The organism is Vibrio sp. 14N.309.X.WAT.E.F5 (assembly GCF_030397615.1).
Taxonomy (GTDB): Bacteria; Pseudomonadota; Gammaproteobacteria; order Enterobacterales; family Vibrionaceae; genus Vibrio; species Vibrio lentus.
Window position 1 is genome coordinate 115,343 of record NZ_JAPNXR010000011.1, and the last position, 55,948, is coordinate 171,290.

48 protein-coding genes and 1 pseudogene (1 of these 49 only partly in view) are annotated in these 55,948 nt (G+C 42.5%); 25 read left to right on the plus strand and 24 right to left on the minus strand.

Annotated elements, in window-relative coordinates:
* Positions 1-428, minus strand: the 5' portion of a protein-coding gene (locus tag OW495_RS13910) for a methyl-accepting chemotaxis protein (protein ID WP_017110715.1). It extends 976 nt beyond the left edge of the window; 428 of the gene's 1,404 nt are visible here — the first part of the coding sequence; the start codon lies at positions 426-428; the stop codon falls past the left edge of the window.
* 88 nt (positions 429-516) lie between these two features.
* Here OW495_RS13910 and yccX point away from each other — a divergent pair, with 88 nt between their 5' ends.
* Positions 517-804: an acylphosphatase gene (gene yccX / locus OW495_RS13915; protein ID WP_102514547.1), complete on the plus strand. Its 288-nt coding sequence runs from the start codon at positions 517-519 to the stop codon at positions 802-804.
* 47 nt (positions 805-851) lie between these two features.
* On the opposite strand, the gene OW495_RS13920 is transcribed toward yccX, so the two are convergent.
* The 6 genes from OW495_RS13920 to OW495_RS13945 all read right to left on the minus strand — a co-directional run bounded on the left by OW495_RS13920 (position 852) and on the right by OW495_RS13945 (position 6,428).
* Positions 852-1,181, minus strand: coding sequence for a TusE/DsrC/DsvC family sulfur relay protein (locus tag OW495_RS13920; RefSeq protein ID WP_102514546.1), 330 nt, complete (start codon positions 1,179-1,181; stop codon positions 852-854).
* A 155-nt stretch (positions 1,182-1,336) separates the two neighbouring features.
* Positions 1,337-2,002: a Bax inhibitor-1/YccA family protein gene (locus OW495_RS13925; RefSeq protein WP_017110713.1), complete on the minus strand. Its 666-nt coding sequence runs from the start codon at positions 2,000-2,002 to the stop codon at positions 1,337-1,339.
* A 234-nt stretch (positions 2,003-2,236) separates the two neighbouring features.
* Positions 2,237-3,001: an amino acid ABC transporter ATP-binding protein gene (locus OW495_RS13930; RefSeq protein WP_009846639.1), complete on the minus strand. Its 765-nt coding sequence runs from the start codon at positions 2,999-3,001 to the stop codon at positions 2,237-2,239.
* A 22-nt stretch (positions 3,002-3,023) separates the two neighbouring features.
* The gene (locus OW495_RS13935) at positions 3,024-4,121 is read right to left on the minus strand and encodes an amino acid ABC transporter permease (protein ID WP_065104242.1); all 1,098 of its coding nucleotides are present in this window, start codon (positions 4,119-4,121) and stop codon (positions 3,024-3,026) included.
* 1 nt (position 4,122) lies between these two features.
* Entirely contained in the window at positions 4,123-5,328 is a 1,206-nt protein-coding gene (locus OW495_RS13940; RefSeq protein WP_099167347.1) for an amino acid ABC transporter permease, read from the minus strand.
* Between the two features lie 71 nt (positions 5,329-5,399).
* On the minus strand, positions 5,400-6,428 hold the full coding sequence (locus tag OW495_RS13945; protein WP_004733634.1) for an amino acid ABC transporter substrate-binding protein: 1,029 nt from the start codon (positions 6,426-6,428) through the stop codon (positions 5,400-5,402).
* 481 nt (positions 6,429-6,909) lie between these two features.
* Here OW495_RS13945 and OW495_RS13950 point away from each other — a divergent pair, with 481 nt between their 5' ends.
* Positions 6,910-7,851, plus strand: a complete 942-nt coding sequence (locus OW495_RS13950) for a bifunctional precorrin-2 dehydrogenase/sirohydrochlorin ferrochelatase (RefSeq protein WP_102514545.1) — start codon at positions 6,910-6,912, stop codon at positions 7,849-7,851.
* 164 nt (positions 7,852-8,015) lie between these two features.
* Here OW495_RS13950 and OW495_RS13955 read toward each other — a convergent pair whose 3' ends face one another.
* Positions 8,016-8,498 (minus strand): YajQ family cyclic di-GMP-binding protein, encoded by a 483-nt coding sequence (locus OW495_RS13955; RefSeq protein WP_004733632.1) that lies wholly within the window; start codon positions 8,496-8,498, stop codon positions 8,016-8,018.
* A 12-nt stretch (positions 8,499-8,510) separates the two neighbouring features.
* Complete coding sequence (locus OW495_RS13960) at positions 8,511-9,569, minus strand: 3-deoxy-7-phosphoheptulonate synthase (protein ID WP_017106999.1); 1,059 nt, start codon at positions 9,567-9,569, stop codon at positions 8,511-8,513.
* 207 nt (positions 9,570-9,776) lie between these two features.
* Here OW495_RS13960 and OW495_RS13965 point away from each other — a divergent pair, with 207 nt between their 5' ends.
* Positions 9,777-10,664, plus strand: a complete 888-nt coding sequence (locus tag OW495_RS13965; RefSeq protein ID WP_102514544.1) for a putative PEP-binding protein — start codon at positions 9,777-9,779, stop codon at positions 10,662-10,664.
* A gap of 135 nt (positions 10,665-10,799) precedes the next feature.
* Positions 10,800-11,285, plus strand: coding sequence for a DUF4442 domain-containing protein (locus OW495_RS13970; RefSeq protein ID WP_017082222.1), 486 nt, complete (start codon positions 10,800-10,802; stop codon positions 11,283-11,285).
* 102 nt (positions 11,286-11,387) lie between these two features.
* Here OW495_RS13970 and OW495_RS13975 read toward each other — a convergent pair whose 3' ends face one another.
* A complete protein-coding gene (locus OW495_RS13975) occupies positions 11,388-12,743 on the minus strand; it encodes a hypothetical protein (protein ID WP_017106997.1) in 1,356 nt (451 codons plus the stop codon).
* A gap of 28 nt (positions 12,744-12,771) precedes the next feature.
* Here OW495_RS13975 and OW495_RS13980 point away from each other — a divergent pair, with 28 nt between their 5' ends.
* Positions 12,772-13,680 carry a S1-like domain-containing RNA-binding protein gene (locus OW495_RS13980; protein ID WP_017106996.1) on the plus strand — a complete coding sequence of 303 codons (909 nt, stop codon included), beginning with the start codon at positions 12,772-12,774 and terminating at the stop codon, positions 13,678-13,680.
* A gap of 294 nt (positions 13,681-13,974) precedes the next feature.
* On the opposite strand, the gene rsmF is transcribed toward OW495_RS13980, so the two are convergent.
* The 4 genes from rsmF to OW495_RS14000 form a co-directional block, all read right to left on the minus strand.
* Entirely contained in the window at positions 13,975-15,396 is a 1,422-nt protein-coding gene (gene rsmF / locus OW495_RS13985) for a 16S rRNA (cytosine(1407)-C(5))-methyltransferase RsmF (RefSeq protein WP_289887130.1), read from the minus strand.
* Between the two features lie 149 nt (positions 15,397-15,545).
* Positions 15,546-18,203: an MlaD family protein gene (locus tag OW495_RS13990; protein WP_289887131.1), complete on the minus strand. Its 2,658-nt coding sequence runs from the start codon at positions 18,201-18,203 to the stop codon at positions 15,546-15,548.
* The gene (locus OW495_RS13995) at positions 18,190-19,419 is read right to left on the minus strand and encodes a paraquat-inducible protein A (protein WP_241910203.1); all 1,230 of its coding nucleotides are present in this window, start codon (positions 19,417-19,419) and stop codon (positions 18,190-18,192) included. The genes OW495_RS13990 and OW495_RS13995 overlap by 14 nt, the downstream gene beginning before the upstream one ends.
* A 147-nt stretch (positions 19,420-19,566) precedes the next feature.
* On the minus strand, positions 19,567-21,363 hold the full coding sequence (locus OW495_RS14000; protein WP_102514312.1) for an ABC transporter ATP-binding protein: 1,797 nt from the start codon (positions 21,361-21,363) through the stop codon (positions 19,567-19,569).
* An 89-nt stretch (positions 21,364-21,452) separates the two neighbouring features.
* On the opposite strand from OW495_RS14000, the gene OW495_RS14005 reads away from it, so the two are divergent.
* The 14 genes from OW495_RS14005 (at position 21,453) to rmf (ending at position 43,074) form a co-directional block, all read left to right on the plus strand.
* Positions 21,453-21,944, plus strand: a complete 492-nt coding sequence (locus OW495_RS14005; protein WP_017106991.1) for a GAF domain-containing protein — start codon at positions 21,453-21,455, stop codon at positions 21,942-21,944.
* Positions 21,945-22,041: 97 nt separating this feature from the next.
* Entirely contained in the window at positions 22,042-22,665 is a 624-nt protein-coding gene (gene proQ, locus OW495_RS14010; protein ID WP_017106990.1) for an RNA chaperone ProQ, read from the plus strand.
* 17 nt (positions 22,666-22,682) lie between these two features.
* On the plus strand, positions 22,683-24,677 hold the full coding sequence (prc, locus tag OW495_RS14015) for a carboxy terminal-processing peptidase (RefSeq protein ID WP_102514311.1): 1,995 nt from the start codon (positions 22,683-22,685) through the stop codon (positions 24,675-24,677).
* A 275-nt stretch (positions 24,678-24,952) separates the two neighbouring features.
* The gene (locus tag OW495_RS14020) at positions 24,953-25,636 is read left to right on the plus strand and encodes a hypothetical protein (RefSeq protein ID WP_076672121.1); all 684 of its coding nucleotides are present in this window, start codon (positions 24,953-24,955) and stop codon (positions 25,634-25,636) included.
* A gap of 218 nt (positions 25,637-25,854) precedes the next feature.
* A complete protein-coding gene (gene pepN / locus OW495_RS14025; protein WP_102514310.1) occupies positions 25,855-28,461 on the plus strand; it encodes an aminopeptidase N in 2,607 nt (868 codons plus the stop codon).
* 218 nt (positions 28,462-28,679) lie between these two features.
* A complete protein-coding gene (locus OW495_RS14030; RefSeq protein ID WP_004733645.1) occupies positions 28,680-28,898 on the plus strand; it encodes a DUF2835 domain-containing protein in 219 nt (72 codons plus the stop codon).
* Positions 28,899-29,126: 228 nt separating this feature from the next.
* Positions 29,127-33,968 carry an NAD-glutamate dehydrogenase gene (locus tag OW495_RS14035; RefSeq protein WP_076672117.1) on the plus strand — a complete coding sequence of 1,614 codons (4,842 nt, stop codon included), beginning with the start codon at positions 29,127-29,129 and terminating at the stop codon, positions 33,966-33,968.
* A 371-nt stretch (positions 33,969-34,339) separates the two neighbouring features.
* A complete protein-coding gene (gene pyrD / locus OW495_RS14040) occupies positions 34,340-35,350 on the plus strand; it encodes a quinone-dependent dihydroorotate dehydrogenase (RefSeq protein WP_289887135.1) in 1,011 nt (336 codons plus the stop codon).
* Between the two features lie 239 nt (positions 35,351-35,589).
* The gene (locus tag OW495_RS14045) at positions 35,590-36,138 is read left to right on the plus strand and encodes a cell division protein ZapC (protein WP_017106984.1); all 549 of its coding nucleotides are present in this window, start codon (positions 35,590-35,592) and stop codon (positions 36,136-36,138) included.
* Positions 36,139-36,678: 540 nt separating this feature from the next.
* On the plus strand, positions 36,679-38,799 hold the full coding sequence (gene rlmKL, locus OW495_RS14050) for a bifunctional 23S rRNA (guanine(2069)-N(7))-methyltransferase RlmK/23S rRNA (guanine(2445)-N(2))-methyltransferase RlmL (RefSeq protein WP_102299728.1): 2,121 nt from the start codon (positions 36,679-36,681) through the stop codon (positions 38,797-38,799).
* 25 nt (positions 38,800-38,824) lie between these two features.
* Positions 38,825-39,085, plus strand: coding sequence for a glutaredoxin family protein (locus tag OW495_RS14055; protein ID WP_102384829.1), 261 nt, complete (start codon positions 38,825-38,827; stop codon positions 39,083-39,085).
* On the plus strand, positions 39,063-40,979 hold the full coding sequence (locus OW495_RS14060; protein ID WP_065104257.1) for an ABC transporter ATP-binding protein: 1,917 nt from the start codon (positions 39,063-39,065) through the stop codon (positions 40,977-40,979). Before OW495_RS14055 ends, OW495_RS14060 begins: the two co-directional genes overlap by 23 nt.
* Before the next feature lie 9 nt (positions 40,980-40,988).
* On the plus strand, positions 40,989-42,740 hold the full coding sequence (locus tag OW495_RS14065; protein WP_102514309.1) for a DUF3466 family protein: 1,752 nt from the start codon (positions 40,989-40,991) through the stop codon (positions 42,738-42,740).
* Positions 42,741-42,900: 160 nt separating this feature from the next.
* The gene (rmf, locus tag OW495_RS14070) at positions 42,901-43,074 is read left to right on the plus strand and encodes a ribosome modulation factor (protein WP_017074275.1); all 174 of its coding nucleotides are present in this window, start codon (positions 42,901-42,903) and stop codon (positions 43,072-43,074) included.
* A gap of 255 nt (positions 43,075-43,329) precedes the next feature.
* On the opposite strand, the gene fabA is transcribed toward rmf, so the two are convergent.
* Positions 43,330-43,845: a bifunctional 3-hydroxydecanoyl-ACP dehydratase/trans-2-decenoyl-ACP isomerase gene (gene fabA / locus OW495_RS14075; protein WP_029223508.1), complete on the minus strand. Its 516-nt coding sequence runs from the start codon at positions 43,843-43,845 to the stop codon at positions 43,330-43,332.
* A gap of 70 nt (positions 43,846-43,915) precedes the next feature.
* A complete protein-coding gene (locus OW495_RS14080) occupies positions 43,916-45,568 on the minus strand; it encodes a Lon protease family protein (protein WP_102514308.1) in 1,653 nt (550 codons plus the stop codon).
* Between the two features lie 188 nt (positions 45,569-45,756).
* Here OW495_RS14080 and matP point away from each other — a divergent pair, with 188 nt between their 5' ends.
* The 4 genes from matP to OW495_RS14100 all read left to right on the plus strand — a co-directional run bounded on the left by matP (position 45,757) and on the right by OW495_RS14100 (position 48,353).
* Positions 45,757-46,212, plus strand: coding sequence for a macrodomain Ter protein MatP (gene matP, locus OW495_RS14085; protein ID WP_017106977.1), 456 nt, complete (start codon positions 45,757-45,759; stop codon positions 46,210-46,212).
* Positions 46,213-46,232: 20 nt separating this feature from the next.
* Positions 46,233-46,541, plus strand: a complete 309-nt coding sequence (locus OW495_RS14090; RefSeq protein ID WP_102514307.1) for a DUF3634 family protein — start codon at positions 46,233-46,235, stop codon at positions 46,539-46,541.
* Between the two features lie 104 nt (positions 46,542-46,645).
* Positions 46,646-46,957: a hypothetical protein gene (locus OW495_RS14095; RefSeq protein WP_102514306.1), complete on the plus strand. Its 312-nt coding sequence runs from the start codon at positions 46,646-46,648 to the stop codon at positions 46,955-46,957.
* 175 nt (positions 46,958-47,132) lie between these two features.
* A complete protein-coding gene (locus OW495_RS14100) occupies positions 47,133-48,353 on the plus strand; it encodes a hypothetical protein (protein ID WP_102514305.1) in 1,221 nt (406 codons plus the stop codon).
* 100 nt (positions 48,354-48,453) lie between these two features.
* Here the strand turns inward: OW495_RS14100 and OW495_RS14105 are convergent, their stop codons facing one another.
* Both OW495_RS14105 and OW495_RS14110 read right to left on the minus strand, forming a co-directional pair.
* Positions 48,454-49,056, minus strand: a complete 603-nt coding sequence (locus OW495_RS14105; RefSeq protein ID WP_102514304.1) for a DUF2971 domain-containing protein — start codon at positions 49,054-49,056, stop codon at positions 48,454-48,456.
* A gap of 447 nt (positions 49,057-49,503) precedes the next feature.
* Positions 49,504-50,178, minus strand: a complete 675-nt coding sequence (locus tag OW495_RS14110) for a hypothetical protein (RefSeq protein ID WP_102514303.1) — start codon at positions 50,176-50,178, stop codon at positions 49,504-49,506.
* Positions 50,179-50,426: 248 nt separating this feature from the next.
* Between OW495_RS14110 and OW495_RS14115 the strand changes: the two are divergent.
* Together OW495_RS14115 and OW495_RS14120 are read left to right on the plus strand one after the other, a co-directional pair.
* Positions 50,427-50,575, plus strand: a pseudogene (locus tag OW495_RS14115) (M15 family peptidase); the annotation flags it as partial.
* A 160-nt stretch (positions 50,576-50,735) separates the two neighbouring features.
* Entirely contained in the window at positions 50,736-51,104 is a 369-nt protein-coding gene (locus OW495_RS14120; RefSeq protein WP_048612101.1) for a phage protein, read from the plus strand.
* 194 nt (positions 51,105-51,298) lie between these two features.
* Here OW495_RS14120 and OW495_RS14125 read toward each other — a convergent pair whose 3' ends face one another.
* The 6 genes from OW495_RS14125 to OW495_RS14150 all read right to left on the minus strand — a co-directional run.
* Positions 51,299-52,216, minus strand: coding sequence for a hypothetical protein (locus tag OW495_RS14125; RefSeq protein ID WP_289887136.1), 918 nt, complete (start codon positions 52,214-52,216; stop codon positions 51,299-51,301).
* A gap of 563 nt (positions 52,217-52,779) precedes the next feature.
* Positions 52,780-53,226, minus strand: a complete 447-nt coding sequence (locus OW495_RS14130; protein WP_076670879.1) for a hypothetical protein — start codon at positions 53,224-53,226, stop codon at positions 52,780-52,782.
* Entirely contained in the window at positions 53,210-53,557 is a 348-nt protein-coding gene (locus OW495_RS14135) for a hypothetical protein (RefSeq protein WP_076670880.1), read from the minus strand. Before OW495_RS14135 ends, OW495_RS14130 begins: the two co-directional genes overlap by 17 nt.
* Before the next feature lie 131 nt (positions 53,558-53,688).
* On the minus strand, positions 53,689-55,113 hold the full coding sequence (locus OW495_RS14140; protein WP_076670882.1) for a zonular occludens toxin domain-containing protein: 1,425 nt from the start codon (positions 55,111-55,113) through the stop codon (positions 53,689-53,691).
* 1 nt (position 55,114) lies between these two features.
* Complete coding sequence (locus OW495_RS14145) at positions 55,115-55,459, minus strand: hypothetical protein (protein WP_076670884.1); 345 nt, start codon at positions 55,457-55,459, stop codon at positions 55,115-55,117.
* Positions 55,460-55,462: 3 nt separating this feature from the next.
* Positions 55,463-55,948 (minus strand): hypothetical protein (locus OW495_RS14150; RefSeq protein WP_289887137.1); only part of this gene is annotated, 486 nt, incomplete at its 5' end.

Here is a 55,948-nt window from a genome sequence, read left to right on the forward strand (position 1 = left end):
ATCGCACCGCCAATGAACGTCATGATGTAATAAACGCCTAGAGCGATCAGGGATAGAGTAACGGCAATGATTGAAACTTGAGTCGCAGAGAGGGCTGACCAAAGGTTTTGATCGTGGTTGGCGATTAAGCTGAATGCACCGTTCATGACCGAGACTGAGCCAGCGCCATAACCTAGGGAGATGGTGTCAGAGTTACTGACAAGCTGAGCCACTTGGTCTTTGGTGAGTTGACCTGCCTCGATTAGCCCTTTCATCAAGAGCATCTCTTCTTGGTAAAGGTGAGCAAGTAAAGAGTCCGCAGCACTATCTAAAACAAGCGTTAAAATAACTAGAGCGAGAAGAGGTAATAAGAAGAGTAGATAGAACTTTTCTTGGATTTTTAGGTGAATGAGATATTTGTCAATCCAACGAAATGGGATTTCTTTCATAATCGTTATACTCGAAGTAATGCCACCGCCAAACGGTGATTGAATAGAGTCTCAACTATATCATTCATATAATTTATGAGGCAACGTTATGAAAAATTCACAATGTATATTTGTCGTATCAGGCCGAGTTCAATGTGTTGGCTTTCGTTATCACACAAGCAGGCAAGCACAAGCCTTGTCGATTTCGGGCTATGCAAAAAATTTAAACGATGGTCGTGTTGAAGTATTAGCGGTTGGGGATATGGAGCAAATAGAGAAGTTATATGCGTGGTTACAGTTAGGGCCTTCTAGCGCTACAGTAGACCAGGTTGTTAAGCATCTAATTAGTGAGACGGATAAGCGGACTGTTTCTGTTGGAGAGTTTAAAATACTGTAGCGCTGTTACTACAGTATTTACAGGTAGATCTTGTTAGCGAATAGAGCTTATAAACATTTCGCTGGCTTAGGTAAACCCGCTAACTTTGTTGCTTGTTTAGCTGGGCCTTTCTTGAATAATTTAAACAGGTATTTACTGTTACCTTTTTCAGGGCCGTGGGCTTTTTCCATTGCTTTAACGAGCATGCGAACGGCTGGAGAGGTCTTGAATTCTTCGTAAAAGCTTCTTACAAAATGGACGACTTCCAAGTGAGCTTCAGTCAGTTCAATCGCTTCGTCTTCAGCCAGGATTTCAATCATACCTTCTTCCCATTGTGTGTAGTCCAATAGGTAGCCTTGAGCGTCGGTTTCAATTTGTTTGCCGTTATATTTAAACATGTTTAGTCCAGAATCAGTTTAACTCAGTAAATAGGGTACATGACCACGTTTACCTTTCTCAAGAGATATTGTCGTTATCTCTAGGAATATTGCATCTACAGATACAAAAAAGCCCAAGAGACAGGCTCTTGGGCTCGATTTTGAACGAACTATGGTTAGTCGTTGCTGTTCATAATGCCTAAGATGCTTAGTAGGCTGATGAAGATGTTGTAGATCGAAACATACAAGCTGATCGTTGCTGAGATGTAGTTCGTTTCACCGCCACGGATGATGCTTTGCGTTGTTAGCAAGATAACACCAGTCGAGAACAGAATGAACATACCGCTCATTGCCAATGATAGTAGAGGCATCTGTAGGAAGATGTTTGCAACCATACCCACTAGCAGAACAACGAAACCAGCCATCAACATACCGTTAAGGAATGAAAGATCGCGTTTAGTTGTTAGTGCATAAGCTGATGCTGCCATAAAGGCAAGCGCAGTACCGCCAAGTGCAGTTAGGATGACATCACCCATACCTGCGCCTACATACATGTTTAAGATTGGACCGATCGTGTAGCCTAGGAAACCTGTAAACAGGAACGTAAACACAAGACCCATGCCGTTGTCACGGTTCTTTTCTGTTAGGAATAGTAGGCCGTAAAAACCAACCAGCATGATAATAAGACCAGGACGAGGAAGGTTCATCGCCATAGATACGCCTGCTACAACAGCAGACCAAAGTAGTGTCATAGACAGTAGTGCGTACGTGTTACGCAACACTTTATTGGTTTGCAGAGCATTCTCTTGAGTTGCTGTGCGTGAAAACATAGGGCTGTTCATAATCTTCCTCGTAAGGTGACTTCAATAGTTATTAGTACATTTATGGGGCTGAAAGTTCGAAAAATCAAGTCTTTCATTCCTTCTGTATACTTAAAATAATAATCAAAATAGTCGTTTAAGTGTTTCTCAAGATGTAACAAATTGTTGCTAGTGTTTCATGTTTACAATTTTAAGAAGCTTTAATAACGAAGAGGCGACCGAAGCCGCCTCTGTCTATATCAGTATAGTATCACATTAATGATGCAAGATTTGACTCAAGAAGTTCTGAGTTCGATCCGATTGTGGGTTCTCGAAGAAATCGACTGGGTTGTTTTCTTCGATAATCTCACCCGCATCCATAAAGATGACGCGGTCAGCAACCTCTTTAGCAAAACCCATCTCGTGCGTTACACACAACATCGTCATGCCTTCTTCTGCAAGTTCGACCATTACATCGAGTACCTCACGTACCATTTCTGGATCGAGCGCTGATGTAGGTTCATCAAACAGCATAACTTGCGGGTTCATACATAAAGAACGAGCAATTGCCACACGTTGTTGTTGACCACCAGACAGTTGGCCTGGGAATTTATCCGCTTGCTCTGGTATTTTTACACGCTCGAGGAATTTCATCGCGATGGCTTCGGCTTCCTCTTTTGGCATTTTTTTCACCCAGATTGGTGCTAGGGTGCAGTTCTCCAATACCGTTAGGTGAGGGAACAAGTTGAAATGCTGGAAACACATACCCACATCGCGGCGAACGGCTTCAATGTTTTTCAGGTCTTCCGTCAGTTCATTACCGGATACAAAGATATGGCCTTTTTGGTGCTCTTCTAGGCGGTTGATACAACGAATCATTGTTGACTTTCCTGAACCTGAAGGGCCACAAATAACTATCTTTTCGCCTTTTTTAACTTCTAAGTTGATGTTTTTAAGAACGTGGAACTCACCGTACCACTTGTTCATGTCCTTTAACTCGATCATAAGACCTTGAGAGTTGTTTTCTGTTTGCTGCGTCATAATACGTCCTTGATCTTGTTAATTATCGTTTGTGACCGGTGTGAAGTTTGTTTTCTAGCCAAATCGAGTATCTCGACATGCCGAAACAAAACACCCAGAACACTAACGCGACAAATACATAACTTTCTGTGGAGAAACCAAGCCATTCAGGGTCGGTATTCGCGGCTTGGCCAATCCCTAGTACATCAAACATACCGATAATCAAAACTAGACTGGTATCTTTGAACAAACCAATAAAGGTGTTCACAATTGAAGGGATTGTGATTTTTAGAGCTTGAGGCAGAATGATAAGCCCCGTTTTTTTCCAATAGCTTAACCCTAGGGCGTCAGCCGCTTCGTATTGACCTTTTGGTATTGCTTGTAAACCACCACGGATTACTTCTGCCATGTAAGCTGCACTGAAGAGTACAACCCCAACAAGCGCTCTGATCAGTTTATCGGTTTCTGTCCCTTCTGATAGAAAGAGGGGAAGCATTACCGAGGCCATGAATAGAACCGTAATCAGGGGTACACCACGCCAAATCTCGATGTAAACGGTACACATACTTCGGATGATTGGCATTTCTGAACGTCGCCCCAGTGCGAGTGCGACACCAATTGGTAGTGATACCACAATACCCACAAGCGCGATGATCAGTGTAACTAGCAATCCACCCCATTTATGTGTATCGACGACTTCTAGTCCGAAGATGCCGCCGTAAAGAAGACCAGCGATCAAGAAAGGGTAGATGTTTACAAAAAATAACCAAATCCAAGTGCGCTTTGGTGTTCTTTCGTAGGCTAACAAAGCAACGAATATCGCTAGCGTGATATAGAATAGGCGTGGGCGCCAAAGTTCAGCTTCAGGGTAGAAGCCATACATGAATTGATCCCAACGCACGCTAATAAACACCCAACAAGCGCCATCACTTGTACAAGCATCTCGTGTTGTTCCTATCCAATCAGCATTAATGAATGCCCAATCTGCTATTGCCCACAATAAAGTGAAAGCAAAATAAGCAAGCACCACAGTGACGACACTGTTAACTGGTCCATTAAATAGATTCTTTCTTAACCAACCGACAGGCCCAACGGTATTCGCCGGAGGCGGAAGATCAGGTTGAAATTGATGTGTACTCATCTTATCTCTCCACCAACGCTACTTTGCGGTTGTATATGTTCATTAGAGCGGATGTTAATAGGCTTAGAGTCAGGTAGACGCCCATTGTCATCGCGATTACTTCGATAGCTTGTCCAGTTTGGTTCAATGTTGTTCCTGCAAATACAGACACAAGATCGGGATAACCAATGGCCATCGCAAGTGATGAGTTTTTGGTCAGGTTTAAATACTGACTGGTTAGTGGTGGGATAATAATTCTTAATGCTTGCGGAATAATCACGAGCTTAAGAGTTCTTGTTCGCGGGAGCCCTAGAGACATAGCAGCCTCTGTTTGCCCATGGTTTACCGCGTTGATACCTGAACGCACAATCTCAGCGATGAATGCAGCTGTGTAGATACTTAAAGCAAGCATCAATGCGGCAAGTTCAGGAATGATGCTAATACCACCTTTGAAGTTAAACCCTTTTAAAACAGGGTATTCAGCAGAGATAGGCATGCCCATAACAAAGTAAGTAACCAGTGGTAAACCTACAATGAGTGCTGCGGCAATGCGGCCCATCGGTGTTTGCTGCCCCGTTAACTTCTGTTTGTTGTTAGCCCATATGTTGATAACAAACGTAGCGATGATACCGGCAATTAGCGATGCGATAACAATGCTACTGCCTTGCTCCATGACAGGGGCAGGGAAGTACAGACCACGTACATTCAAGAAAATAGCTTCACCCAGGCTCATACTTTGACGAGCGGAAGGTAATGCTTGTAGAACAGCGAAATACCAAAAAAATATTTGTAGAAGAAGAGGGATATTTCGGAATATTTCTATGTAGACCGCCGCAAATCGGCTCACTAGCCAGTTTGAAGAAAGCCTAGCAATACCCATACTAAAGCCCAGTACCGTGGCTAGCATGATACCTAGCACAGAAACTAAAGCGGTATTGAGAAGACCGATAAAGAAAGTACGACCGTATGAGAACGTTTCGTCGTATTCAATGAGAGTTAAGCCGATACCAAAACCAGCTTCTTGGGAGAGAAAATCAAAACCAGTGGCGATACCACGGGAATCTAAGTTAGTGAGTGCATTATTTACGATCGTATAAAAGAAAGCACAGAGTGCTCCGACAGCGAGAATTTGGAAAATAACTGAGCGAAAAGTGGGGTTGTAAAAAAGGTTGGCACTTTTGGGCTGTGGCTTTGCCTGAGCTGGAGAAATAGTTTCATTAGGTTTCATACTGCTATAACCTCAAATCCATTTAATAAATAGGGCGGAAAAGTCCGCCCTAATTGATGCTTGGAAATTTATTAACGGATAGGTGGAGCGTACATAAAGCCGCCCGCATTCCATAGTGCGTTTACGCCACGAGAGATCTGTAGTGGTGAACCTGTACCAACAGTACGTTCGAAGCTCTCACCGTAGTTACCAACTTGTTTAATTACTTGGTAACCCCAATCGTCACGAATACCTAGGCCTTTACCTTTAGGACCGTCAACGCCAAGAATACGCTTGATGTTTGGATCTTTTGACTTAAGCATTTCATCAGCGTTCTTAGAAGAGATACCGTACTCTTCCGCGTTAATCATCGCTGAAAGTGTCCATTTAGCGACGTTGAACCATTTGTCATCATCTTGACGAACAACAGGACCTAGTGGTTCTTTAGAGATGATTTCAGGAAGTACTTGCGCAGATTTAGGATCGGCTAGGTTCAAGCGAAGTGCATATAGGCCAGATTGGTCTGTTGTAAGAACATCACAACGACCCGCATCAAAACCTTTAGACGTTTGTGCTGCAGTATCAAATACTACTGGCTTGTAAGACATACCACTGTTACGGAAGTAATCAGCTAGGTTAAGTTCAGTCGTTGTACCTGATTGTACACATACTGAAGCGCCATCAAGTTCTTGAGCACTTGTAAGGCCAAGTTCTTTCTTAACCATGAAGCCTTGACCATCGTAGTAGTTAACACCTACGAAGTTCAAACCTAGAGCAGTGTCACGATGTAGTGTCCATGTTGTGTTACGAGATAGTACGTCGATTTCACCTGATTGAAGGGCAGTGAAACGTTCTTTCGCTGTTAAAGGTACATACTTAACTTTAGTCTTGTCACCGAGTACAGCCGCTGCAAGAGCTTGACAATACTCAACATCGATTCCTTCCCATTCACCTTTTGAGTTAGGGTTAGAGAACCCTGGAAGACCTGTACTTACACCACAAGTTAAAAATCCTTGAGATGTGACTTTGTCCAGAGTGCTTTCTGCCGCTGATGCTGATGTTGCCATCATCGCAGTTGATGCAGCTACTACTGAAGCAAGAAGTGTTAGTTTATTTGTCATTTGTATCCTTCCTTGTTAACCAGGTGACACCTGATACTCGTGCTCATTTGAGTTTTTCTATATGTGTTGCGCTTTCTAAGACCTTGTTACTCAAATCAAACTGGTTGCATTTTGCAAATGAAACTGTGTGCGATTTAAACAACTATTTATAAGGTTAGGAAAGGATCCGTACTTTCACAAATGTATAATTTAAAAAGAATTTTGAATGAAATCACAAATCCGAACACAATTAGAATGACCAAATGTTAACTTAATGTAAATAGTGCAGCGGTTCACACTGTTGGTGCAACGAGATTTAGGTTTTTATATTGACAATTGACTAGGTAAATATTCTAAATCAATATCACAATGATGAAACATTAAACTTCAGAAAGATTGAAATTTGGTGAATAAATATTTTTATTGCACTTGGATAGTTATTAATATGCTCCAAATTTGGTAGCATGTCTGAATAGTTATTGAAGTCATCTCAAGGAAGAACATGCGTTATTTCCCAATGTTTTTAGATGTAGAAAATAAGCCGATCTTAGTGGTGGGTGGGGGTGAGGTTGCTTGCCGAAAAGTAGATAGCTTGTTAAGAGCTGGGGCGGATGTCACTTTAGTGTCCCCCAAGGTAGAGCCTTACTTAAAGCAGCTTGTTGATGATAATAAAGTCCATTGGGTTCAAAACTTTTATTCTTCACAACTTATCTCGAAAAACTACTTACAAGTGTGGGCAACCACGGACAACCCAGACCTAAATCATCAAGTACATAATGATGCAAAAAAGTTGGGTATTCTTGTCAATGTGGTCGACGACTTACCCTACTGTGACTTCATCACTCCCTCAATGATAAATCGCGGTAGAATCCAAATTGCGATCTCAAGTGGGGGGGCATCACCTGTTTTGGTGAGAAATATTAGAGAAAAACTCGAAACCGTCTTGCCTCAGAATATTGGTTTGATCGCAGACTTTGGTGCATCAAAACGCAATTCGATTAAAGAGACCTTTCCTACTGTTGATGAACGCCGCAAATTCTGGGAGCGATTTTTGTCTTCTAGTTTCATCAATCAAGTCACTGAGCGCGAGCAGCTGGAAACTTATTATCAACAATCTTTGGTGGAACCTGTTGATAATGACGGGCAAGTGACCTGGATTGAGTTCGAGCAAGATGTAGAACTTCTCTCAATGAAGGCGTTACGCCTGATGCAAGAAGCAGAATTGGTGCTGTCACCTAAAGAGTGCCCATTTGATTACATTGACTTGTGCCGTAGAGACGCCGAGAGAGAGAGTTTCAGAGATAGTGGAGAGCTATCGACAAAGCTTGAGAAGGCAAGGGAAGAGAACTTACGTGTGTGTGTGTTTATTCCACCAGCAAGTGTTGAGTTCAATCTATTGGTCGGCAAAGACTTGAAACTGTCTTCCGCTAAAGTTATTAGCTAAGACTAGAACTATCTAGTTCAGTTCGTACTTACCTTACGATCTTTGAATAAAGTCTCTAGATAAATAAAAAGCCACTTCCCAAAGAAGTGGCTTTTTGCTATTTCGAACACGACATGGTGCTGATGAATGAGCAACCTAAATAAGAAGTCGCTAAAACTCAGAAATTAGTCGCGGAAGTTATCAAATTGGAAAGGTTGACCAAGTTCACCGCTACGAACTAAAGCCATAACAGCTTGTAGATCATCACGTTTCTTACCAGTTACACGAACTTTGTCGCCTTGGATAGACGCTTGAACCTTCACTTTGTTGTCTTTGATTAGCTTAACGATCTTCTTAGCAACGTCAGTTTCGATGCCTTGCTTAAAGATAACCGTTTGGTGCCAAGTGCGACCTGTTTGGTCTGCTGCTTTCGCTTCCATCGCGTTCGGATCAACGTTGCGCTTCGTTAGGTTGCTACGAAGAATGTCGCGCATCTGCTTTAGTTGGAAGTCATCTTGCGCTGTCAGTTTTACTGATTCGTCTTTGTAATCGAAGCTAGCTTCAACGCCACGGAAATCGAAACGAGTCGATAGCTCACGGTTTGCGTTGTCTACAGCGTTACGTAGTTCTACTGCTTCTACTTCAGAGATAATGTCAAATGATGGCATTGTGTTCGTTCCTTAAGCTAAATTTCTATCTTTAATTGCAGTTGCAAGCATGTCTAGCATGGTTGCAGTATCTTCCCAGCTTAGGCAAGGGTCAGTGATTGACTTACCGTATTCTAGGTTATTGATGTCAGTCATTGGCTGGTTACCTTCTTTAATGAAGCTTTCTGCCATGATGCCTGCAATTTGGTTTTTGTTAGATTTGATCTGTTCGCAAATGTCTTGTGCCACTTCTAACTGCTTACGATGCTGCTTTTGGCAGTTTGCGTGGCTGAAGTCGACAACTAAGCGCTCAGGAAGGTTAACTTCTGCCAGTTGCTTACATGCGTTTTCAACAGATTCAGCGTCAAAGTTAGGGCCTTTATCACCACCACGTAGAATAACGTGGCCGTATGGGTTACCTGAAGTGCGGTAAACAGTCATACGACCATTCTTGTCTGGAGAATAGAAGTAGTGTGAAGCATGCGCAGCACGAATCGCATCGATTGCAATCTTGATGTTGCCATTGGTTGCGTTCTTGAAGCCTACTGGGCAAGAAAGTGCTGAAGCCATTTCACGGTGAATCTGAGATTCTGTCGTACGAGCGCCAATCGCGCCCCAAGTGATAAGGTCTGCAATGTACTGACCTGTGATCATATCAAGGAATTCAGTCGCGGTAGCTAGGCCAAGCTTGTTGATATCAAGCAGTAGTTTACGAGCTTTGTTTAAGCCAGTTTCAAGTGCGTATGAACCATCTAGATTCGGATCGGTAATCAAACCCTTCCAACCTACAATTGTACGAGGTTTCTCGAAGTAGGTTCTCATGACAACGAACAGTTCATCTTTATACTGGTCTTGAATCTGACTTAAGCGCTCAGCGTAATCAAGTGCCGCATCTGTATCGTGAACAGAACAAGGGCCAACGATAACTAATAGGCGGTCATCACGACCCGTTAGGATATCTTCGATTTGGCGGCGAGAGTTTTTAATGCGCTCAGCAACGTCGTCAGTAATAGGGTGTGCATTGCCTAATTCGGCAGGAGTTGGCATAGGACCCAGAGCTTGGGTTCTCAACTCATCAGTTTTTAATGGCATGTGATAGCTTTTTTATTCTATTGCGAAGTGGTTAAGATAACGGAATTGAACAGAGGAATAAACTCTCTTACGTCAAAGTTATCTCAGTTATTGCTAATATTCTTATTTTTATCAGCAGGCCAGCGTCAAATAGGGGATTTTCACTTGTATTAACAGGCAGCTATCGGTATTTTCGTTTGAACACAACATAAAAATGCTGGAGCAGCAATGACTCAAGAAAATCAAAGCACTTTGCACCCAGAACTTGTCTTAGGTGATGTGCTGCCTTCTTATAACGATAATAATAATTCCAACCACTTGTACGTTTCCCTGTCTGAATTGGTCATGGATCGTGTGTTCTATCATCCAAGTATTGAAAGCCACTTAGATACTTTGTCTGATATTGAGAAAACCTCTTTAGCCGCTATTCTTGGTGATAAAAGTGTTGATGAACATTTTGTTTCAACCTTAGTTGTCGCTATTCAAGCTGCAGTTCAGCCAAACCATAATGCGGTTCGTGTTGCGCTGAGCAGTGCCGACAGCTATGGGTTCCGCTCTTTACTTGGCGGCAATTGCGAAGTTGAAGAAGTAAACCCTGCACTGGGTGTACGTGGCGTAACACGTTATGCGACACCAGAATATAGCAAGGCTTTTGCGCTAGAGTGTCAGGTGATCAAAACCCTGCGTGAGCAAGGTATCAATGTTGAAATCGTTGTTCCTTATGTTCGAGCTCTGAGTGATGCAGCGAAAATCATTGATCTGTTAGCCGAGCAAGGTTTACCACGCGGCTTGAATGGTCTAAAAGTCCTCTTCTCGTGTGATGTTCCTTCTGCCGTTTTACTTAGCGAACGACTTCTGCATTACTTTGACGGTGCGGCGGTGAACGTTGACAGTCTGACTCAATTTGCGTTGGGCGTTGATAAGCAGAATGAAGCTCAGCAACATGCGTTTGACCCACAGAATGAAGCGGTGATTACGTTAATCTCTAGTATCGTGAAAGCGACTCAACACGCGAAGAAGCCTGTGTTAATCGTGACTCAAGGTTTGGTCGATTACCCAAGACTTCAAGGGTATATTGCGGACCTGGAAGGGGTTGATACCGTTATTACGGCTTAATCTTCCCTTGTTGCAAGAGTTTGAAAATGAAGAGATATCATGGAGACGTGATATCTCTTTTTTGTAACATTTTTTTGACATCTCTATCGCTAACGGATTAACTGGTCTGATGACTAATTTTATTAGGTAATCCGAATGTTGACCCCTCTACAAAAAGCAAATTTCTATTTAAGTATGTTTGGCTTTTTCAAAGTGCCATTGATCTGGTTGTGTCGCCCAAAGCTGCTCGCATTGGATAACCAACATGTTGAAGTGAAAATCCCTCTTAAAAGGCGAACGAAGAATCACCTTAATAGTATGTATTTTGGTGTGTTGGCTGTGGGTGCTGATGTCGCAGGCGGTTTTCTTGCCATGAGTAAGTCGCAGCAACAAGGTGAAAAAATTTCGCTGGCATTTAAAGAGGTGACGGGCAATTTTTTGAAGCGCCCTGAGGGAGATGTACATTTTACGTGTAACGATGGAGAGCTAATCAATACCATGTTGGCTGAAACCATGTCGACTGGAGAGCGTGTTAACCAACCTGTGACCATTATCGCGACTTGTCCGTCTCTGCATGGTGATGAACCGATGGCTGAATTCACGCTAACGCTTTCTATTAAGAAAGTGCCTTCTAGAAAGTAGCTAAAAGCTTTGCGGAAGCAATAAGAAACGGTTGAGAATTGAAAGAGCGGTATGTGGATTTCGTATCCACATACCTGATTTCGTCCACATATACCTTAAAGACTATGACTCTTGAGTGATCTGCTCGATATCAACGATTTTTGAACGGTTCATTACGATTTTCCAACGGTAATAAGTCGGTTCGCTATCATGATTGTTCTCTTTGATAATCAAGTTCAGTAGGTGACGTTTTTCTACTGACTCACGACTTACTTGACCTTCATTTAGTCGATATACGTTATTTGAACCTTTATCCATCAAACGAGTTAGAGCTCTCAGGCTGACGGACAGTGTTTCACGCGTCTCTTCGTAACCACTCATAAACGTTGATGTCGACATTTCGGTTTGAGAACGATAATGCAAAATTTGTTCTTCGCGCTGAACAACTCGCTTCTTACGAATCAACTGAATTTTGTCCGCTAACTTAGAGAAATTGGCGTAATCCAACCATTCGAGTTTATGACCGACTGACTTATTTGTTGTCGGGTCAAAGTAGCGACGCTTCCACTTTGGTTTTCCTTTGCGGAGCCAACGCCAAAGTATATCCCTTAAATCATCCTTGAAGATTTCACGCAAAGCGTAGATGAATGACATGGACACGATGAAAGACGCGGTAATCTCTCCTAGGAAGTCACGAGCCAATATGACGGTCGTGGTAACCACCACCATGACCAAGCCCGTGGCGATGCCTTTAACGGCTCGCTTCACGTTTTTACCCATTGATGTCGTCTTTTCTTTGAGGACGATAGGATGCTCAATCAAACGACGCAGCAATCGCATCTTGTTACTCAAACGAGTGACATCTTCTCGAACCTTGGCGGAGTTGTATCGATTTAGCTTGCGGTGAGCGGTTTCTTTATCACAAAGCGTTAATAGGCGCTCTTTGATGGTGGAATACTCACTGCCGCGTGGCATGTGTGAAACCAGCGATAAAAACTTTTGCTCTGTGTACCAAGACAGGTAGTTATCTATATTGGCATAGTAACGTTTAAGGTTTTCTTCATAAGGAATACTTCGGCGCAGTTTCTTTAATATATCGAGAGCCAGTTCGATGACTTCATCAACTTCATCAGCCGTGACATTGTCACTCTCATTTTTATTCAAGCTGCTGACGGCTTTGTCTAACGCGATAACATATTGATAAGCGAACAAACTCAAACTGACACGATACTGTGTAATGGAGAGTCGGCCACGTTTTGCTAAACGACTGTGTACTAGAGGTAGCAGCGTTTTATCACTGTAGTAAGCGCGTTTCTGAGTAATTGAACTGTAGAAAAATGCGCTTTCAGAAAGGACTTCAGGCGTCAGTCCGAGTTCACCGGGAATGAATAGATAAACGTCCATATCTAGCTTTTTTGTCTTAGCCATCGCATGGTTAATTTTAAGTGTTATCGCATCTTGTTTATCAACGGTGATCAACGATGTCTCCTAGAATATAAAAATATGAATGAAACTAGCGAAAGCATATCAGAGATCACGTATAATCACCGCCAAATTTAAAGTAGAGACAATCTTGATGATTAATATTGGTCAAATAAACAACCTAGAAGTGGTAAAACAAGCAGACTTCGGTGTATTCCTTGACGCTAGCGACTATGGAACGGTGTTGCTGCCGAAACGATTTACTCCTGAAGGTGTTGAAATTGGTCAAAAGCTAGATGTTTTCTTATACATTGATTCTGACAACCAGATCGCTGCAACCACTGAAAAACCTATCGCTCAAGTAGGGCAGTTTGGTTTGATGACGGTTGAAGGTGTAAACAGCACTGGTGCATTCATGAGCTGGGGTGTGAAAGGCAAAGATCTTCTGGTTCCTTTCAGCGAGCAGCGTGGCCGTTTAAACGAAGGTCAGTCAATCTTAGTATATGTGTATATCGATAAAGCATCGAGCCGTATTGTTGGAACAACGAAGTTCAACAAATGGTTAGACAACACGCCTGCGACTTATAAGCAAAACGAACAAGTTGACCTTATCATCGCTGAGCGCAGCCAATTGGGCTACAAAGCGATCGTTAATGGCGAACACTGGGGAATGATTTTCCCATCAGACATTATTGGTAAGCTATTCATTGGTAAATCACTAAAAGGCTACATCAAAAACATTCGTGAAGAAGACGGTAAGATTGATTTATCTCTTCAAAAAGTCGGTGTTGCGAAGATGGATGACTTGAGCACTAAGATTCTAGATCTGCTTGAGAAGAAAGGCGGCTTTTTACCATTGAACGACAAGTCTTCACCTGAAGCGATTTTTACGGCATTCAGAACCAGTAAAGGTACGTTCAAAAAGACCATCGGTGGTCTGTACAAGTCAGGTAAAATCTCTATTGATAAAGAAGGTATTCGCTTAGCAGAATAAGCGCGTCTCTCGGTTAAAAAAAAGCCCAAACTTTCCTGTTTGGGCTTAGGGGAAAGGGCTCCGAAGAGCCTACGCTAATCGTTGTAATTCTTTGTCTGATAGACTGAAGTCTAGTTTAAATTTCTCGATATGCGATTTTCCATAACGCAAATAGTGACTTGAATTGATATTTATGTAATTAAGCGTTGATTCGACATTGTTTTTAATCGCACCGAGTTATCTGATGTGAATGGAAAAAGCCCAAACAATTTACGTTGTTTGGGCTTTTTGTTTATTCGTATGCTTTAAGCATAATTAGAACAGGTTCTTATCGCGTACAAGCTCTCGTGGTAAACCGTTCTTCACTCGGTTGCCAACCCACTTACCAAGGCCAATGATCGCACCGTTGTATTTAACCAGCACTTCGCCTTTACCTGACAAGCCTTCTGGGCGAACATCTCGTCCCATAAACCATTCACGTGCGTCTTCAATATTCAGATCTACAATGTTCGCTTCGTTGCCCGTTGCGAGCGTTGTCGCTACCTGATGCTGCCAGCGATAGCCTTTCTTATGAGTCTCTGCGATCTTAATGCCCATACGAGAGAAACGGAACTCGCCAATCATCGGCTCTAGTGCTTCAGGGAATAGCCAAACGTCTTTGTCACGAATCCATATCTGGGTGTCACTTGGTAACTCGATATCCAGTGCGCTTAAAAGCTGATCAGCGACTTCTTGCTGCGCTTTCTTATTGGCTTTTTCAAATGGGAATTTACCCAAACGTTTCTTCACTTCTGGTGGTGTCACAGAAGCGAGTTTACGGATACGTGCAACGAAGAAACCTTCCGAGTCATAAACCTGCGGGAAGATATGAAGAAAGCCTTCTTCAGTCGTCGTCGCTTTTGCATTGTCGAATAAGTTTTCTAAAGACTCGAACTCAACCGCGTCACCAAAGGTTTCTTTTAGGTGATGACATACTTGTTGGTTCTCTTCGGTACTTAATGTACAGGTTGAGTAAACCAACACACCGTTAGGTTTAAGAGCGTGAAACGCACTTTCAATCAGATCTTTTTGAGTGTCAGCAATATCGACCACAGACTGATAAGTCCAGTTTTTCATTGCATCGGCGTCTTTACGAATCGTACCTTCACCAGAGCATGGAGCGTCTAACAACACAGCATCAAATTGCTCTGGTAGCCAACCGCCGAAGACTCTGCCATCAAAGTTACTTAGGGCTGCATTACGCACGCCACAGCGCTCGATGTTGGCGTGAAGGACTTTCACTCGGCTTGCTGCGTATTCATTAGCAACAAGTACGCCACGGTTATCCATCAAGGCCGCTATTTGAGTCGTTTTTGAGCCGGGCGCAGCAGCGGTGTCTAACACGGCTTGATAATTCTCTTCACCTTGGAATAGAGCTGACGGTGGCATCATCGAGCTGGCTTCTTGAATGTAGAATAGGCCAGACATGTGCTCTGCTGTATTGCCTAAAGGCGCTTCACTTTCATCTGCAGTGATCCAAAAACCCGTTTCACACCAAGGTACTGGTTCCAGTTCCCAACCTTTGTCTTTCGCGCGTACGAGGAAATCTTCAACACTGATCTTCAGTGTGTTCACTCGAATACTTTTACGAAGTGGCTTTTGACAAGAAGCGACAAATGAAGCCATATCTAGATGGCTTGGCATGATGCCTTCAATATGAGTCAGGAATTCTTCTGGGATATATACGTTAGCGTGCAAAAGGGTATCTCGATTTATAGCGTTAATGCGCGCAGTTTAAAGCAAAATGAGATTGTCCTAAACCAAATTTGCTTCAAACAATAAAAATGCAGCCGTTTGGCTGCATTTTAAGTTGAATTGTGTGTGTTTCAGTGTAGAAACTTAGTTCACTAAGGGCGAGGTATGGCGGTTCTCCAAGATTTCCATTCATCTTCGGCTTGAGGATATAAATAGAAAGATTGGTCTTCTTCTGCCAACGGTTGGAGTTCATTCGTTGGTGGCGTTGAGAAAGTAATCCCGCCTCTTAACAAGCTATCTACTGTACCAGCCTTGATGTTTGCGCCAGACAAACCGATAGAGACATCAACCCCAGATACATTCCAAAAAACGCTGTTTGAGCGGATTAGATAGGCGAATTCAGGTTTGATTTGAATGGTTGAGATAATACGGTCAGCGAATTCACCTAGCTGTACGTCAATCACAGAACCAATCTCTAGTTCTCTGAATAGAATTGGTGTGCCTTCAGATACCGAACCTCTTGTTTCACTCTGCAACGTAAACACTTTGCCTTCAGGTTGAACGGGGCCTTGGCTGAGCCTAAATGCCGTGGTTTTTTCGCCTTTTCCTGGTTCTACATTGATGTGTTTAGAGAGTAGTGCTGATACGTTTTTGATACCGTTTAGGCCGATCTCTGGCTCTGCTAACCAAAAGTGGCTGTTTGCGACGGCTATTTTCTCAACGTATTCCGGTAAAACGCGAGCGGTAATTTCGATGCCACCTTTGTTAAAGTTCGGAATCACGAGAGTCACTTCACCAACTGTTACGCCCTGATACTTGATCGCCATGCCCTTGCTGACTTCTTGGTCGCCAGAAGAGGTGATGGTAATCGCACGGCCAAACTTTCTTGCAGATTTCGAATCGGCATATAGCTTCCAAACGTTACCCAGCTTGTTGTCGATCCCTGGTAGTGAATCAAAGGCAATACCGCCTTGAATCAGCGTTTTAACCGGTGCGGCTTTAATGCTGATACCTGATAAAGAGGCATCGACTTCAACACCTGAGCGATTCCAGAAAACCGTGTGCTTGTTGATCAAGTGCGTGTAACGGTTTTCGATGGTTACTTCGATTCTTACGCCACCATCTGCAAGCTGAAAGTTAGAAATACTACCGACTTGAAGGTTACGGTAGAGCAGAGGACTTCCTTTCGAGATAGAAGGCAGTTCACTGGCAAACAACGACATCTTTTTAGAGCCAGTTTGATTGAACTTCGCGATCTCTGCTAATGACTTACTTTGGAATAATTGATAGTTAGAGCGAGACTTACTGTTGCCTTCACTCACAAAGCTAATAGAGCCACTCAACAGTTGTTTGGCTGGCGGTACTGTGACGCTTAACCCTGACTCTGTAAGCTCTGCCGTTGCACTGCCTGTCACGAAGAAGCGGTTGTTGCTTTTGATAAGGTGCGCATATTGGTTGTCGATCAGCGCGTCCATGAATACCTCATGCTTGTCGCTACCGGTTCCAACACTTTCAACCAGACCCACATCAATGATTGAACCAACGGCTATGCCTTTGTAAAGTAATTGGGTTCCGACGTCCAAACCAAATGAATTGTTGGAAGTGAGACGAATCGCTACAGACTTTTCTTGCTCCTGACTGAATTCGTTCTTGCGGATAGCGGTAAATCGGCGAGATTTTTCACCTTCTCCGGGTACTAATGTCAGGAAGTTACCTGTCACTAAGTTAGCAAGGTTTTTCATGCCCGTTAGAGATAGTTCAGCCTCTTCTAGAACGAATTTACTTCCGCTGTTCAAAAAGTCACTGAATGCAGGTTGAATAGCGGCAGAAGCGACGACGTTTTCACGACCTTTACTCAACGATAGATCGGTAACCTGACCGATTTCGATGCCTCTGTACATGATAGGTGCACCAGTCGCGCTGATCTTGTTGTCGTCTGGTACTGCTATCTTGATTGAGATACCACGACCCGCGGTTTTCAAGTCGGGGTAGAGCTTAAATTCGGTGTTCATCTCAACTGGCTGGCCTTCTCCCGGAGAGTCAACCGCAATGGAGCCACCAAGTAGGGCGCTTAAGCTTTCTAATCGTACGTCAACACCAGAGAAGCCGATACTCGCCCCCAAACCGCTTACATTCCAAAAACGACTTTGGTCGGTAATGATATGGCTGTATTCGTCTTTGATGGCCGCTTGAATGGTTACCGACTTAGCATTCTCATTGAGTTGATAGTTATAAACTTCACCAATCGGGATCTTGCGGTAAACAATTTGCGAACCGACAGATACGCCGCCAAGGTCTTTAGTCGTCAACGATATATTGAGACCTTCCGACGCCAATAAGTCAGAAGGTGACGACTCCAAGGCGTGAAACACCGTTTCTGGTTTCTCTTTGGTTTCACTAGGGTGAATCGCAATATAGTTACCCGAAACTAGGGCGTCTAAACCAGAAATGCCAGATAGGCTTGCTGTTGGTTTCACCAGCCAGAAACGCGTTCCCTTTGAAAGAAGCTTTTGAGCCTCAGGATAGATGTCTGCATCAACATAAATGCTTGAGAGGTCTTTGGACAACGTGATATCTCGAACCATACCCACTTCTAAACCTTGATAGCGAATCGTGGTTCGCCCTGCGACTAACCCCGCGGCATCCGAGAAGTAGATCTGCACACGTTGTCCTGCATCGTGTACTGACTTCATAACCAGCCAACCAGCAAGTGCTACGGTTAGAATCGGCAGAATCCACAAAGGCGAGATCCCTTTGTTTTTTCTAACTTCTGGTGAATATGACGTTTGTGATTGGTTATTGTTGTTCATTCACTGACTCATCTTTAGAGGTGTGGTTATCCCAAATTAGCCTAGGATCTAAGCTTTCCGCTGCCAGCATTGTCATAACAACAACGACACCGAAAGCCACAGCACCATAACCTGGTGTAAAGTTTAAAATTTGTCCACGGTCGACCAATGTCATCATGATCGAAATAACAAAGAGATCCATCACCGACCATTTACCGACCCATTTCACGATGAAATAGATGATCATTCTTTGCCTATGATAGCGTGCTCGTTTCATTTGAATACAAAGCAGTATGTACGTAAGACCGAGAATCTTGGCCACTGGAACCACAATACTTGCAATAAAAATAATTGCGGCGATGCCGTACATATCAGTATTGATGAGTGAAGCGACACCCGAAATGATCGTGTCTTCTAACCTTTGTCCGTTGGTGATTACGATTGAAATTGGAATCACGTTCGCTGGTATGATGGCAACGGATGCTGCAAATAACAGTGCCCAAGTCTTTTGTATAGAGTAGGGCTTGCGGTGATATAAGTCATGGTGGCAACGTACACAAGCGTCGCCTTCAGGCTGAGATAGATGACAGTTGTGACAGTGAACATTTTTGCTTTCTGTAAAAGAGTAGTCTGATTCTTGAGCCCAAGCTTCCCAGTAACGTCGCACACTAATGCGGCTTACCAATAGAACGCTGAATAGCTGCAGTAGAATCAATCCAATTAAACCGGGGCCAACAAAAATATCGGAGTAGTCTTGTAGTTTGAAACATGAGATAGCCACGCTCACCAAAAACACATCCAACATCATCCAATGCTTTAAGGTTTGGATAATCGCTAGCGAATAACGAAATGGCGTGAAAATTTTAAAACGCAATGATACGTGCGTGATAAGCACAGAAGTACAAACAAGGAATGGCGCGATAGAGCTACAAAATAAAATGAGTAACCCAAGCAGTGGGAAGCCTTCTCCCATTAAGGTAAATACACCCGATGGCAGTGTGGCCGGTATCATGACACCGATGAGGCGGATACTGATGAATTCAAAGAAATGAGAAGGAATAAATAGCAATAAGCAAGTCACTGCGATCGCTAGGTTTCCAGAGAGGCTAGGCGTACCTCCGCGGTATAATTGAGTTCCGCACCTAGGGCAGTAAGCCGACTTCCCATGTGGGATGTCCATCTTGTCTATTGGAAGTTCACAGCCTTGGCATAGTCGTACAGAACTGCTGTCGCACAAGTGCTTACCTTGTGGGTGTCCGGACGATGGTTGATCGCTTGGTAACGATTCAGCGGTGACAGGATGAGAGGGGGAGGTCACAAGACCTCCCAAGTTGAAGCATTGGTTAAAACATCGAAATGACTTAACTTACTAGAACGACAAACATCAGGCGTGCGATTGCACACTGCCATAGAGTGTTTGATAAAGTCCTTGTTGTTCAACCAATTCACCATGTGTTCCCGTCTGTGTGACTTGCCCATCTTCTAAAACATAGATCAGATCAGCTTGTTTCACTGCTGATAATCGGTGGGCCACAATCAAAGTTGTGCGATCTTTCAAAAATTCGCTTAGCGCTTTGTGCAGAGCGGACTCTGTCGCGGTATCAAGTGCTGATGTCGCTTCATCAAGAATAACAAACTTCGGATTGCTCAACACCATACGGGCGATGGCCAGTCGTTGTCGTTGACCACCAGACAGTCGAACGCCATTCCTACCAATTTGAGTATCCAAACCGTTACTTAGCTGCTTAATCACATCTTGCATCTGAGACACTTCAAGCGCACGCCATAGCGACATTTCATCGTATTCGGCGCCGAGGGTCAGATTATGCCTCAATGTGTCATTAAAAAGTATAGGTTGCTGTAAAACAACGGCAATTTGATTACGAATTACATCAAAGCTGATGTCGTCCGTTGTTTCACCGTTATAACGAATACACCCAGAGTCGGCTTGATAAACCCCAATCAGCAACTGTATTAATGTCGATTTACCTCCGCCACTGGCACCGACTAGAGCGACCTTTTTACCTGCAGGTATGTGTAAGGATAGCCTATTTAAAACAGTGTTTTCTAATGTGTAAGAGAATGTAACATCTTCAATATCGACGGTCACTTCTTGATGTTCATTGAACGGATTCACTTTACTCACCGGACGATGCTCTTCTTCAAGTAACAGCAGGTCGTTAATACGCTGAAGCGCGGCCTTCGCGCTGTACCACGAAAACTGAATCCCTAATAACTCTTGAACAGGACCGAGCATGAACCATAAATAGCCGAATACTGCGAAAATTTGGCCAATGGTTAAATCACTAAATAACACCATCAGCATTGCCACAGCACGGAACAGTTCAAAACCTAATAGAAACAATAAAAAGGACACTCGACCTGCGGCTTCAGATTGCCACGCGTATTTATCGGCATCGATTCTTACTTGGTTTGCTTGAACTTTCAGTTCATCAAGAAAGATACGCTCTTTGTTTGCGGCACGAAGTTGATAAATGCCGTCTAAGGTTTCAACTAGGCGATTCTGAAAACGCTCAAACGATTGGTTTTCGTATTTCTTGAGGTGTTTAACGCGGCTACCGAGTTTACGAGAAAAATAAATAACAACAGGATTGACCAGTAGAATGAACAGCCCTAAACGCCACTCTAACCATAGTAAGACGATAGCGGTACCGAACACCGTTAAGAAGCTGATGATAAATTTAGAAAGAGTCGAGCCAATGAACTTATCAATAGTCTCTATGTCTGTAATAAGGTGAGCATTAATACCGCCGCTGCCTTTGGTTTCGTATTGTCGGATGCTAATGCGGCCAAGTTTATCGATCATCTTGCTACGCATTTGGTAGGTGATCGTTTTGGAAACCAAAGTAAATTGACGACCTTGTAGAATATTCAACGCTTGGCTAGCAGAGCGCATGAGGATAACCAACAACAGAGTAAGAGCAATATAGCCAGTTGGGGTTTGCAGCGAGACTGGAAGTAGGTGATTCATCATCTCTAACCCTGAAGCTGGCTTATCAAGCAAAACTTCGTCGACCATGAGTGGCATAAGTAGAGGGATAGGGACACTAATTAAGGTTGCAATAATGGCAACAAAGTTAGCAAACAGTAATTTGGACTTGTGTTTTTTTACTTGAGTTATCAACCAAGAACGGCTAATAGTGTCTTCTGAATTGTTCATTGTAATGAGAATAAGTCCTATTTAGTTTGATGGCCGCATTTTACTGCGTTCTCTTGATAATGGAAGTCTCAATTTAATTGGAAGTTAATATGAAAATAGAACATTACCAACGCTTAACCAAACAAGCCGTTGCATTAATTGAATCAGAAACCGATCTAATTGCGAATCTTGCAAATATTAGCTCACTATTGTTCATGGAATTAGATGAACTTAATTGGGCTGGTTTCTACTTAATGAAGCAAGATAAGCAAATGCAACAAGATGAGCTTGTGCTTGGTCCATTCCAAGGTCAGCCAGCGTGTGTTCGAATTCCAGTAGGGCGTGGAGTCTGTGGAACTGCGGTTGCGACGAATACAGTTCAGCGCATTCATGATGTGCATGAATTCGAAGGTCACATCGCTTGTGACGCTGCAAGTAACTCAGAAATCGTTATTCCATTCTCTATCGGTGGTAAAGTCGTGGGTGTTCTTGACATCGATAGTCCAAATATTGGTCGTTTTTCTCAAATTGATGAAGACGGATTGACATTTTTTATGGCTGAAGTGGAAAAGGTGCTTAATTCGCACGCGAACAAGGCATAAATTATTCTCTTACTGTGGTTTTTCCCAAGCATCTCTCTATAATACGTAAAAATATTTTCTTAATGCTCGCGGAAAACCGCAAAAACCAGGAACCCACATGGAAAACACTGAAAAGTTAAAAAACAGCAAAGAAGTTATCGCATATGTTGCTGAATGTTTCCCTAAATGCTTTACTCTAGAAGGTGAAGCAAAACCACTTAAAATTGGTATTTTTCAAGATCTTGCTGAACGTCTAAATGAAGACGAAAAAGTAAGTAAGACTCAGCTTCGTGCAGCGTTAAGACAGTACACATCATCATGGCGTTACCTGCACGGCGTAAAAGCTGGCGCAGATCGTGTTGACCTAGACGGCAACGCGTGTGGCACATTAGAAGAAGAGCACGTAGAACACGCTAAAGCTACACTTGCAGAAAGCAAAGCGAAAGTTCAGGCTCGTCGTAAAGAACAAGCACAGAAAGCTCGTGAAGAAGGCAAAGCGAAAACTAAGGCGAAGAAAGCTCAACAGCCTCGTCGTCAAGCGCCTAAAGCACCAAAAGTAGAAAAGCCTGTAGAAACACGCGCTTTGAACGCCGATGAATTCATCGCTGGCAAAGAAGTAAATGTGAACATGGGTACAGGAAACATGGCTGCGACCATTGTTGAAATCAATAAGGAAGATGTACGTGTTCAGTTAGCAAACGGCCTACAAATGGTTGTTAAAGCGGAGCACTTGCGCGCTTAAAGGAGATACTCCTACGCATGAAATGCCGTTCAAAATTGACACTGATTGCTGCTAGCTTTTGTCTAGCAGCTTCAGCTCAGGCTCTTGAAGCCAAATTAGATCAGGACGATTTACCTTTACTCGCTCCTGAGGTCCAACACGAAACTGCTAGTAAACGTGTTACTTCTCGATTTACTCGTTCTCACTATAAACACTTCAATCTCAACGATGATTTCTCTCAAGCTATCTTTAATCGTTATTTAGAGATGCTGGATTATAATCGTAATATCTTCACTCAAGCTGATATTGACTCTTTCTCCTCCTCATCTTTGCAAATTGATGACCAGCTGAAAGCGGGTAATAACCAGATTGCCTTCGATGTTTATAATCTTTCTATGCAGAAGCGTTTTGAACGTTTTCAGTATGCGCTGTCTTTGCTAGACACTGAGATTAAGTTTGATACCGATGAAAGTATTGAGCTCAATCGTAGTGAAGCGGAATGGCCGAAAGATATCGCCGAAGTGAATGAGCTTTGGAGGAAGCGTGTTAAATACGACGCGTTGAATCTAAAACTTACTGGTAAAGAGTGGCCAGAGATTCAAGAGGTTTTGGAAAAGCGTTACAACAATGCGATGAAGCGTATTACGCAATCGCATAATGAAGATGCTTTCCAAATCTACATGAACGCATTTGCGCGTGAAGTTGATCCTCACACCAGTTACCTTTCTCCAAGAAATGCAGAACAATTCCAATCAGAGATGAATCTATCTTTGGAAGGTATTGGTGCTGTGCTTCAGATGACAGACGACTATACCGTTATTCGCTCGTTAGTTGCTGGTGGCCCTGCGTCAAACAGCAAACAATTGAGTGATGGTGACCGTATTGTTGGTGTCGGTCAAGATGGCGAAGAGGTTGTTGATGTTATCGGCTGGCGTTTAGACGACGTAGTACAACTGATTAAGGGCCCGAAAGGGACCAAAGTTAAGCTACAGATCTTGCCGGAAGGTAATGACGCAAAAAGTCACGTTGTCACAATTGTACGCGACAAGATTCGTTTAGAAGACCGCGCTGTTAAATCTGAAGTTATCGAGAAAGATGGCAAGAAGATTGGTGTTCTTGAAGTACCAAGTTTCTATGTTGGCCTTTCTAAAGATACCGATAAACTGATCACTGAGCTTAAACAGCAAGGTGTTGAAGGGATTATCGTTGATCTTCGAAACAACGGTGGTGGCGCACTGACTGAAGCAACCGAACTCTCTGGTTTATTTATCAAAGAGGGACCTGTTGTTCAGGTTCGTGATAGCTACGGTCGTGTCAAAGTGAACAGCGACACCGACGGCGAAATCAGTTACCAAGGCCCATTAACGGTATTGGTGAATCGCTACAGTGCGTCAGCTTCTGAGATTTTTGCTGCAGCGATGCAAGACTACGGTCGAGCGATTATCCTTGGCGAAAACTCTTTCGGTAAAGGAACGGTGCAACAACATCGCTCTTTGAATCATATCTATGATTTGTTCGATAAAGAGTTGGGTTACGTTCAATACACAATCCAGAAATTCTACCGAATCAATGGTGGCAGTACGCAAAACAAAGGTGTAGTACCTGATATCGCTTATCCAACGCCAATTGATCCAGCAGATACTGGTGAAAGTGTTGAAGATAATGCTTTACCTTGGGACAGCATTGATAAAGCAAACTACTCAGTGTTACAGCGTAACGATGACAAAATAGTTGCTTTGACTGCCCAACACCAAGCTCGCATTGCTACTGACATGGAATTTGGCTTTATCGCGCAAGATATTGAAAAATATAAGGCAGATAAAGACGACAACGACCTTTCTCTTAATGAAAAGGTTCGTCAACAAGAGAGTGATGATGCGGATGCGCTTCGTCTAGAGCGTATTAACCAACGTCAAAAAGCCGCTAAGTTAGAGGCATTTAAAACGTTGGATGATATTCCCAAAGACTACGAAGCCCCGGATGCTTATCTTGATGAATCAGTTGCTATCATGCTGGATATGATCAAGAAATAGAGCAAATACCTGTTAAAAGGTGATTGTTTAAAGATGCACAATTTAAAAAGCGAGCTTAGGCTCGCTTTTTTTGTGTCTATGATTTGACAGGAATACCTGATTGTAACCGTTGAGATTGTCGCAAAGAACACTCAATACTCAGGGTTATTTGGCTCTATTTTGCGTCGAATAATGACATTTAAGTTACTTTGCACTTAAAATTTAGTGACTTGGATCATATTTTTTCGCTTTCTATTCATTACGTGCCTAAGCTTAAAGAAAACGAGGGCGTGCGTATGAAATGGATTCTACTATTTTTATCTTGTTTAAGTTTTGTTGCTTTCGGGAGTGAGGTCGCTTCGAACTCTCAACAATCAAAAAGCGATAGCAATCTATCTCATTTTGACCTTCCTCTGTTGCTTGGTGATTGGTATTTGATGAATCCAGATCCTGAGCAAGGCACTGAAAACTTTAGAGCAATCAAGCTGACTCTTGACTCAAACTACTCATTCTCTATTGATATTCAAAAGAAAGATTACAGTGTCGACCATTGGGAAGGTTTGTACAATGCCAATGAAGACACAATTATTTTGGGTTTGAACACCTCAGAGCCTCAGGTTTACGCCTACAGCAGTAACCACAATATGCTGAACCTTAACGGTGTTATGTTCACCAAGGCTTTGCCAAACGCATTGGCGGGAATATGGTCAAGCGCCGAACTGTCCGGAAGTGACTTGCGTGCGAGTAACATTCAAAAAATGGATTTAGTCCTTCAACCTGATTTTATATTTATGTTTAGAGTATCAGATGAAGAAGGTGGTGAAGTTATTCGTCGTGGAGTGTATTACACCGAAGGTGACCAGTTGGTGTTGCTTTATGAGAACGGCGAACACGGCACTCGTTACACATTAAACAGTGATGTGTTGACGCTTCAAGGTGAAGAAGGAGACATGTTTGCGGTGCTTAATCGTATTCGATAAGTGCGAGTTTTAGCCCTAAAATTGAACTCGTTGATAATATGGTTTGTTGCTTGTTTATTAGGCGTTCCTATCTAATTTGATTGATAAAATAGCAAAATATGGAGGCATTTTCCTACAATGCCTCCTTTTTTCAATATTCCCCTTGTTTTATTGGCGCTCAACCTTTAGATATATACAGTTAAAAAATAATTACGTATAACGATCAAAAGGAACCCGTCATGGCACATACACCTCAAGCCAAGTATCGTAAAGATTATCAATCACCATCTCACACTATTTCTGAAATCGATCTTACTTTCGATTTGTACGATTCAGCATCCATCATTACCGCTGTTTCTAGTGTTAAGCAGGAGAAAGAAAGCTCGACATTAGTACTTGATGGTGAAGGCTTGAAGTTGGTGTCTGTTTTGGTAGAAGGCACGGAGTGGACGCAGTATGAGCAGTCTGAAACTCTACTTACTCTGAATGATCTACCGAAAGATTTTACATTGACGATCGTGACGGAAGTTGACCCTGAAGGGAACAGCGCACTTGAAGGCTTGTACAAATCGGGTGGTGCGTTCTGTACTCAATGTGAAGCTGAAGGTTTCCGCCGCATTACTTACTATATGGATCGCCCAGATGTGTTGGCGAAATTCACGACAACAGTCATCGCAGACAAAGCTGAAAACCCATTCTTATTAAGTAATGGTAACCGTGTAGATGAAGGCGAAGCTGAAAACGGTCGTCACTGGGTTAAATGGCAAGACCCACATCCAAAACCTGCGTACCTGTTTGCTTTAGTTGCGGGTGACTTCGATGTACTTCGTGACGCGTACACAACACAATCTGGTCGTAATGTTGACCTCGAAATCTTTGTCGACAAAGGCAATCTAGACCGCGCAAACCACGCGATGGTTTCTTTGATTAACTCAATGAAGTGGGACGAAGAGCGTTTCAATCTTGAGTATGACTTAGACATCTACATGATCGTAGCCGTTGATTTCTTCAATATGGGTGCGATGGAAAACAAAGGCCTGAACGTGTTCAACTCTAAGTTCGTTTTAGCGAACGACCAAACAGCAACAGATACCGATTACCTAGGTATCGAAGCAGTAATCGGTCACGAATATTTCCATAACTGGACAGGCAACCGAGTTACTTGTCGCGATTGGTTCCAGTTAAGCTTGAAAGAAGGTCTAACGGTATTCCGTGACCAAGAGTTCTCATCTGATCTTGGCTCTCGCGCAGTAAACCGTATCAACAATGTGCGTATTATTCGCGGTCCACAATTCGCTGAAGATGCGAGCCCAATGTCTCACCCAATTCGCCCTGAAAAAGTGATAGAAATGAACAACTTCTATACATTGACGGTATACGAAAAGGGCAGTGAAGTGATCCGAATGATCCACACATTGTTGGGTGAAGAAGGTTTCCAAAAAGGCATGAAGCTTTACTTTGAACGTCACGATGGTACAGCTGCAACGTGTGAAGACTTCGTAGCGGCAATGGAAGACGCATCGGGTGTTGATTTGTCTCAGTTCCGTTTATGGTATAGCCAATCAGGTACGCCGACACTTTCTGTTGAAAGCCATTACGACGCAGAGAAAAAAGAGTACACGTTAACGACTCGCCAAGTAACAGCGCCAACTCATGAGCAAACTGAAAAGCAAGCTCTGCATATCCCTTTAGATATCGAGCTATACACAGCGTCGGGTGAAGTGATTGAGTTACAATGTAACGGTCAGCCTATTCATAATGTATTAGATGTGAAAGAGGCGGAACAAACGTTTGTGTTTGAGAATGTAGACGAGCAACCAGTTCCATCTCTGCTGCGTGAGTTTTCTGCGCCAGTAAAACTTGAATACAACTATTCAGACGAAGAGCTGATCTTCCTGATGGTGAATGCTCGCAACGAATTCTCTCGTTGGGATGCAGGGCAAATGCTGCTAGCGAAATACATCCGCAGCAACGTAGATAACGTTCAACAAGGTCAAAAGTTTGCACTTTCTTCTGAAGTGGTTGATGCATTCCGTGGTGTATTGCTCAGCGATTCGTTAGAACCTGCGTTTATTGCAGAGATGCTTTCTCTACCAAGCCATAATGAAGTATCGGGTTGGTACGAGCGTGTCGACATCGATGCGGTTTCGTCAGTACTTCATTCAATGAAAGTGACGTTAGCAAAAGAGCTTGAAGATGAACTTGCTGCGGTTTACCACAGCAATGCATTAGCAGAATACACGATTGACCATGATTCGATTGGCAAGCGTACGTTGCGTAAAGTTTGTCTAAGTTACTTAGCGCATACTGAAAAGGGTAATGACTTGGTTGTTGCTATGTACCAACAAGCAAACAACATGACAGACACTATGGCTGCTATGGGCGCGGCGAATAGTGCGCAACTACCATGTCGTGAAACTTTAATGGCGGATTACAGCGACAAGTGGAAACACGATGGTCTTGTCATGGACAAGTGGTTTGCTCTTCAAGGAACAAACCCAAGTTCAAACGCACTTGAAGTGATCAAGGCGTCTATGTCACACCAAGCGTTCAGTTTGAAAAACCCGAACCGTACTCGTAACTTGGTCGGTTCATTCTTAAACATGAACCCGGTTCAGTTCCACGACAAGTCAGGTCAGGGCTACGAGTTTGCAGGCGAAATCTTGCGTGAGCTTAACAGCAGCAACCCGCAAGTTGCATCACGTCTGATTGATCCTTTGCTTAAGTTCCGTAAATACGATGAAGAGCGCCAAGCTTTGATCAAGAAAGAACTCGAGACGTTGAAGAACATGGATAACCTAGCGAAAGACTTGTTTGAGAAAGTGACGAAAGCACTTGAGGCTTAAGCTCGCGTTCATTCACGTAACGATTTGCTAATAAGCGGTTTGCTAGAACCTGTTTATTAATAACGAAAAGTCATCAGTGGTAGAGAATCTCTGCCGCTGATTTTTTGTTTCTGGTTCATCGAATTTTCGATAAGCTAGAGCAGTTTCAAGCTCAGTTTCACATTCAGACATCGTTCAGTGCCAAAAATACCGGTACTGTACATTTACACAGGTATTGTATGAATCGCTATATTTTCCAACTTAACATCTCATATCAGCAGTTTTTGGCCAGCTATTCTGGTGCAGCAAGTAAAGTTCAAGTGATAACAACCACTGGATTGCGTCTACAGTTACCTGCAACTCGGTTCAGACCTTTTCTTACACAAATAGGGGTTAGAGGGCAGTTTAGACTGACAACTGACCAAAAAAATAAGTTTATTAAGTTGGAAGCTCTGTAAACCTTGGCGTGCCTAGTGAGTTAAAAGGAATCTTAATCACATAATCAAACATTTCACCTCTTACCACCTCCAAAACAATTAACTATTTCTCAATAATGCTTTTACAATAAATGAATGCATTACCTTTGCTTAACTCGTTAGTAGAAAAGAGCTCAACGGCTCAATTCAAACACCAGCTTAAGTAAGCCCCCTAATAATAAAATATAATTCTAATTGTGGAGTGTGACTATGACCGCACGTGAAACTGTGGTTCCAGTTTTACTTGAAAAAGTGTACAAACTGATTCAAGACAAACTTGACCTTGCTCATCGACCTCTCGTAACTCAACTTGCTCAACACTTGTTTAGTAACGTTTCTCACGACGACCTAACTCAGAGAAACGAATCCGATTTATACGGTGCTGTAGTTAGCTTATGGCATCACATCAATGAAAAGAAAGCCGACGAAATCTCTGTTCGTGTTTTTAACCCGACAGTAAGTCGTCAAGGCTGGCAATCGACTCACACTATCGTTGAGATAGTGGTACCAGATAGCCCATTCCTCGTTGATTCTGTAAAAATGGCATTAACTCGCCTCGATCTCTCTTCTCACCTTATGCTTCACAACCCAACACAAATCTCCCGTTCTGATAAGGGAAGTGTGGTTGGTGTCAGCAACAATGAAGGTGCATTCCAATCGCTTTTCCATATTGAGGTTGACCGTCTTAGCAGCAAAGCTGAAATGACAGCGCTTAAAACAGAGCTGTTGGATATCTTTACCGATACCGGTCTTGTGGTTAATGACTGGCTACAAATGGTAGAAAGACTTGAAGAAGTCACAAATCAAGTTGAACAACAAAAAGAGACGATTCCAGTTGATGGTCAGCGCTTTGATGAAACGCTTGCGTTCCTTCGTTGGTTAGGTGAGCACAACTTTACGTTTATGGGCTACAAGGAATACGACCTTGTTTCTGTAAATGGCGACACTGAACTACAACCTACCAAGGAGCAAGGCCTTGGTTTGTTCGCAAATTCAGATCGTGTACGTAACGTTAAGCTGTCTGAGTTTTCTGACTCGGCACGCTTAGAAGCGAAAAAACCGTATGTATTGATCGTAACCAAGGGCAACACGGCTTCACGCATTCACCGTCCAGCTTACAATGATTACATCGGCATCAAGAAGTTTGATAAAAACGGCAAGGTCATTGGTGAGCACCGCTTTACGGGTCTTTACACTTCTGCTGTTTATAACCAAACCGTTGAGAGCATTCCTCTAGTTCGCGAGAAAGTAGAGCGTATCTTAGATGCAAGCGGTTACCGTCAGGGTTCATACTCTTACAAAGCACTGCACAATATTCTAGAAAACTATCCGCGTGATGAACTGCTTCAAGCTCGAGAAGAAGAGCTACTTGAAGTCGGTACGGGCGTTGTACAAATGCAAGATCGCGATCTTCTGCGCTTGTTCGTTCGCAAAGACCCGTTTGGCCGTTTCTTCAGCTGTATGGTTTACGTAACAAAAGATCGTTACAACACCGAGCTTCGTCGTCAAACCCAGCGCATCTTGAAGCAATACTTCGGTTGCGAAGAAGAAGTCGAATTCACGACATACTTCTCTGAAAGCCCACTGGCAAGAACGCACTATATTGTTCGTGTTGATAACAACAACATGGATGTGGACGTGAAAACAATTGAGCAAAATTTAATGGAAGTATCGTCTACGTGGGATGACCGCCTGTCTGAATCAATCGTTGCTAACTTCGGTGAGAGCAAAGGTCTTCCATTATCGAAAGAGTACATGCGTGCATTCCCACGTTCGTACAAAGAAGACATGATGCCAGGTTCTGCGGTTGCAGACATCGAGCGTCTAGAAGCACTAAGTGAAGACAACAAACTTGGCATGCTTTTCTACCGTCCTCAAGAAGAGGCGGCAGATTCTAAAGCTGTTCGTTTGAAACTGTTCTACCACAGTGATGAGCCGATTCATCTGTCTGATGTTATGCCAATGCTTGAAAACTTTGGTCTGCGCGTTATTGGTGAATCACCTTATGAAGTGCGCAAGACCAATGGGGTGACTTATTGGATCCTTGATTTCTCGATGCTGCATAAGAGTGATAAGACGATTGATCTTCGTGAAGCTCGCGATCTTTTCCAACAAGCCTTTGCGGCAATTTGGGCGGGTGAGTTAGACAGCGATGGTTTCAACCGCTTGGTATTGGGTGCTGGTCTTTCTGGCCGTGAAATCTCAATCTTACGTGCGTATGCGCGTTACATGCGCCAAGTTGGTTTCCCATTCAGCCAACAATATATTGAAGACACATTGTCTCATTACCCAGATCTAGCGAAAGGGTTAGTGAGCTTATTCGGCAAGCGTTTTGATCCTAAATTGAAGGGCAGCGCGAAAGGCCAACAAGATCTTATTAAGAAGATCACTGAACAATTAGATCATGTAGAAAGCTTGGATGATGATCGTATCATTCGTCGCTACATGGAAATGATCACAGCAACGCTTCGTACTAACTACTATCAGTTAGACGACAACAAACAGTCTAAACCTTGGTTGGCTCTGAAAATGAGACCAAGCGAGATTCCAGATATCCCAGCGCCGGTTCCTGCGTTTGAGATCTTCGTTTACGCACCAGACATTGAAGGTGTGCATCTACGTGGCGGTAAAGTCGCTCGTGGTGGTTTACGTTGGTCAGATCGTCAAGAGGATTTCCGTACTGAGATTCTAGGCCTAGTTAAAGCACAGCAAGTTAAGAACACAGTAATTGTGCCGGTTGGTGCAAAAGGTGGTTTCGTTTGTAAGCGTCAGCATATGATGTCTGGCCGCGATGAAATTTTTGCTGAAGGTCAACGGTGTTACAAACGCTTCATCCGTGCGCTACTAGACGTATCAGACAACATAATCGAAGGCGAGGTTATCCCACCGAAGAGTGTTGTTCGTCATGATGAAGATGACCCGTACTTGGTTGTTGCTGCCGATAAAGGTACAGCAACGTTCTCAGATCTCGCAAACTCAGTATCTGATGAGTACAACTTCTGGTTAGGCGATGCATTTGCCTCTGGTGGTTCTAACGGTTACGACCACAAAGCAATGGGTATCACCGCGAAAGGTGGTTGGGAATCTGTTAAGCGTCACTTCCGTGAAATGGGCATCAACTGTCAAACAACGGACTTCACCGCTATCGGTGTAGGTGACATGGCGGGCGATGTGTTTGGTAACGGCATGCTGTTGTCTAAGCATATTCGTATGCAGGCTGCGTTTAACCACATGCATATCTTCATTGACCCGAATCCAGAATCAGCATCAAGCTGGGTAGAGCGTGAGCGCTTGTTTAATCTACCTCGCTCAAGCTGGGAAGATTACAACAAAGATCTTATCTCTCAAGGTGGTGGCATCTTCTCTCGTCGAGCGAAGTCTATCTCTTTGACGCCTGAAATTCAGAAAATGCTAGGTACTAAGAAAGCATCAATGGCACCAAATGACTTGATCAAAGCGATCTTGTCTATGCAGGTTGATCTTCTTTGGAATGGCGGTATCGGTACTTATGTTAAGTCTTCAAACGAGACTCACACAGATGTAGGTGACCGTGCAAATGACGTGCTTCGTATCGATGGCCGTGACCTGAAAGCTAAGGTTGTTGGTGAAGGCGGTAACTTGGGTATGACTCAATTGGGTCGTATTGAATACGCGCTGACGGGTGGCCGAGTTAATACCGACTTCGTTGATAACGTTGGTGGTGTTGACTGTTCGGATAATGAAGTAAACATTAAGATCTTCTTGAATGGTTTAGTGTCTAACGGTGATCTAACCGTTAAGCAACGTAACCAAGTGCTTGAATCGATGGAAGATGAAGTGGGCGAAATCGTACTAGACGACGCATATTGCCAAGCTGAGTCTATTTCGGTTACTGAGCATCAAGGTGTTGGCTTAGTCAAAGAGCAAATCCGCTTTATTCATACAATGGAAAAAGCAGGGTATTTAGATCGTGGTTTGGAATACATCCCAGATGACGAAACATTGCTTGAGCGTGAAAAGCAGGGTCAAGGTCTAACAAGACCAGAGCTTTCTGTACTTGTCGCTTACGGTAAAATGGTACTTAAAGAAGATCTTGTTAGTGATGATATCGCTAATGATGAATTCCATGCCCAACAGCTTATGCAATACTTCCCAACAGCGTTACGTCGTAACTATTCTCAGCATATGGATAACCATCCACTACGCTCTGAAATCATTGCGACGGCACTGGCTAACCAAATGGTTAACGAAATGGGTTGTAACTTCGTTACTCGTCTACAAGAAGAGACGGGCGCAAATATCGTTGATATTGCAAATGCTTACGCGGCATCACGTGAAATCTACGGTCTTGGTCATGTTCTGAAGAGCATCCGTGAACTGGACAATGTTTCAAGTTCTGAAGCTCAATACGAATTGATCTACCATGTTCGTCGTACACTTCGTCGCTTGGCTCGTTGGTTGTTAAGAAACCGTACCGGTAAACAGTCGGTGAAAGCACTGATTGAACTTTACCAGGGTGATGTTCTTACGATCACAGAGAAACTGGATGAAAACCTAGTGGCTTCTGAAGTAGAAGAGCATAACGCAATGGCACAGTTATGGATTGACCAAGGCGTAAACGCTGAGTTGGCTAATTCAGTTGCGCGTTTGTCTAGCTTGTACTCAGCACTGGATATATCCACAGTAGCTCGTGAAACAGGTAAAACAGTACAACAAGCGTCTAAGCTTTACTTCAACCTCGGTGACCGTTTATCTCTGCACTGGTTCTTGAAACAAATCAATGGCCAAGCAGTAGACAACAACTGGCAAGCACTGGCGCGTGCAGCATTCAGAGAAGATCTGGATTGGCAGCAACGTCAGCTAACTGGCCAAGTGCTTAACTGCGGTTGTGCTTCAGACATCGATGTGATTAAAGCGCTTGATGATTGGATGGAAAGTAACTCGGTTTCCCTGCACCGTTGGGAAAGCATCTTGAACGAATTCAAAGTGGGTTCGGTTCATGAGTTTGCTAAGTTCTCAGTAGCACTACGTGAATTGATGCTATTGAATCTAAACTGCATGTCGACAGACTAGCGACTAGATAAAAACGAAAAGAAACAAGGGCAGGCCATTAGGTCTGCCTTTTTCGTTTGGCTGAGCAATGTTATTTGGCAGAACAGTGTCGTTTGGTTGAATAGTAAATGACGTATCCAATTATTTCGTTGAGTAACTTATGCTTGATAAAGTTAGCTTCTAATTGGCCGAGTTAAACGATGTTCGTTACATGAATGATAGTCAAATAGACCATTCACTGGAGGATACGGTAACGTTTGCTTAATAATAAACCTCTTTCGTTAGCAAACTCGATTATCTTACCCTTACAGACAGTAATAGATTGAATAGTTGGGTAAATAAGTAAATAATATCGCCCCGTTTACACGGCGCTTTTTTCTATCGGAGGCACAATGCTTTACCGTCTAGCCAGAACTGGCTTTTTCCAACTTGATGCCGAAAAGGCACATGATCTTGCAATCCAAAATTTCAAACGCTTCACCGGCACACCTATTGATCTTTTGTATCGCCAACAATTACCTCATCGACCTGTAGAGTGCATGGGTCGCACTTTTAAAAATCCAGTTGGCCTTGCTGCCGGCCTAGACAAAAACGGCGAATGTATTGATGCATTTGGCGCAATGGGTTTTGGTTTTGTAGAAGTAGGGACTGTTACTCCTCGTCCACAAGCAGGTAATGACAAACCACGTCTGTTCCGTCTTGTTGAAGCCGAAGGTATTATCAATCGCATGGGCTTTAACAACCTAGGCGTAGATAACCTAATTGAGAATGTTAAGAAGTCGAACTATGACGGCATCTTAGGTATCAATATTGGTAAGAACAAAGACACGCCAATTGAAAAGGGCGCAGAAGATTACATCATCTGTATGGAGAAGGTGTACCAATACGCAGGTTACATTGCGGTAAACATCTCTTCACCAAATACTCCAGGACTTCGTTCACTACAATACGGCGAAGCACTTGATGATCTGTTGTCTGAACTAAAAACCAAGCAATCTGAATTAGAAGCGAAGCATGGCAAATATGTCCCGCTTGCTCTTAAGATCGCTCCTGATCTAAGTGATGACGAAATCAGCCAAATTTGCGAATCATTGATCAAAAACAAGATCGATGGTGTGATCGCAACTAATACAACATTGGATCGCAGTATCGTCGAAGGTATGAAGCATTGCGACGAAGCGGGTGGCCTAAGCGGACGTCCAGTTCAATCTCGCAGTACTGAAGTTGTTCGTAAACTTCATCAAGAGCTAGGCGACCAACTACCGATCATTGGGGTAGGTGGTGTTGACTCTTACGTTGCTGCAAAAGAGAAAATGATGGCAGGCGCTAAGCTTGTACAAGTTTACTCTGGTTTCATCTACAAAGGTCCAGGCCTTGTTCGTGACATCGTTAAGAATCTATAGTTCGTAAAATCGGTAGTTCGTAAGATCTATAGGTTGAAAACTAATAGTCGTCACTGAAAATCTATAATCCGGTATTGTCTTGATAAAAGAGACACTGTAACTCACTGAGTTGTAGAGAAAAGCGATAAGAAAGAGGAATTCATTTCCTCTTTTTTTTTGCCTGTTGAGCAGTAAAATTACTGTAATTGAAGGTAATTTTGCGTTTTACCTAACGGAATGGTTCAACAGTGTGAGACGAAATGATGCTTAAACCTAGCGATACATGGAGTTGGTATTACGATGAGCAGCAATGTTCATTGATGCTAAACCTCGGAGAGGATATGATTTTTAAAACGAATCTGGTCCGCAATAAGCTGGTGGACTGCGCTTTTAAAGATAATGAATTCACTGTTGATGATGCATCTTCTTACCAAACCTTCAAAGAACAAATTTCTGGCTTAGAATTGTCTGAGCCACGACAAGCCGAGCTTGCACTTTATTGTGTGGCCGCGAAGCGTTTTCATAAGCCTGTACAGCCTAAAAGCTGGTTCTTCGACTCACAAGGCGTAGGCCATGAATATCCTCAAGAAGGGGATATTGTACAAATGAATAACGAGCATAGCCTTGGTTACTTCATTGTATTAGAAGTAGGAGAGTGTGCGAGCTTATGTGCATTTGTAGACTTAGAAGAGTTCCTCCTAACGCCTTCAAAAGGGTTACGATTTGGAGACTCGATTAAAGTCATGCACGATAGAATGACTGACGCAAATGCTATCCTTCATCAAACGCATATTGCGATGGTGGGTTAACCTCTAACCTAGAGCGTTAATAGAGCACTATTTCGACCAAATATCGCTACGAATAAACCTGTAATACCTTCCCCATAATCGGCTTAATAGCCGATTTTTTTGTGCCTAAAAAAGCCTATCTCAATAAATACGACGTAGTTCATTCATTTGAATGACGTTGTTCACTTATTTAATTTGTAAAAAACGTATCTTTTTTAACCTCAATTTCGACCGATTCTCTCACTATCGATAGCGGATTTCCTCTGTTTATTCCCTGTTTGAGGGCTTTTGTTGCTAAATTTCAACCTAAATTCTCACCTGGTATATACCAATTTAGAGGTGAATATAAATGCACTTAATGGCTTGGGCCTATCGATGAGTGTGATTTCTGTGAGATTGAGAGTTGTTGTGTTGTAAGGGAATCCGGGTAAGCGATCGCTTCATGACTGACCATTTGCTAAGCAGTTAGTCGAAAGATTCAATGAAAAGACGAGTTTAGTGTGATGCTCTGGTAACAAATTCAGGTATAATCGAGCTCATTTTTATCAATAAAAGAACACTATGAATCAATATCTAGCGGTTACCTCAAATGGCCTTGAGAATTTATTAGTTGAAGAACTAACCCAACTAGGGATTACAAACGCAAAACCTGTTCAAGCAGGTGTTAAATTCAAAGCCACCAATGAGCAAATTTATCGTTGTTGTTTGTGGAGCCGTTTGGCTTCTCGATTTGTACGTGTCCTTTCAGAATTCACTTGTATGGATGACATGGATCTTTACCTATCGACCACTGCGGTTAACTGGGTAAATCAATTCCATAGCACTAAGCGTTTCGTTGTTGATTTCAATGGTACGAACAACGAAATCCGTAATAGCCAATACGGTGCGATGAAAGTAAAAGATGCCGTTGTAGATTGCTTTGAGAAGAAGTCTTTACCGCGTCCATCTATCAGCAAAGAAAATCCAGATATCCGCATTCACGTTCGTCTGCATCGTGACAAGGCGATCCTTGGTGTGGATATGGTAGGCAGTGGTCTTCATCAACGTGGCTACCGTCCAGAATCCGGTCGTGCACCATTGCGTGAAACTCTTGCTGCAGCGATTCTTCTTCGTAGTGGTTGGGATGCAACCAAACCTTTCCTAGATCCAATGTGTGGTTCAGGTACGTTAGTAATTGAAGCGGCGATGATGGCTGCAAACATGGCACCTGGTGTGAAACGTCAGAAATGGTGTTTTGAATCACTAGAAGATTTCGAACCAGAGCTTTGGGCTGAAGTGAAAGCAGAAGCTAACGTTCAAGGCCGTCGTGGCGTTAAGAAAGTAGAATGTAAGTTCTTCGGTTACGATAATGACGAACGCATGATCAAAACGGCGCGTGACAATGCACGTCGCGCTGGCGTTGAAGAGTTGATTGAATTCGAAGTAGGTGACGCTGCAAAGCTTAAACGCCCAACAGAGTTTACTGATGGTGTGATTGTGTCTAACCCGCCTTACGGCGAGCGTCTGGGTACAGAACCGGGACTGATTGCACTCTACACGGCATTTGGTGCTCAACTGAAGGCTGAGTTTGGCGGTTGCAACGCTTCTATCTTCTCAAGTTCTGATGAATTACTTAGCTGCTTGCGTATGCGTGCAGACAAACAGTTCAAACTGAATAACGGTGCGTTACCGTGTCACCAGAAGAACTACTCAATTTCAGACCGTCCTATGTCTGAGCGTCCTACTGGCGAGCAAGAGCAGCTGATTGCTCCTGATTTCGCTAACCGTCTTAAAAAGAACATCGGCAAAATCGGTAAGTGGGCTAAGAAAGAGCAATTAGATTGCTACCGTATCTACGATGCTGACTTACCAGAATACAATGTTGCGATTGACGTATATCCGGGTCACCTTGTGATTCAAGAATACGCAGCGCCTAAAGATGTGCCGGAAGACAAAGCTAAGCGTCGTTTAACCGATATCATCCGTGCTTCGATTCAAGTGACTGGCGTTGAAGCAAACAACGTAGTGCTTAAGGTTCGTCAGAAGCAGAAGGGTCGTTCTCAATACCAGAAGATGGCTCAAGACTCTTCTAACCTAGAAGTAAACGAATATGGCGTTAAGTTGATTGTTAACCTTCATGACTACTTAGATACAGGCTTGTTCTTGGATCATAAGATTACTCGTCGTCGTATTGGTGAGATGGCTGGTGGTAAAGACTTCTTGAACCTGTTTGCTTACACAGGCAGTGCTTCTGTTCATGCTGCAGTAGGTGGCGCTCGCTCTACAACGACAGTTGATATGTCGAACACGTATCTCGAGTGGGCAAAAGAGAACATGGAACTGAACGGCCGTGTTGGTCGTCAACATCAATTTGTTCAAGCTGACTGCTTACAATGGTTGGCGAAAGAGCAAGGATCTTACGATTTGATCTTTATTGATCCACCAACATTCTCAAATTCTAAGCGTATGGATCAATCTTTTGATGTTCAACGTGACCACATCCAGTTGATGGAAGATTTAAAGCGTCTTCTAAGAGAAGAAGGCACGATTGTGTTCTCTAACAACAAGCGTCATTTCAAGATGGATATGGAAGGACTGGAAGAGCTGGGTCTTAAAGCTCAGAATATCTCGTCTAAGACGTTGCCTCTGGATTTCTCTCGCAACAAGCACATTCATAACTGCTGGTTGATTACTCATAAGTAATTAAGAGATTGTATAAGGATATATAGTGCTGACTCTCTACAGTACAGAAGGATGCCATCTATGTGAGATGGCACTCAAACTCACGGAACAGCTGAATATAAGTCATCAGATCAATGTGGTGGATATCGCATTGGATGATGAGCTCTTTTCCCGTTACGGGGTCACTATTCCGGTGCTCAAATTTGAAAGCTCTGATTTGTCTCAACACTCAGAGCTTAACTGGCCATTTGGCTTGTTAGAACTTAACGATTGGTTAAAGAAGAATGGCATTACTTACAATTCATAATGGGCAATTAGCGTTTGGCGATCACCCATTATTAGATGGTGCGGATTTCGCACTACAAGAAAACGAACGTGTGTGTTTGGTTGGCCGTAATGGTGCAGGCAAGTCAACGTTGATGAAGATTTTGTCTGGTAACATCATCATGGATGACGGCAAGATGCAGATCACACAAGATGTGGTTGTATCTCGTCTAGAGCAAGATCCTCCTCGTAATGAGCAGGGCTCTGTTTACGAATACGTATCTGGTGGTTTAGCTGAGATAGGTGAGTTGCTTAAGGAATACCACAACTTACTTGATGTTATTGCAGAAGACCCGAGCGAAAAGAATTTAAACCGTCTTACTCGCGTTCAAGAAAAGTTGGATCATGCCAATGCTTGGCGTTTTGAAGATCGAGTAAGTAATGTTCTTGCTGCTCTTAAACTAACAGCAAATACCAAATTAACGGAACTGTCTGGTGGTTGGCAACGTAAAGCAGCACTTGCACGTGCGCTTGTATGCGACCCAGACGTATTATTGCTTGATGAGCCTACCAACCACTTGGACGTAGCGACGATCGAATGGTTAGAAGCTTTCTTAAAAGATTTCCGCGGTTCAATCATCTTTATCTCGCATGACCGTGCTTTCATCAAATCAATGGCAACACGCATTGTTGACCTTGACCGTGGCAAGCTAAGTTCTTTCCCTGGTGACTACGACAACTATTTGCTAGAGAAAGAAGAAGCGCTACGTGTTGAAGAGATGCAAAACGCTGAATTTGACAAAAAGCTAGCACAAGAAGAAGTTTGGATCCGTCAAGGCATCAAAGCTCGTCGTACGCGTAACGAAGGCCGTGTTCGTGCCCTTAAAAAGCTTCGTGAAGAGCGTCAAGATCGTCGTGAAGTGCAAGGTAAAGCGAATATCCAAATCGATACGTCTGCACGTTCAGGTAAAATCGTATTTGAAGCTGAGAACCTTAACTTTGCATTTGAAGGCAAAGAGATCGTTACAGACTTTAGCTTCAACATCATGCGTGGCGACCGTATCGCACTTATCGGGCCAAATGGCTGTGGTAAGAGTACGGTGCTTAAACTGCTTCTTGATCAACTTAAACCCGATTCAGGTCGTTTGCATTGTGGTACTAAGCTTGAAGTGGCTTACTTTGACCAATACCGCGAAATTCTAGATCCTGAGAAGTCGGTGATTGATAACCTGGCTGATGGTAAGCAAGAAGTAACTGTAGGCGGACGTGAGCGTCATGCTCTCAGCTACTTACAAGATTTCTTGTTCTCTCCTAAACGTGCTCGTACACCGGTTAAAGCGCTGTCTGGTGGTGAGAAAAACCGCTTGTTATTGGCTCGTATTTTCCTTAAATCGAATAACTTGTTGATTCTCGATGAGCCTACCAATGATTTAGATATCGAAACATTGGAACTTTTAGAAGATTTGCTTGCCAACTATGAGGGTACGTTGCTTCTCGTGAGCCACGATCGTCAGTTCGTTGATAACACGGTAATGACGAGTTGGATATTTGAAGGTAACGGTGTAGTTGAAGAGTTTGTTGGTGGTTACCACGATGCTCAGAAACAAAGAGCACAAGCACTGGAGTATCGTCAGGCTGAAAAGCCAGCAAAGGCAGAGAAAGTTGTTGAGGAAACTCCCAAAACTGCGCCAGTTAAAGCTAAACCTAAGAAGTTATCGTATAAGCTACAACGAGAATTAGAAACGTTACCTTTGCGTTTGGAAGAATTGGAAACCGAGATTGAAACTCTGCAGCAAGAAGTTAATGATCCAGACTTCTTCTCAAAATCTGTAGAGCAGACACAACCAGTTTTAGATAAGCTATCTGCAGTAGAGCAGGAGCTTGAAGTTGCTTTTGAGCGCTGGGAAGAGCTCGAGGCACTACAACAGGAAAGTTAAGAAGTAATAATGACTTGTACTAAATTTAAATTAACAACAGTTGCAGCATTAGTTTTTGCTGCAACTAACGCGAATGCTGCGCTTTATGACGTAGTTGAAGTCAAAACTTCGATTACTGGTGCATCTGAAATCTTTGGTGTTGCGATAGAGCCAGCAGCGTTTCCTACAGTAGCTCAAGATCTCACAGCTACCTTAGGTTGTTTTGGTGGGGATAGCATTGATGGCAAGGCATGTTCATCATATGTATTAGCTGGTGAAACTCGCGATACTCTTGAAGCTGTAAGTTATCGTGAAGAAGTTCCTTTCGCTATGGATGCCCCGTTCCAATACATTCAAGAGCGTGACGATTTCGAAAACTATTGTTATCGAGAGCTGAGGTACTCTACATGTGAAAGTTGGGCAGACAATCGCTGGTACGATACTTGGAATAAGGAAAGAAATGACCTGAGCTATGTGAATGCGAAGGCATTTGTTGAGGGTGGGGCTACATTCGAGAACAATAATACGGTCATTAACTCCCTAGATGATACAGCTCAGCCATTAGGTGTTAAGTCTGATGGTAGCATCCGTAATAATGCGATGTTTACAACGTCACCAAGTGGGCCTACTGGTTCTTCGGAAACTCGAGCATGGCGCGCGATAAAAGCAAGCAACGGTACTGTTTATAATGTAGGTAGTGTATCTACAGTAGGAGCTAAAACCGACACTTCGGATACAACGTTTAGTTCAAAAGCAGCAATTTGGGACGGTGATAAAACCGCAGAAATCGATTGGATCAGAGGTGGTAACGCCCAACAAGGTGATTATTTCGCCCAAGGCAGTATGCGTTCAATTGTTGAGTCGAGCTCCGTTTTTTACGGTGTAGGCTATAATACAGCGGACGGGAATGGCGATCTGCAAGATATGAATGCAAGTGTCTTTGTGAGTAGTCAGATCGACTTTACAAACAATGTTGATTTATCTACCGTGACTTGGGACACGAAGCCTATAAGTGGCGCAGAGGTCAAATCTGGATCTTCAAATGATGATGCAAGATACAGTAACTCTGTAGCGACCGACATTAACGAGAACTTGTTTGTTGTTGGCTATTCTAAGCGTAACGGCTATGTGCCAGAGAGTGGTAGTGCCGGCAACAAGATTTTCGTTGTAACGGATGCTAAAAACCCGACTGCGACGTACTTGTCTGGTGGTATCTTCTTTGGTGGTGCAAGTGGTGAGGCTAAAGCTGTGAACAACTTCAACGAGTTTGTTGGTCAGATTGACGCCGAAACAACCCGAGAAGTAGATGGTAGTGAGCGTCGTCATCGTGGTTTTATCTATCCATACGATCTGCCATCTTCAATTGATGCACGCCGTGTTGATATTTTTGGTGGCCAGGCTTGGTGGTTAGATGATCTAACAAATGATGGTGATGCATCAGGACACAACAACCAATTTAGAATTATCGATGCGTCAGATATCAACGATGCTGGTGTGATTTCTGCAACTGCTATCAAATGTACAGTAAGCGGTAAAGACCAACCATATGATACAACATCACACAACTCGTATTGTGGTGGCGCTGCATCTAATGCAGTAGAAAAGGTTGTAGCGGTTAAGCTTATCCCGATTAAAGGGGCAACTCATGACAGTGGTTCTGACATTGACAGTATCGTAACTCGTAGCACTGATACAGAGAAAGTTGATCGTCAAGGCGGCAGCCTAGGTTGGTTAGGTTTGACTGTACTTGGCCTGTTAGGGTTCCGTAGAAAATTTAAATAATTTTATCTCTTGAGCCCGAGTTCACAATTCTGAACTCGGGCTTTTTTTCGCCTTGAGAAAATTTCAAAAGTGGTCGATTCTTAAAGCTGGAGTCAACAAAACTCCACGAAGTTGTAATCATTGTATGTTAGTAAACGAACACCCGTATGAGGACTGCACTATGAAGAGACAAAAGCGTGATCGCCTAGAACGAGCACAATCTCAAGGTTACAAAGCTGGTTTAAATGGCAGGTCACAAGAAGCTTGCCCATATAGCCAAATGGATTCTAAATCGTATTGGTTAGGTGGTTGGCGTGATGCCAAAGATGATAAGCATTCGGGTCTCTATAAGTAGATAGGGCGAACATATTCAAAGGTCAAGGCTCCATGTTGTGATTATAACAACTGGAGCCTTGTTAGTTTCTGAGAGTTATACAATGCCTTATAAACCGCGACGCGAATAGCCCGTTTATAAAGTGACTTAAGATTGTTTCGCTGGTGGACATATAATTCATGGGATTACTTAGCTATACCTAATGCACTATAACTAAATATTTTGAGGTGAAAATAAAGCAACCATTGGCTGCTTTATTAAAAATCTAACTATTAACTAGAATGCTGATGTATCTTGGAAAAGACCAACTTTCAAATCTTTAGCCACATAGATCTCTTTACCATCAACAAGAACGCGACCATCTGCAAGGCCCATTACTAGGCGACGGTTAACAACACGCTTCATGTGAATTTCGTAAGTTACTTTTTTAGCCGTAGGTAGGATTTGGCCAGTGAATTTAACTTCACCAACACCTAGAGCACGGCCTTTGCCTTTGCCGCCAACCCAACCAAGATAGAAGCCAACTAGCTGCCACATTGCGTCTAGGCCAAGACAGCCTGGCATTACTGGGTCACCAGGGAAGTGACAATCGAAGAACCATAGGTCAGGAGTAATATCCAGCTCAGCAAGAATCAAACCTTTACCGAAATCACCTTCAGTTTCAGACATTTTAGTGATGCGATCCATCATTAGCATGTTTGGTGCTGGAAGTTGAGGGCCTTCTGGCCATAGTTCGCCTTGGCTTGATGCTAGAAGCTCTTCGCGAGTGTAAGAATCACGTTTGTTTTGCATTATCAATTACTCCGATTTTTGATAGGTGCATATTAGTGAACAGGTGTACGCTAAACAAGTCCGATCAGTACTAGACAAACCAGTTTTTAATGCGTCCAACAATTCCAATTGGGTGTTCATGTCTTTCAAAGTTTTCAATACGTTCCGCGATTTTACTCAGAACGCTTTCTTGTTCTTCGTCCCTAAATGGTGCGTTCATAATAAGAGGAATCGCTTCATCTACATTAGAGACAGACCAAATATGGAATTCTTCGTTTTTGATGCTTTCAATTAGGTCTGGCTTCAGAGCAAGATGTCTTAAGTTAGATCTTGGAAGGATCACGCCTTGTTCGCCAGTTAGCCCGTTGTGTTTACACACATGGTAGAAGCCTTCGATTTTCTCGTTTAGCCCACCAACGGCTTGTACGCGACCGAATTGGTCGACAGCACCGGTTACCGCTATTTGTTGATTAATAGGGTATTCCGACAAAGCACTTACCAGAGAGCAAAGCTCAGCAAGGGAAGCGCTATCGCCATCAACTTCGCAGTATGATTGCTCAAACACAACAGAAGCAGCATATGGTAACGGGTCTTCAAGGTTTAGCGCGCTGCTTACAAATGCTTGCATGATCATCATGCCTTTAGCGTGAAGGTTGCCACCAAGCTCTGCTTTTCTTTCTACATCGGTAATGTCGCCATCGCCAAAGTGAATAACACAGGAAATACGAGCTGGTTCACCATAAGAAATAGGGTGTCCAGGAACGTCAATAACCGTTAGGCCGTTAACTTGGCCGACTTGCTCACCCTCAGTTTCGATGATGACTTGGCCATCTCGAATATCATCGAGAGCACGTTCAGGAAGGTAAGACTCGCGGTTGTATTTGTGTTGTTGAGCTTGCTGAATATGGTGAATATCAATGTCAGCACCATTTGCTTCGATAAGCGCTTCATTCAACAGCGCGTTATGCCAAATCGGACATAGCGGTATGTAGCTCTGATCTTCCGTTTCTCTTGCGCCTGCCGTTAGGATTCCTACCAAAGCTTCTTGAGTTATCGTTGGAAGGTTATAGCGACGTTGCAACCACTTAAGATAGCCAAGGTATTGCGTTAGGCTTTCATTGGAGAGCTTAATATCTTGTTCTATTTCACTAAATAGACAAAACCCTGTTTGAATATCGCCATCTAGGTAATCCAGATCACCAAGTTGAGCGCGGTCTCCGACAACAATCAACTTAATGTTGTATGTCAGTGCTTCGATAGGTGCCTGATTTAGATGTTCAGGAAAACTGCTAATTGGTTCAACAGCTTCACCGAGAAGCGCTGATTTCAATAATAGCCAGCTTCCTGGGTTTGCCAGGATCAGATTGGCTGAAACAACCAGATAGCCATTGTTTGCTCTAGAAAGTAGGCCTGGCTTTGTTGCTACAATGTCACCATTTTTAGACTGAACTTGGTCAAACAAAGTGGCTGCATTTAAAGATTCGGTTTTTACAACGGGCTGAGCTTCGTTGTTTAACTCCGTCGTTAAAGATTCAACGATAAGTTGACGATAGATCGAATTGTCAGGCGCATTAACAAGTAGAACTCGTGAAAGATTGGATAGGCGTACAAAACGGGTTAGCGCATCTCTAAATCTATGTTGAATATCTGAGAATGTGAAAGGAGAGATGTCAGGGAATTGCTCTAGTTGAGCGCTATATTCATCGTACTGAGGCGTTACATGTCGCCAATCTACTTGAGTCATTTAAATGTCTGATTATGATAATAAGGTAGGGAGTATATAGAAAAAGCGGGGAGTCATATAGGTCTATGTTGTAGTTACTAAACACTAAGCTAATATAAGTATGATCTTGGTCTATTCTTTCAAGACAATAATTGTTAAACAACCCATTATGGGTTACGCTGTCACTAGATTAACTCTCGAGATTAGACATGAAATATCAGCAGCTTGAAAATTTAGAATGTGGTTGGAAATGGAACTACTTGGTAAAAAAATGGAAAGAAGGTGATTCGATCACCTGCCATATTGATTCAAGTGAAGCTGATGTTGCCGTGCAAGCTTTGTTGAAGCTAGAACACCAACCTACAGGCGTTCTTGAGTGGATCTCAAATAACATGTCGCCAGAGCTTGATAACAAGCTTAAACAAGCGATCAGAGCCAAACGTAAACGTCACTTCAACGCTGAACAAGTACATACTAAGAAGAAGTCTATCGATCTTGATTATCGCGTTTGGGAAAAGCTATCTCAACGAGCAAACGAACTCGGTTGTACGTTATCTGACGCGATAGAGTATTTGGTTAGTGAAGCGTCTCGAAGTGAGCAGGCCAGCAAAACAGTAACCAGTCTCAAAGAAGATTTGAGTAAACTTCTTTCCGACGACAAATAAGCAGCAATAGTGGTGGCATTATGATGTATGTAATCTTAATTGGAGCCGTATTGGTTTTTTGGCTAGTCGCAATTGATAGACCGGTTCTGAAGATAAAGTTCAAAGAAGGTGAGATTGAACAAGTAAAAGGGCATTTACCGCCTAGCTTTAAGCACAACCTTCAAGAAATCGGTCACAACAATGCATTTCAAGGAGAGCTTAAGGTTTACGCAAAGCGTTCAGGTTATAACCTGAAGTTCACGAAAGATATTCCTAAGAATGTTCAACAACGTATTCGAAACGTATTTCCTCACAATGGCTTCAAATCTAAAGGCTCCAAGAAGGCATAACATTTGAAACCATGGTTTGCTTACTAATCTCTAGTACTAATTTAACCTCATACTTCTCCTAATAATTTACATACTGTTTTCAACACCACATAGTTGAGAACAGTATGAAACATCTCGTATTTTTGTTGTGCTTTATGTCTCCAAGCATACTTGCTGATGATGCATTAGTTAATCCCGTTGCAAAGAAAATTAAATCTTCAATCCTCAAAGGGATGAAGAAAAGTTCGATCGAACTCGAAGGGTACTGCGACCTAATGATCGAAATGCGACACTCTAAAGGCTATGCCCGAATTAAAAAGGTTAGGACTTCTGGTGACAGCCTAGTGTGTAAACAAGCGCGAAAACACTTGCCTGATAATCGAAAGTTTAAATACAGCTTCCTTGAAAAGTACATTCGTTTACACATTGAAAGTTAGTCAACGATTTTGCTCTTCCGATATGCACTCTCAATGCATTATAACTAAATGATTAAGGATATATTATACAAACCAGGTTCTATCACATCTTAAATATCTATTAATATTGACCTAATTATATATAGCTGGGATATAATACGATGAATAGCTAGGATTAGGTCAAGGAAAGTCACGGTTGTTGTTAGCAAACAAAAATTACACTCCTGAAGTTATTGAAATATCGAGAAAAGTTTCAATTAACGTAGAAAAACACTTCAATAAGTGGTTAGTATCTCCAAAGTTTAAACTCAAACAAACGACAGTAGACACACTGTTAAGTTTGGAAAATCGCTATTGTGATAGCGTTATTTTCGATGAGAATGATCGAATATCTCACAATCAGCGAATTCTGTTGCGATGTGAACAAGACAGAGTCAGTGCTCGTCGTGAAAAAGTCGTCGCAAAGCAAAAGACATTACGTTACGTCATAGATGATGTGTGTAATACAGCTTCCGAGTTGATGATCGAGAAGCTTGAACAAACATTGATGAGCTCTCTTTTTTCTGAACTTCCGGATTTTAACCATTTCGCTAGTGTCGCTTATTCGTCATCTTTGAACTTTTCCAAGTTACATCAAATTTCAGCTGAAAGTAGGCTACTAAGTTCAAGTCTTATTGAGTTTGTGTCGAATCCGGAATTTACAGAAAAATACGGTAAAAAATCGAAAGTGGTACTGGATCCAAAAGTAGCAGCGAGACAAATTGGAATAGAAAATTGTAAATTACTCTTTCCACTACTCATGAGTCAGCAACTCATTAAATGGTCTGATGATAACATTAAGCCTATTGTTCCCAAGGTCTGGCAACACCTCGTCGTGACAGCAAACTCGACCAGAATGAGACTACAAGAAACATCAGTAAAAGAGCCAGACGCTGGTATTCTACTTGGAGTATTAAGAACGCTGCCGTTATTCGTCATTTGTAATCATTTTTCAGCGACGTTTGAAGATGCACTCGTTAAAACCATGCTTGGTTATCGGGATGCAAGCGACAAGCACGACGAATACTATGCGTGTACCGAGGTTATTCCAAACACACAGTTTCTAGAATCCATGATAGAAATCTTAGATACTAAGCTACTGAAAAAACTCGTCGATTGCATAGATTGGAGCCCAAATAACCAGTTTATTAAACGTGCGCTTCTCGAAGAGGTTCACGATATCCCAGCCCTTGAACGAAGCGTGTACGGTGCAGCGCTTTCGCAGGGCAGAAAGTTCTCTATTTTTGAAGCCCTAGAGAATAGCGAATTGTTTAATATTAAACATCGACCTTATTGGTTTTCAACGGTTCAGATGTCTGTAGCGACTATGGAGCAAATGCAGGCCAGAATACCTGGCAAGTTGACCACAAGCATGTAAAAAGAGGAGCCACAATTTAGTACGGCTCCTCTTTTTAGTTACAATGTAACTCGTAGTGATATTTCAGTTTGTTAAACAGTACGTTAGCTATCTATCTGATTTAATTGACTACTTCAAAAGTGCAGGAATTCTGCCTCGCAATTGCGTGTTTGACCGGTATTCCAAGGCTCTGACATATCATAAGGACTTTGAGTTTGCGATCTGGAGGAGCGTGTTCTGAAAGGATAACAGCACTTAAGCACTCTTTATTTAGATACAGCTTATTCCCAATGAGCTCGTCATCATGTAAAACCCACCTATATTCTTCTTCATACCGCCAATTCGAATGCTTAATTTTGAATAGTGCAGTGCCCAAATCCGATCCTTGTAAATCCTGATCAGATGGCAAAGTAAATCGAGTCGGGTCATCTTCATATTGCACTTTAAAACAGTTGAGGTTTGTTTCTCCATCATAATGATTGAGGTCGTATTCAATAGACATGCCTTTGAAGCTATCGCCGTACTGAGACCAAAGTATAGGGTGGTCGCTCGATTGAGAAAAGCACATCACCTTGAATTCGTTCTGAAGGTTTGGGTCAAATATGTGGTTCGATTCAAAAGGGTTGTTAAAGGTTTCTGCGTAATCAAACCACAACGAACACTCAGAGATAGATTGTATGTTTCTATCATGAAGCGTTCTGAACTTATAAAGTTTAGGCAACATATCAAACACCTAGTTTACAACATTGCCAGATACTAGCATTTAACTATACAAAGTAGGCATGTGTGCACTGCATTTGATTGCTTAGTCACCTTGTTTGTTCAGATAACTGTTTGATAGATCAAAATTTAAACACGAAATAGCAGTCTGTTTAAGAGGTTTGTTTTGTGTGGACCTGAATTCGACAGGAAAATAGTTGCAATTAAAAGAGACAACGTAACTTGTTGGATTGCTCGGATGTTTTAACAACGTCTTCTGAGGCTGAAACTAGCTACAGCCCAGAAAGGCCAAAAATTGATGACATACGGCCTTACCAATGAGAGTGCGATAGTGTGTTTAACGTGTTATTTAGCGACGACGTAAGTCGATTGGTCTGACACGTCTGTTGATGCAATGCCGAAGTGCGCTAACGGGCACTTGATTTAGGTGTCAGTGTTTTATCTAAAGATATTAATGCCACAGCGTTTGCCCTTCTAAGTGTGAAGGATCACGCGGTAACTTACGTAATGTGAATTCATCTCTGAGATAAGATTTAGCGAAGTTCTTTCGCTTCTTTCCTAATGCTGGCAAGTCGCCTAACACTTTAACAATACCTTTAACTTCCAGTGAATCAAAACTATAGCCTTGATCAAGAAGGAGCTCCAATACTGGATAGAGCTTTTTATATACCCGAGTTGCTTCAGCTTTTGAATCTCGTCTTCCTTTTATCTTCGCCCGCAAAGAGTCGAGTAGAGAGAGCCTTCCCAAATGGCCAAGTATATTGGATACATTAATTATGACGTTCGTAACGTAGATACTTAGAACGAGTTCGATGCAAAAGATAACGTAGTATTCAGTAATAAATATTTGGTCACTGTACAGGATGACCGGGTAAACATTCTCTAAGATCGTCATGCCAACAAAACTAACACCGATCAAGATTCGATAATTAGAACTGATAACGTCCACATTAGTGAATCGTAAGAACAAACAAATAATGACAACGTATGTGATAAACGCAGAAACAAAGGAGATGACTTGCTCACCAGTACTCGCCACCATTAGGTCAACATTAAAGAAAGTAGATCCAATGATTAGTAGTGCGCATAAGATAATTGCTTGCTTTTGGTCATTGTTTGTTTGCAAAATTTTGGCTCCGATTTAATACAGCGGCGGAGTATAGATGAAACTTGCAACTACTTTTATATCATTGATTTAAAATGGTTATTTTGACTACCTAATTGGTGGTATTGATTGGTTCATTGAATCGATAAACCGTGCTTTTGATAGGGCTCGGTTCGTAATTTTCTCAACTTTGCTGTGTGACTAATAATATCACCCCATCCCCAAATATTTCCTTTCAGGAAAGTAGAGCGCATTCTTTGCTACATAAAAAACGCCAATACCAACTCTATCAGGAAGGCTTGAGCCAATTAGACGGCCACAACGTCCAAGTCGCCATCAATCCGGGCATGCGATTGATTTCATGGCTTACGATGAAAACAACAAGGTGACGTGGGACTTTAAGTATTACGAAGCGATTTAAGGACTTAATCCGGCGCTGTGTGCAAAATCCGCAAGGACTAAGATACTGAAACCCCTCACATTTCACGCACAAGCCAACTGCGTATTATGTCTGCTTATGTTCAATCGTGCATATCTCCTTGAATCAGTGCAACCTCTTGTATTTAGAGGTTTTATCATTGAAGTATCGCGAAATGAGTAAGAATTACATTTTTCGAGAGTTAGAGTGCCAAATGACGAAGGAAGAGGTTGCTGAACTGTGTTTTAAAACTGTGAGAACGGTCACGGGATGGGACGAAGGAAAACCAATACCGCCGGAGTGCAAAAGGCTAATGAGAATGGCAAAAGGTCGAGAACTAAGCATTAGTGAAGACTGGATACAGTTCAAAATGTTATACGACAGTATGGAGCTGCCGACAGGCCAAGTGGTAAGGCCGCAACAAATCTTAGCAGGGATTGCGCTTTTGGGGATTCAATCTGAGTTAGAGATTAAGACTTCAACACATCTACTCGGACTTGCTAGAGCAATAGCGAACATCAAGAAATAGGATTAGAAAAGTATGGTTCTTTCAGACTTACCACTAAGAGCTGTAGTTATCATATTCTATGGTGAGCTAATTAGTTGTTAAAGTTACTACGACTGGGCAGGAGACTACCTTTCTGGAATTAACCAGTCCTCCTTTTTGGTCATATCAAGGAGAAAGGAGCCGGACTCATAGAGTTCGGCTTTTTTATAAGTAATCTAATTTTTAAAAACTACTTTTTCTATAGAGCTTGTTTTTATCTTTTCAACTTGGCCGCTAGTATCATCTAAATACATAACCCAATCATTAGTCTCTTGTATCAAGTGGGCATCATAGATTTTTTCTTTTGTTTCTATTGATACAAACTCAAGTTTGGCTCCACCTAAGGCAACTGGTATTTTGGGATAAATATATTTTGTGTAATTACTAATTACCATCCATAAAATAAAGAATAATGCAATCGTACCAAATACCAGTTGGTACAACTCTTCGTGCTTTTCCTTTGTCTCGGGGTCAGAATATTTGGGTTCAACGTCTAAGTATTTATCGTCTTGGCTCATGGCAATACCAATATAGCCAAAGAAGAAGTATGTGGTCGCTTTCGTAATTCCAGAGAATTCAGGAACATTCCATGCAATAACGAAAGTAATAACTATCATTGGTATTGCTGTGACTCTTGCGAGGAATCCAAGAACTTTACTAAAAAGAGTCTCATTATGATTTATCATCAATGCGATGTTGAATATTGAAAACACAACAACAGCATGAGCAATTGTTGAAGCTATAAAGCCAATCACAATTAAAGGATCGGTAGGGTGTATGGAGACTTCAAATAGTTCTTTACCATACAAAAGAGTATAAGCGACATAAGGTAGCGAAATGACTCTTAAAGACCATGGTAATAGCTTATCAATTGTTAAGCTTTTACTAATGTTAGATAAGTTTACTTTTATACCTGTATAGACAAAGCACACAACAGCAAAACCGACTAACCCAAATCCAGACAGAATGTATTTAGCTTGGACTAATTGAAATTCATAACTTCCGAAGTTCGATAGGTATGCGTTATGGACAATAAAACCAACAACATATAAAACTACAGGGATTTTAATCCAGTACTTTTCTAGTAACTCCAAATTCTAACCCTTTCATGATGCCTTACAATCACAAGGCGTGAGCATTCTACACTTAAGTGTGACAGTTTTCTTTCTGATACGATGTTACTAACAATTCCCTTTTACGAACAGTGCTTTATCGTTAAAAGCAATATGATTAACAAAAAATATAGCACGATTCGATATAGTTAAAAATAAGGGACTAGCGCGCAAGCTTGCAACTAGAGCAGGGTTATGTGGGTACTGATAGTTAGGTTGAATTTACCCCCGTGATACAACACGGGGGTTGCTGCCCACAGCGTCGCGCTCGCTGTTCAGCTCTCACGACTCACGCGAAGCTGTGGGCAGAGTAGAAAGAATTGTTAGCTAGATGGGTTGCAGTAGCAAAAAGCCCCACTGATGTTGTGAGGCTCTGCTAGGGTGATCTTGGCAATGTGAAGGGCGGGTGATGTGGTTTCATCAAGTCAGCTACGCTTCGCTGCTTTTCGGGCATTTGGGGAAGTCATACCCAAGAACTGTATCGAGTGCCCTTATCCCTGCGGGGCTAGTGCACCAATAAGCGTTATTTTTTTACGAGTTAAAATTTAAAGGTATCCCAATTGTTCAGCCGCTTTACGCAAGTCGAACAATTGAACATCTTTGGCAAGTTGTTCAAGTTCAATTTGATCCAAACTTTCAACCGACTCTTTACTCGGTGGCTCAAAGAAAATAAAGCCTTGTAGTAAGTTCTGAAGAGAAACAATCTCTTCGCTGTCCAAAACTTTCTTAAGAGATTCAGCTTCAAACTCACTACATTCATATAGCTTTAGATTATGTAAATAAACTAACACTTGTTTTTGTTCATCAATTTTAAGTGACTGGAACCACTTTGACGAAGGGAACTGTGCGTTAGAGTTTTTCATTTCTGCATCACATTGTTGCCATTTTTGATCCCAATCGACCAAGTAATCTAGCCTATCAGGACTGGTAGCGCAGCCGCCTAATAAAAGGGTGCTTCCCAATAAAGCTAGAGCTTTATAGTGCTGACTCATAAACACATCTCCAAAATTGTTGTTCTTTCCCTGATGTCATGATCATCATTCCTCCAGCAGCCTGCGATACCTTGTGTTTCGTTATCTTGTTAGTTGCCATCATTGCATCTCCCCACAATTCCCAATCATATTCCCTGATTGAAATAGCTCCTTCGAAGGCAGCATTTCGAATCGAAGGCGTCCCAAAAAATATTTGATACACCGGAACCATTGAAACAGCGCTACTAAGTAAATCGCCATGGCTCATTATATCGCGAACTTCTTGAATGCTTCCTTTGCTCTTTGTGGAAAGAGTTAAGTTACTGATTGTACAATATCCTAATTTCGCCATTGTTAGTTCCTCTAGTCAACCTATTAAATTCTAACAACAAAGTGTGATTCTTTTTAACTAACCTCTTAGACAAAAGAATCAAATGCTCAGTTAAAACGAAATCGGCATTATGATTCGGTACATTTCGAACCTTACATGCTGAAGATATCAACAGACCTTTGAACATCCTCAACTCTACCACTCATGAAGTCGTTACCTTCAGAAGCGGTAGCAACGTCACTCGATGTAGGTGGACACGTTAAAACCCTCGACACTGTTTTAGAGCGCACTTGAATCAAGCAATCATCAATCAATTCGAAGCGGTAGCCGTAGCGGTTCAATACAGCCGAGCGTATATAGAAGGTGTCTACACCTTTATCTATCCTAAAAACAAAGTCTGAATACTCACCAAAGCCCTTTGGATAAACCGTTCTACTTACTGACGTAAGGTAGACCGCTGTAGAGCCGTTGAATACTGGAAAAGCATCAAAGAAAGGATTCACAGCATCAGGAAGACTTTCAGCAGAAGCTTGAGAAGTAGCATTGCTAGAACCCACCCGAACAGAACTTTCCCCATCTTGGATAGGAACATTTTCAGATACTGGAACGTTAGCCGGAGGAGATAGAGTAGGCGAGTTGGTAGGGGCAGCTGGCGCATCAACCGTTTGAACTTCACCCACATCAGAATCAGATAGTACATAAGATAAATCCCATAGAAATTTGCCAATGGCCACGACACCGATAAGGATCGCAAGAATGAATTTTGGAGACTTCAATACCGAGATATCAGACTTAGTAGCGTTAAAGCCTCCGGTTCCTGTGGACTGATAGAGCGCGAATACATCAACAGGAACTTTCTTAGTCGTACTACTGGCCATGTCGGCCTTAGTAGAGGGAGCTGTCTTAGTGGACTTTGGAGGATGGTTAAAAATTCTTGGCTTACGACTTCGAAAGAACGTGTCCGTTGAACGGTGAGAATAAGCTTCACCGGCACAGCCTTTTAACCAAGTAGGGATTGCAGTGTAATCAGGCGTAAGCATGACAATATCCCATTGGTATTTTCTATGCCGCATGAATGCACCGTAGAAGTCGAACGGGTAGAGCAGTCTGTTATTTTCATCGAGTTGGGTTCGTTCACAATCATCAACGTCACCCACTTCAAATGAATCAGGGTCAACCGGAAGCCAACGAGAATAGAATAGTTCTGAAAAGTCTTTAGGTAGGTAATCTACGAACTCAGAGAACGGCTTTTGTAAGAACTTCTCACGCTTGAATCCTGCTTCGGGACAATACAAATCCTGACACTCGTCAATCACAACGAATGCACCAAGAGGCATCCAGTTGAACCAGTTTTGCCAGAGCATCACACCCTCAGAAGATCGTGTAAAGATCCTAATCAAGCGTGCTGAATCTGGAAACTTTTCACCTAGCAATTCTTCGATAGATTCTTTAGGCTTCAAGCCCTCAATATTGGTTACAACGATACGACCCTCACGCAAAGCAGGGAGGATTTCGAACCATGTAACATAAGCGGTTTTATAAGCCCCGTTAGAGCCATGACGAAAGGAAACAGCCATATCACCACCCCATAATTCTAAGCACAAATGCCGTAGCAAACGCATCAACAACAATTCGAACTGAATCAACAATGCCGAACTGGTGACAGGCAAAGCGTAGGTCTGATGGAAGCTTGTTAAAGGCCATGTTTAACACCGTATAGACCTCATATTCAGAAAGCAGTAAAGAGGCAACGCTATAGGCCATTTCGAGCATTTGGATTTTTAGATAGATATAGAGCTTAATGAACCAAAACCATGCATAGGTGAACAAGTCTAAAAACAAGTCAGGAATGGTAGCAAAGAAGTCGTAAATACTGCCGAAGACAGTAACAATGTAATCAAGTGCGCTGTAGAAATATTCCATGATTTATACCTTAGAGCGACCAGAAGAAAGCAAGATAAAGCCAGCTAATAGAGCTGCGATGAATAAGATAACGGTTCGAATCATATTGGTATTGTTGGAGCCTAAAGTGCTGAAAAGATTAAAACCCACATCAACATCCCATCGACTAAGAAAGAAGCTTGTACCGTCATATGAGCCGTCAGAGAATGACATTTGACCGAGCTTTAGAGGAGATTGTTTTACAGTACTTTCAAGCGTTTTTTCTAGCTGTTCAACTTCAGCCTCTATTAACCCAATGGAATTAGAAAGAACAGTGTTACCAACATAACCGTCACCATTACCTGGTGCAGTGAATGAACCTGATTTACCGAAAACCTCTTGAAGGACATCTTTAATATCCCCTTTGGTAAGACCATCATCATTATTGTTACCACCACCAGTAGAACCGTCACCACCAGTAGAACCGTCACCGCCAGTAGAGCCGTCGCCACCAGTAGAACCATCACCACC

What these genes read in the sequence shown, in the direction of transcription:
- fabA (WP_029223508.1), bottom strand. Translation starts at nt 43,845, where the DNA reads ATGCAAAACAAACGTGATTCTTACACTCGCGAAGAGCTTCTAGCATCA.
- OW495_RS14045 (WP_017106984.1), top strand. Translation starts at nt 35,590, where the DNA reads ATGATGCTTAAACCTAGCGATACATGGAGTTGGTATTACGATGAGCAG.
- OW495_RS14145 (WP_076670884.1), bottom strand. Translation starts at nt 55,459, where the DNA reads ATGGAATATTTCTACAGCGCACTTGATTACATTGTTACTGTCTTCGGC.
- pepN (WP_102514310.1), top strand. Translation starts at nt 25,855, where the DNA reads ATGGCACATACACCTCAAGCCAAGTATCGTAAAGATTATCAATCACCA.
- matP (WP_017106977.1), top strand. Translation starts at nt 45,757, where the DNA reads ATGAAATATCAGCAGCTTGAAAATTTAGAATGTGGTTGGAAATGGAAC.
- OW495_RS14105 (WP_102514304.1), bottom strand. Translation starts at nt 49,056, where the DNA reads ATGTTGCCTAAACTTTATAAGTTCAGAACGCTTCATGATAGAAACATA.
- OW495_RS13990 (WP_289887131.1), bottom strand. Translation starts at nt 18,203, where the DNA reads ATGAACAACAATAACCAATCACAAACGTCATATTCACCAGAAGTTAGA.
- OW495_RS13935 (WP_065104242.1), bottom strand. Translation starts at nt 4,121, where the DNA reads ATGAGTACACATCAATTTCAACCTGATCTTCCGCCTCCGGCGAATACC.
- rlmKL (WP_102299728.1), top strand. Translation starts at nt 36,679, where the DNA reads ATGAATCAATATCTAGCGGTTACCTCAAATGGCCTTGAGAATTTATTA.
- yccX (WP_102514547.1), top strand. Translation starts at nt 517, where the DNA reads ATGAAAAATTCACAATGTATATTTGTCGTATCAGGCCGAGTTCAATGT.
- OW495_RS14020 (WP_076672121.1), top strand. Translation starts at nt 24,953, where the DNA reads ATGAAATGGATTCTACTATTTTTATCTTGTTTAAGTTTTGTTGCTTTC.
- OW495_RS14035 (WP_076672117.1), top strand. Translation starts at nt 29,127, where the DNA reads ATGACCGCACGTGAAACTGTGGTTCCAGTTTTACTTGAAAAAGTGTAC.
- OW495_RS13960 (WP_017106999.1), bottom strand. Translation starts at nt 9,569, where the DNA reads ATGCCATTAAAAACTGATGAGTTGAGAACCCAAGCTCTGGGTCCTATG.
- OW495_RS13920 (WP_102514546.1), bottom strand. Translation starts at nt 1,181, where the DNA reads ATGTTTAAATATAACGGCAAACAAATTGAAACCGACGCTCAAGGCTAC.
- OW495_RS14140 (WP_076670882.1), bottom strand. Translation starts at nt 55,113, where the DNA reads ATGGCTGTTTCCTTTCGTCATGGCTCTAACGGGGCTTATAAAACCGCT.
- OW495_RS13945 (WP_004733634.1), bottom strand. Translation starts at nt 6,428, where the DNA reads ATGACAAATAAACTAACACTTCTTGCTTCAGTAGTAGCTGCATCAACT.
- pyrD (WP_289887135.1), top strand. Translation starts at nt 34,340, where the DNA reads ATGCTTTACCGTCTAGCCAGAACTGGCTTTTTCCAACTTGATGCCGAA.
- OW495_RS13925 (WP_017110713.1), bottom strand. Translation starts at nt 2,002, where the DNA reads ATGAACAGCCCTATGTTTTCACGCACAGCAACTCAAGAGAATGCTCTG.
- OW495_RS14080 (WP_102514308.1), bottom strand. Translation starts at nt 45,568, where the DNA reads ATGACTCAAGTAGATTGGCGACATGTAACGCCTCAGTACGATGAATAT.
- OW495_RS13950 (WP_102514545.1), top strand. Translation starts at nt 6,910, where the DNA reads ATGCGTTATTTCCCAATGTTTTTAGATGTAGAAAATAAGCCGATCTTA.
- OW495_RS14030 (WP_004733645.1), top strand. Translation starts at nt 28,680, where the DNA reads ATGAATCGCTATATTTTCCAACTTAACATCTCATATCAGCAGTTTTTG.
- OW495_RS14000 (WP_102514312.1), bottom strand. Translation starts at nt 21,363, where the DNA reads ATGAACAATTCAGAAGACACTATTAGCCGTTCTTGGTTGATAACTCAA.
- rmf (WP_017074275.1), top strand. Translation starts at nt 42,901, where the DNA reads ATGAAGAGACAAAAGCGTGATCGCCTAGAACGAGCACAATCTCAAGGT.
- OW495_RS14095 (WP_102514306.1), top strand. Translation starts at nt 46,646, where the DNA reads ATGAAACATCTCGTATTTTTGTTGTGCTTTATGTCTCCAAGCATACTT.
- OW495_RS13955 (WP_004733632.1), bottom strand. Translation starts at nt 8,498, where the DNA reads ATGCCATCATTTGACATTATCTCTGAAGTAGAAGCAGTAGAACTACGT.
- OW495_RS14005 (WP_017106991.1), top strand. Translation starts at nt 21,453, where the DNA reads ATGAAAATAGAACATTACCAACGCTTAACCAAACAAGCCGTTGCATTA.
- OW495_RS13940 (WP_099167347.1), bottom strand. Translation starts at nt 5,328, where the DNA reads ATGAAACCTAATGAAACTATTTCTCCAGCTCAGGCAAAGCCACAGCCC.
- OW495_RS13980 (WP_017106996.1), top strand. Translation starts at nt 12,772, where the DNA reads ATGAAACTAGCGAAAGCATATCAGAGATCACGTATAATCACCGCCAAA.
- OW495_RS14130 (WP_076670879.1), bottom strand. Translation starts at nt 53,226, where the DNA reads ATGAGTCAGCACTATAAAGCTCTAGCTTTATTGGGAAGCACCCTTTTA.
- OW495_RS14060 (WP_065104257.1), top strand. Translation starts at nt 39,063, where the DNA reads ATGGCATTACTTACAATTCATAATGGGCAATTAGCGTTTGGCGATCAC.
- OW495_RS13965 (WP_102514544.1), top strand. Translation starts at nt 9,777, where the DNA reads ATGACTCAAGAAAATCAAAGCACTTTGCACCCAGAACTTGTCTTAGGT.
- OW495_RS13930 (WP_009846639.1), bottom strand. Translation starts at nt 3,001, where the DNA reads ATGACGCAGCAAACAGAAAACAACTCTCAAGGTCTTATGATCGAGTTA.
- proQ (WP_017106990.1), top strand. Translation starts at nt 22,042, where the DNA reads ATGGAAAACACTGAAAAGTTAAAAAACAGCAAAGAAGTTATCGCATAT.
- prc (WP_102514311.1), top strand. Translation starts at nt 22,683, where the DNA reads ATGAAATGCCGTTCAAAATTGACACTGATTGCTGCTAGCTTTTGTCTA.
- OW495_RS14065 (WP_102514309.1), top strand. Translation starts at nt 40,989, where the DNA reads ATGACTTGTACTAAATTTAAATTAACAACAGTTGCAGCATTAGTTTTT.
- OW495_RS14090 (WP_102514307.1), top strand. Translation starts at nt 46,233, where the DNA reads ATGATGTATGTAATCTTAATTGGAGCCGTATTGGTTTTTTGGCTAGTC.
- OW495_RS13970 (WP_017082222.1), top strand. Translation starts at nt 10,800, where the DNA reads ATGTTGACCCCTCTACAAAAAGCAAATTTCTATTTAAGTATGTTTGGC.
- OW495_RS14135 (WP_076670880.1), bottom strand. Translation starts at nt 53,557, where the DNA reads ATGGCGAAATTAGGATATTGTACAATCAGTAACTTAACTCTTTCCACA.